The organism is Pseudomonas sp. TE3786 (assembly GCF_054057335.1).
Genome location: NZ_JBSRZF010000021.1, coordinates 1 through 57671, shown reverse-complemented (window position 1 = coordinate 57671; position 57671 = coordinate 1). Strand labels below are relative to the sequence as shown.

Annotated in this window: 44 protein-coding genes and 1 pseudogene (1 of these 45 running past the window's edge); 27 read left to right on the top strand and 18 right to left on the bottom strand. The window is 63.2% G+C overall.

The genetic code is table 11. The annotated features are described in order from the left end of the window. Positions 1 to 1389 carry the 5' portion of an extracellular solute-binding protein gene (locus ACVW0Y_RS20075; RefSeq protein WP_457440821.1) on the bottom strand. The gene continues 477 nt to the left of window position 1, outside the view, so only the first 1389 of its 1866 coding nucleotides appear in the window; it begins with the start codon at positions 1387 to 1389; its stop codon lies off the left edge, out of view. Further along, positions 1386 to 3215 (bottom strand): extracellular solute-binding protein, encoded by a 1830-nt coding sequence (locus ACVW0Y_RS20070; RefSeq protein ID WP_457440819.1) that lies wholly within the window; start codon positions 3213 to 3215, stop codon positions 1386 to 1388. Before ACVW0Y_RS20070 ends, ACVW0Y_RS20075 begins: the two co-directional genes overlap by 4 nt. A 165-nt stretch (positions 3216 to 3380) precedes the next feature. Between ACVW0Y_RS20070 and ACVW0Y_RS20065 the strand changes: the two genes are divergently transcribed. After that, complete coding sequence (locus tag ACVW0Y_RS20065) at positions 3381 to 4802, top strand: HDOD domain-containing protein (protein WP_457440880.1); 1422 nt, start codon at positions 3381 to 3383, stop codon at positions 4800 to 4802. A 125-nt stretch (positions 4803 to 4927) separates the two neighbouring features. On the opposite strand, the gene ACVW0Y_RS20060 is transcribed toward ACVW0Y_RS20065, so the two are convergent. Together ACVW0Y_RS20060 and gloB are read right to left on the bottom strand one after the other, a co-directional pair. Then, a complete protein-coding gene (locus tag ACVW0Y_RS20060) occupies positions 4928 to 6529 on the bottom strand; it encodes a LysM peptidoglycan-binding domain-containing protein (protein WP_457440817.1) in 1602 nt (533 codons plus the stop codon). Positions 6530 to 6629: 100 nt separating this feature from the next. After that, positions 6630 to 7421, bottom strand: coding sequence for a hydroxyacylglutathione hydrolase (gene gloB, locus ACVW0Y_RS20055; RefSeq protein ID WP_457440815.1), 792 nt, complete (start codon positions 7419 to 7421; stop codon positions 6630 to 6632). Positions 7422 to 7490: 69 nt separating this feature from the next. Here gloB and ACVW0Y_RS20050 point away from each other — a divergent pair, with 69 nt between their 5' ends. Next, positions 7491 to 8255: a methyltransferase domain-containing protein gene (locus ACVW0Y_RS20050; RefSeq protein WP_457440813.1), complete on the top strand. Its 765-nt coding sequence runs from the start codon at positions 7491 to 7493 to the stop codon at positions 8253 to 8255. A 12-nt stretch (positions 8256 to 8267) separates the two neighbouring features. Beyond that, entirely contained in the window at positions 8268 to 8720 is a 453-nt protein-coding gene (rnhA, locus tag ACVW0Y_RS20045; RefSeq protein WP_457440812.1) for a ribonuclease HI, read from the top strand. Positions 8721 to 9024: 304 nt separating this feature from the next. On the opposite strand, the gene tagQ is transcribed toward rnhA, so the two are convergent. The 12 genes from tagQ to tagH form a co-directional block, all read right to left on the bottom strand. After that, positions 9025 to 9930: a type VI secretion system-associated lipoprotein TagQ gene (gene tagQ, locus ACVW0Y_RS20040; RefSeq protein ID WP_457440810.1), complete on the bottom strand. Its 906-nt coding sequence runs from the start codon at positions 9928 to 9930 to the stop codon at positions 9025 to 9027. Positions 9931 to 9994: 64 nt separating this feature from the next. After that, on the bottom strand, positions 9995 to 11707 hold the full coding sequence (locus tag ACVW0Y_RS20035; protein WP_457440808.1) for a formylglycine-generating enzyme family protein: 1713 nt from the start codon (positions 11705 to 11707) through the stop codon (positions 9995 to 9997). Continuing rightward, the gene (locus tag ACVW0Y_RS20030; RefSeq protein WP_457440806.1) at positions 11700 to 12896 is read right to left on the bottom strand and encodes an ABC transporter permease; all 1197 of its coding nucleotides are present in this window, start codon (positions 12894 to 12896) and stop codon (positions 11700 to 11702) included. The genes ACVW0Y_RS20035 and ACVW0Y_RS20030 overlap by 8 nt, the downstream gene beginning before the upstream one ends. Then, positions 12896 to 13612 (bottom strand): ABC transporter ATP-binding protein, encoded by a 717-nt coding sequence (locus tag ACVW0Y_RS20025; protein ID WP_457440804.1) that lies wholly within the window; start codon positions 13610 to 13612, stop codon positions 12896 to 12898. Before ACVW0Y_RS20025 ends, ACVW0Y_RS20030 begins: the two co-directional genes overlap by 1 nt. Then, positions 13612 to 16677 (bottom strand): serine/threonine-protein kinase, encoded by a 3066-nt coding sequence (locus ACVW0Y_RS20020; RefSeq protein WP_457440802.1) that lies wholly within the window; start codon positions 16675 to 16677, stop codon positions 13612 to 13614. The genes ACVW0Y_RS20025 and ACVW0Y_RS20020 overlap by 1 nt, the downstream gene beginning before the upstream one ends. A 130-nt stretch (positions 16678 to 16807) precedes the next feature. Next, complete coding sequence (locus ACVW0Y_RS20015) at positions 16808 to 17536, bottom strand: PP2C family protein-serine/threonine phosphatase (protein WP_457440800.1); 729 nt, start codon at positions 17534 to 17536, stop codon at positions 16808 to 16810. Between the two features lie 2 nt (positions 17537 to 17538). After that, positions 17539 to 18198, bottom strand: a complete 660-nt coding sequence (gene tagF, locus ACVW0Y_RS20010) for a type VI secretion system-associated protein TagF (RefSeq protein WP_457440798.1) — start codon at positions 18196 to 18198, stop codon at positions 17539 to 17541. Next, a complete protein-coding gene (gene tssM / locus ACVW0Y_RS20005) occupies positions 18199 to 21714 on the bottom strand; it encodes a type VI secretion system membrane subunit TssM (RefSeq protein WP_457440796.1) in 3516 nt (1171 codons plus the stop codon). Next, positions 21711 to 23087: a DotU family type VI secretion system protein gene (locus ACVW0Y_RS20000; protein ID WP_457440794.1), complete on the bottom strand. Its 1377-nt coding sequence runs from the start codon at positions 23085 to 23087 to the stop codon at positions 21711 to 21713. Before ACVW0Y_RS20000 ends, tssM begins: the two co-directional genes overlap by 4 nt. Positions 23088 to 23093: 6 nt before the next feature. Next, positions 23094 to 24428 (bottom strand): type VI secretion system baseplate subunit TssK, encoded by a 1335-nt coding sequence (tssK, locus tag ACVW0Y_RS19995; protein ID WP_457440792.1) that lies wholly within the window; start codon positions 24426 to 24428, stop codon positions 23094 to 23096. Positions 24429 to 24439: 11 nt separating this feature from the next. Beyond that, positions 24440 to 24919, bottom strand: a complete 480-nt coding sequence (gene tssJ, locus ACVW0Y_RS19990) for a type VI secretion system lipoprotein TssJ (protein ID WP_457440790.1) — start codon at positions 24917 to 24919, stop codon at positions 24440 to 24442. Positions 24920 to 25005: 86 nt separating this feature from the next. Continuing rightward, positions 25006 to 26565: a type VI secretion system-associated FHA domain protein TagH gene (gene tagH, locus ACVW0Y_RS19985; protein WP_457440788.1), complete on the bottom strand. Its 1560-nt coding sequence runs from the start codon at positions 26563 to 26565 to the stop codon at positions 25006 to 25008. A gap of 380 nt (positions 26566 to 26945) precedes the next feature. On the opposite strand from tagH, the gene tssA reads away from it, so the two are divergent. The 20 genes and pseudogenes from tssA to ACVW0Y_RS19885 all read left to right on the top strand — a co-directional run bounded on the left by tssA (position 26946) and on the right by ACVW0Y_RS19885 (position 50798). Further along, complete coding sequence (gene tssA, locus ACVW0Y_RS19980) at positions 26946 to 27968, top strand: type VI secretion system protein TssA (protein WP_457440786.1); 1023 nt, start codon at positions 26946 to 26948, stop codon at positions 27966 to 27968. A 99-nt stretch (positions 27969 to 28067) separates the two neighbouring features. Continuing rightward, positions 28068 to 28577, top strand: a complete 510-nt coding sequence (gene tssB / locus ACVW0Y_RS19975; RefSeq protein ID WP_108094141.1) for a type VI secretion system contractile sheath small subunit — start codon at positions 28068 to 28070, stop codon at positions 28575 to 28577. A gap of 13 nt (positions 28578 to 28590) precedes the next feature. Continuing rightward, positions 28591 to 30087, top strand: a complete 1497-nt coding sequence (tssC, locus tag ACVW0Y_RS19970) for a type VI secretion system contractile sheath large subunit (RefSeq protein WP_457440784.1) — start codon at positions 28591 to 28593, stop codon at positions 30085 to 30087. A gap of 97 nt (positions 30088 to 30184) precedes the next feature. Beyond that, positions 30185 to 30673: an Hcp family type VI secretion system effector gene (locus ACVW0Y_RS19965; RefSeq protein WP_108094145.1), complete on the top strand. Its 489-nt coding sequence runs from the start codon at positions 30185 to 30187 to the stop codon at positions 30671 to 30673. Between the two features lie 157 nt (positions 30674 to 30830). After that, positions 30831 to 31622: a type VI secretion system accessory protein TagJ gene (locus ACVW0Y_RS19960; protein ID WP_457440781.1), complete on the top strand. Its 792-nt coding sequence runs from the start codon at positions 30831 to 30833 to the stop codon at positions 31620 to 31622. 2 nt (positions 31623 to 31624) lie between these two features. Further along, entirely contained in the window at positions 31625 to 32137 is a 513-nt protein-coding gene (tssE, locus tag ACVW0Y_RS19955; protein WP_457440779.1) for a type VI secretion system baseplate subunit TssE, read from the top strand. After that, the gene (tssF, locus tag ACVW0Y_RS19950) at positions 32134 to 33993 is read left to right on the top strand and encodes a type VI secretion system baseplate subunit TssF (protein WP_457440777.1); all 1860 of its coding nucleotides are present in this window, start codon (positions 32134 to 32136) and stop codon (positions 33991 to 33993) included. The genes tssE and tssF overlap by 4 nt, the downstream gene beginning before the upstream one ends. Beyond that, positions 33957 to 35009 carry a type VI secretion system baseplate subunit TssG gene (gene tssG / locus ACVW0Y_RS19945; RefSeq protein WP_457440775.1) on the top strand — a complete coding sequence of 351 codons (1053 nt, stop codon included), beginning with the start codon at positions 33957 to 33959 and terminating at the stop codon, positions 35007 to 35009. Before tssF ends, tssG begins: the two co-directional genes overlap by 37 nt. Then, positions 35002 to 37692, top strand: coding sequence for a type VI secretion system ATPase TssH (gene tssH / locus ACVW0Y_RS19940; protein WP_457440773.1), 2691 nt, complete (start codon positions 35002 to 35004; stop codon positions 37690 to 37692). The genes tssG and tssH overlap by 8 nt, the downstream gene beginning before the upstream one ends. A 24-nt stretch (positions 37693 to 37716) precedes the next feature. Next, on the top strand, positions 37717 to 39942 hold the full coding sequence (locus tag ACVW0Y_RS19935) for a type VI secretion system Vgr family protein (protein ID WP_457440771.1): 2226 nt from the start codon (positions 37717 to 37719) through the stop codon (positions 39940 to 39942). A gap of 25 nt (positions 39943 to 39967) precedes the next feature. Further along, positions 39968 to 40420, top strand: coding sequence for a DUF6484 domain-containing protein (locus tag ACVW0Y_RS19930; protein ID WP_457440770.1), 453 nt, complete (start codon positions 39968 to 39970; stop codon positions 40418 to 40420). A gap of 11 nt (positions 40421 to 40431) precedes the next feature. Next, the gene (locus ACVW0Y_RS19925; protein WP_457440768.1) at positions 40432 to 41544 is read left to right on the top strand and encodes a DUF2169 family type VI secretion system accessory protein; all 1113 of its coding nucleotides are present in this window, start codon (positions 40432 to 40434) and stop codon (positions 41542 to 41544) included. Then, positions 41544 to 42581 (top strand): hypothetical protein, encoded by a 1038-nt coding sequence (locus tag ACVW0Y_RS19920; protein ID WP_457440878.1) that lies wholly within the window; start codon positions 41544 to 41546, stop codon positions 42579 to 42581. Before ACVW0Y_RS19925 ends, ACVW0Y_RS19920 begins: the two co-directional genes overlap by 1 nt. Beyond that, positions 42581 to 43013 (top strand): annotated as a pseudogene (locus tag ACVW0Y_RS19915) (DUF4150 domain-containing protein); the annotation flags it as partial. The gene ACVW0Y_RS19920 and the pseudogene ACVW0Y_RS19915, both read left to right, overlap by 1 nt. After that, the gene (locus ACVW0Y_RS19910; protein WP_457440876.1) at positions 43013 to 43864 is read left to right on the top strand and encodes an HNH/endonuclease VII fold toxin-2 domain-containing protein; all 852 of its coding nucleotides are present in this window, start codon (positions 43013 to 43015) and stop codon (positions 43862 to 43864) included. The pseudogene ACVW0Y_RS19915 and the gene ACVW0Y_RS19910, both read left to right, overlap by 1 nt. A gap of 18 nt (positions 43865 to 43882) precedes the next feature. After that, positions 43883 to 44794, top strand: coding sequence for a hypothetical protein (locus ACVW0Y_RS19905; protein WP_457440766.1), 912 nt, complete (start codon positions 43883 to 43885; stop codon positions 44792 to 44794). Between the two features lie 21 nt (positions 44795 to 44815). Then, positions 44816 to 46069: a TIGR02270 family protein gene (locus ACVW0Y_RS19900; protein WP_457440765.1), complete on the top strand. Its 1254-nt coding sequence runs from the start codon at positions 44816 to 44818 to the stop codon at positions 46067 to 46069. An 86-nt stretch (positions 46070 to 46155) separates the two neighbouring features. Then, positions 46156 to 46947 carry a DNA polymerase III subunit epsilon gene (gene dnaQ / locus ACVW0Y_RS19895; RefSeq protein WP_457440763.1) on the top strand — a complete coding sequence of 264 codons (792 nt, stop codon included), beginning with the start codon at positions 46156 to 46158 and terminating at the stop codon, positions 46945 to 46947. Positions 46948 to 47180: 233 nt separating this feature from the next. Continuing rightward, positions 47181 to 49433 carry an Orn/Lys/Arg family decarboxylase gene (locus ACVW0Y_RS19890; protein ID WP_457440761.1) on the top strand — a complete coding sequence of 751 codons (2253 nt, stop codon included), beginning with the start codon at positions 47181 to 47183 and terminating at the stop codon, positions 49431 to 49433. An 18-nt stretch (positions 49434 to 49451) separates the two neighbouring features. Then, on the top strand, positions 49452 to 50798 hold the full coding sequence (locus ACVW0Y_RS19885; protein ID WP_457440759.1) for an amino acid permease: 1347 nt from the start codon (positions 49452 to 49454) through the stop codon (positions 50796 to 50798). A 191-nt stretch (positions 50799 to 50989) separates the two neighbouring features. On the opposite strand, the gene nhaB is transcribed toward ACVW0Y_RS19885, so the two are convergent. Continuing rightward, positions 50990 to 52480, bottom strand: a complete 1491-nt coding sequence (gene nhaB, locus ACVW0Y_RS19880) for a sodium/proton antiporter NhaB (protein ID WP_457440757.1) — start codon at positions 52478 to 52480, stop codon at positions 50990 to 50992. Positions 52481 to 52700: 220 nt separating this feature from the next. Between nhaB and ACVW0Y_RS19875 the strand changes: the two genes are divergently transcribed. Genes ACVW0Y_RS19875 through nudC form a run of 3 tightly spaced genes read left to right on the top strand, consistent with a single transcriptional unit; the run spans position 52701 to position 56061 of the window. Continuing rightward, positions 52701 to 53513: a crotonase/enoyl-CoA hydratase family protein gene (locus ACVW0Y_RS19875; RefSeq protein WP_457440755.1), complete on the top strand. Its 813-nt coding sequence runs from the start codon at positions 52701 to 52703 to the stop codon at positions 53511 to 53513. A gap of 41 nt (positions 53514 to 53554) precedes the next feature. After that, positions 53555 to 55231, top strand: a complete 1677-nt coding sequence (locus ACVW0Y_RS19870; RefSeq protein WP_457440753.1) for a ferrous iron transporter B — start codon at positions 53555 to 53557, stop codon at positions 55229 to 55231. Further along, a complete protein-coding gene (gene nudC / locus ACVW0Y_RS19865; protein ID WP_457440751.1) occupies positions 55231 to 56061 on the top strand; it encodes an NAD(+) diphosphatase in 831 nt (276 codons plus the stop codon). Before ACVW0Y_RS19870 ends, nudC begins: the two co-directional genes overlap by 1 nt. On the opposite strand, the gene ACVW0Y_RS19860 is transcribed toward nudC, so the two are convergent. Then, complete coding sequence (locus ACVW0Y_RS19860) at positions 56029 to 56808, bottom strand: TSUP family transporter (protein WP_457440749.1); 780 nt, start codon at positions 56806 to 56808, stop codon at positions 56029 to 56031. The genes nudC and ACVW0Y_RS19860 overlap by 33 nt on opposite strands. A gap of 101 nt (positions 56809 to 56909) precedes the next feature. Between ACVW0Y_RS19860 and ACVW0Y_RS19855 the strand changes: the two genes are divergently transcribed. Further along, on the top strand, positions 56910 to 57560 hold the full coding sequence (locus ACVW0Y_RS19855) for a hypothetical protein (protein ID WP_457440747.1): 651 nt from the start codon (positions 56910 to 56912) through the stop codon (positions 57558 to 57560). The last annotated feature ends 111 nt before the right edge of the window (positions 57561 to 57671 follow it).

Genomic DNA, 57671 nt, shown 5'->3' with positions numbered 1-57671 from the left:
ACCCAGCTCCGCCAGGTTGCGCATGAATGGCAGCAGCACACGTTCCAGGTTGAGCTGGTAGAGCATGAATTCGAACGTCAGCGGCTGGCCGTCGGGGCCGACCATCTTGTCGTTTTCGATCTTGTAGCCGGCTTCCAGCAGAAGCTTGTAGGCCTTGCGCTTCTGCTCGCGGATCATGCCGTCGCCAGCGGTGACCGGCGATTTGAATACCTCGGTGAACACCTGCTCGGGAATCTTCCCGCGCAGCGGTTCCAGCAGCTTCAGCTCGGCCGCATCTGGCAGCTCGTGGGCGGCCATGTCGGAGTTTTCGAAGTAGCTGCTGTTGCGCTTGTAGGAGCCGAAGAACAGCTGCTTGTTCGACCACTCGAAGTCGAACAACAGGCTGATCGCCTCACGCACCCGCGGGTCTTGGAATTTCGTTCGGCGAATGTTGAAGGCGAACGACTGCATGCCCACCGAGTTCTGGTTTTGCAGCGCTTCCTTGATGATGCGGCCGTCACGCAAGGCGGGGCAGTCGTAACCGGTGGCCCAGTCCTTGGCCGAGTATTCGAGGTTGAAGTCGAACTGGCCGGCTTTGAACGCTTCCAGGGCCACCGACATGTCGCGGTAGTAGTCGACCTGAATGGTGTCGAAGTTGTAGTAGCCGCGGCTCACCGGCAGGTCCTTGCCCCACCAATCCTTGACCCGCTCGAAGCGGATGCTGCTGCCGGCTGATACCTGGGTGATGCGGTACGGGCCGCTGCCCAGTGGCACTTCCAGGTTTGCCTTGTTGAAATCGCGGGTGGCCCACCAGTGCTTGGGCAAAATCTGCAGCTGGCCAATGATCAGCGGTAGCTCGCGGTTGCCTGGGTGTTTGAAATCGAAGCGCACGGTCAGCGGCGCTTCGGCCACCACCTTGTCGACGTCCGCGTAGTAGTTGCGGTACATCGGGTCGCCGCTTTTCAGCAGAGTGTTGAAGGTGAAGATCACGTCGTCGGCGGTTACCGGTGTGCCGTCGTTGAAGCGCGCTTTGGGGTTGAGGAAGAAGCGCACATAACTGTCGTCGGCGGCTTTCTCGATCTTTTCCGCCAGCAGGCCGTATTCGGTAAAGGGCTCGTCGGGGGAGTGGTAGGTCAGGCTGTCATACAGCAGGCCCAGTTGCGCCGCCTGGTTGCCCTTGGGAATGAACATATTGAGGCTGTCGAAGCCGCCAGTGGACGACATTCGGAACGTCCCGCCCTTGGGCGCATCCGGGTTCACGTAATCAAAGTGTTTGAAGTTGGCCGGGTACTTAGGCGCTTCGTCGTACAGGGTGATGGCATGTTGCGGCGCTGCAGCGGCTGCCAGGCAGAAACCGGCGAGCAGGGCGCCGCTGCCGACGCGCAGCACGGTGCGCAAAAACAAAGTCATAGAGCCTTCTCCGTAGGCTTCAGCCACCAGGCGCGTAACCCGAGGGTGTAGGGCGGTGTGGTGACGAAGGCGAACCGATTGCGGTACGCCAGGCGGTGGTAGTTGAGGTACCAGTTGGGAATCATGTAGTGCTCAGCCAGCAGCACGCGGTCCAGGGCGCGGGTGGCGGCCACCTGTTCATCGCGGGTCTGGGCGGCCAGCAGGCTTTCCAGCAGGCTGTCGACCACCGGGCTGCGCACGCCGGCGTAGTTCTTGCTGCCTTTGACGCTGGCCTGACTGGAGTGGAAGTACTGCCATTGTTCGAGGCCGGGGCTGAGGTTTTGCTGCAGCGTCATCAGAATCATGTCGAAGTCGAATTGGTCCAGCCGCTGTTTATATTGTGCCCGGTCGACGGTGCGCAAGTTTGCCTGCACACCAATGCTGGCGAGGTTTTCCATATAGGGCTGGAGGATGCGTTCGAGGTTGGGGTTGACCAGCAACAGCTCGAAGCGCAGCGGTTCACCCTTGGCGTTTTGCAGGCGCTGGCCGTTGAGTTTCCAGCCAGCGTCGGCCAATAGACCCAAGGCGCGCCTGAGGGTTTCGCGGGGCACGCCATTGCCTTGGGTTTTTGGCACCGTAAACGGCGTGCTGAACAGACTGGCCGGCAGCTGTTCGCGGAACACCGAAAGCAGCAACCACTCCTGACCCTCGGGTTTGCCACTGGCGCTGAACTCGCTATTGGGGAAATAGCTGGTGGCCCGGCTGTAGGCATCATTGAACAGGGTGCGATTAGTCCACTCGAAATCCAGCATCAGGCCCATGGCTTCGCGCACCTTGGCATCGGCGAAAGTCGGCCGCCGGGTGTTCATAAACAGGCCCTGGGTCTGGGTGGGGATCTGGTGCGGAATCTGCGCGCGGATCACATCGCCGCGCTTTACCGCCGGAAAGCGGTAGCCGTTGGCCCAGTTCTTCGCCTGGTGCTCGATATAGAAGTCGAACTCGCCGGCCTTGAAGGCTTCGAACGCTACGTCGCTGTCGCGGTAGAACTCCACTTCCATGCGATCGAAATTGTACTTGCCGCGGTTTACCGGCAGGTCTTTGCCCCACCAGTCTTTCACCCGCTCGAATACCAGGCTGCGCCCCGGCGATACGGCGGTAATCCGGTAGGGACCGCTGGTCACCGGCGGATCGAAAGTGGTGGCCTTGAAGTCGCGGTCTTTCCAGTAATGCTGGGGCAGGATCGGCAGCTCACCCAGGCGCAGGATCAGCAGCGGATTGCCGGCGCGCTTGAGCACGAAGCGGATGCGCTGGCGACTGAGAATATCCACCCGCGCCACTTCCTGCAGGTTGGTGCGGTACTGTGGATGCCCCTGTTTAAGCAGGGTGCGGTACGAAAACGCCACGTCGTAGGCGGTAATTGGCTTGCCATCGTTGAACCGCGCTTCCGGGCGCAGGTTGAACACCACCCAACTGCGGTCTTCGCTGTATTCAACGGACTTGGCGATCAGCCCATAACTGGAGGCGGGTTCGTCGCCAGAAGGGTCATACTGGCCGGTGCCCGCCATCAGTGGTTCATTCAGCTCGCCAATGCCGTACTGAGCGAAGTTGGGAGTAGACGAAGGGCTGCTACCCTTGAAGGTATAAGGGTTTAGAGTGTCGAAGGTGCCAAATGCCATCACGCGGATCGTGCCGCCTTTGGGCGCGTCGGGGTTAACCCAAGCGAAGTGGGTAAAGCTGGCGGGGTACTTGAGTGTGCCGAACTGGGCATAACCATGGCTTTCGCTGATGGTCGCGAAAGCAGGAACGCACATAGCCAGACTCAGGATTAGCGAAAGGAGGCAACGCATCAGGCTAGGTGGTCCGTTCCATAGCGGCATTGAGCTTCGTGTTGGTACAGTAACAGCTTGTATCCGCTGGAAAAAGAGAAAGCCCAGAGGCCTGTTCCAAGGGCCGATGGCGACAATGAAAGAATGCTTTGCGAGGTTTTTATCTTGGCAACACGCACCCATGGATTGCAGTCATGGATTGATCGTTTGAATCAGGCTGAGTTACCGGCATTGGCCGCCGTAGTACAGGACTTGCACCATCTGGCCCAAGCAGAAAAATCGTCGGTGCAGCAACTGGCCAATCTGTTGTTACGTGACGCCTCGCTGACCTCCAAGGTGCTGCGCGTGGGCAACAGCGTGTACTACAACCCCGCCCAGGAACAGATACGCACCATCTCCCGCGCCATCGTGCTGATCGGCTTCGACAATGTGCGCCTGATCGGCCTGTCGGTCAGTCTGATCGACGGCCTGTTGGGTCGCGCGCCCAGCGAACAGCTGCATGAGCTGCTCGCCCGCTCATTTCACGCCGCGGTGCAGGCGCGCAACATGGCCGGCTACGTGCTGACAAAAAACCAGGAAGAAGTGTTTATCGCCGCCTTGCTCTACCACCTCGGTGCCCTGGCGTTCTGGGGTTGCGCCGGTGAGCAGGCCGACGAGCTGGCCACGGCGCTGGCCCGACCCGGTGTCGTTGAAGATGAAGTGGTGCGTGAGGTGTTGGGTACCAGCTTTCGCCACCTGACCCAGGGCCTGGTGAAAAGCTGGAACCTCGGCGAAATCGCCAGCTTGGCGCACAACAGCAACAACCATAACGACCCCGCCGCCTTTGCCGTACACCTGGGCGCGAGGATCAGCGAAGCGGCTCTGGACGGCTGGGCTTCGCCAGAGATGGAAGGCCTGGTGCAGCAAATGGCGACCTTTACCGGCATCACCCCCGAAGAAGCCCTGCAACAGATCCTCGACAGCGCCGACGAAGCCGTGAAAGTGGCGGCCACCTTTGGTGCCAGCTCCTTGTGCCGGTTGATTCCCTCCACCGACCCGGAGCTGATCCGCACTCAGCAGGAACAACGCAAGGCGCGCCTGCTGCAACCGGACCTGCTGGTGCTGCAACAGTCGCTGCAAGACCTCGGCATGATGGTGTCCAAGCGTGCCGACATCGGCTTGATTCTCGACAGCCTATTCAAAGGCCTGCACCAGGGTGCCGGGCTGGAACGGGTGATGCTGGCGGTATTGGCCGAAGAGCAGACGCGCTTCAAGGTCAAACGTGCCGTAGGCGAGAAGACCGAGCGTTGGGTGAGCGAGTTCGTGCTGCCGGCCGAACAACCTGAACAGCCGCATATCTTCAGTTACGTGCTGCGCCACCGCGAGGCGCTCTGGATGGGCGTGCCGGCCAGCTACAACCTCAACGAACTGGTCACCCAACCGATTCGCCAATGGCTGGGGCAAGGCATGTTCTTTATTGCGCCGCTGATGGCGGGAACCCGGCAGATTGGCGTGCTCTACGCCGACAGCCGGATTTCCGGGCGGGCGCTCAAGCATGAGCAGTTTGTGGCGTTTCAGCGCTTTACCCAGCTGACGGGGCGGTGTCTGGAGGCGTTGACCAAGAAGTAGCTGGGCGGGAGGCTCGACACTGGGGAGATTCTGGGTCCCAGCCTACGCTGGGACGACGGAGGATTCGGCACAGACATCCGTCATCCCGAATCGTCGGACCTCAGCGCAGGCTGGGATCCAGTGAACTAGCGGTCAGTGAGGTACAGGGTAATCGTCTGCCCAGGCGTCAGATCATGCGTCGTCTTCGGATTCCACGTCTTGAGGTTCTGCATCTCAACGTTGAAGCGCTTGGCGATCATGTACATCGAGTCGCCTTTCTGCACCTTGTAGTAGGTGACGGTTTCACGGCCTTGCGCCGGGCTGTTCTTGGCGATGCTGCGAATGACTTGCTGGGTGCCTTGCAGCGCCAGGGTCTGGCCAGGCTTCACGGCGTTGTTGGGCATGTTGTTCCAGCGGCGCAGGTCGGCGACATCCAGCTTGTTGGCTTTGGCGATCTGCCAGAGGTTGTCACCGTTTTTCACCGTATAGCTCTTCAGCTTGACGCTGGTGGTGGTGCTACTGGCCACGGCGCTGGGCTTGGTATTGCTGACCGGGAACGGCGACGGTGCAGCGCCAGCGGCCACCGGAATGGTCAGGGTCTGGCCGACGCTGAGGTTGTTCCCCGATAGCGCGTTGGCTTCTTTCAGATCATCGGTGGACAGCTGATAGCGACTGGCGATGCCATGCAGGCTGTCGCCCTTGCGCACGCGGTATTCCTGGAAGTCGGTGATATCCGACGGTTGAATCTGCGCCAGCGTCTCGGTCAGGCGCTGCGCCTTTTCCGTGGGTACCAACAGGTGCGACGGGCCGCCGCGGGTGATCTGCCGCTTGAAGGCGGGGTTGAGCTGAATCAGCTCGTCACGATCCATATCCGCCATCGCCGCCACGCGGGTGAGGTCCATCGGCTTATCGAACTCCACCACTTCAAAGTAGGGCTCGTTGGCGATGGGGTTGAGGTTGATGCCATAAGCCGCCGGGGCATTTACCAGCTGCGAGAGGGCCAGCAGCTTGGGCACGTAATCCTGGGTTTCCTTGGGCAGCGGCAGGTTCCAATAGTCGGTCGGCAGGCCCAGGCGCTGGTTGCGTTCGATGGCGCGGCTCACCGTGCCTTCGCCGGCGTTATAGGCGGCCAGGGCCAGCAGCCAGTCGCCGTTGAACATTTCATGCAGGCGCGACAGGTATTCGATGGCGGCGTTGGTCGAGGCAGTAATGTCGCGGCGGCCGTCGTACCAGGTGGTCTGCTGCAGGTTGAAGTTGCGCCCGGTGGACGGGATGAACTGCCACAGACCCACCGCATCGCTGCGCGACAGGGCAAAGGGGTTGTAGGAGCTTTCAATCACCGGCAGCAGGGCCAGTTCCAGCGGCATATTGTTGGCTTCCAGGCGCTCTACCACGTAATGGATATAGAGGCTGCCACGGCCGCTGGCGCTTTCCAGGTAAGAGGGCTTGCTGGCGAACCACAGGCGCTGTTGCTCGATGCGCGGGTTGATGCCGATTTCATCCTGCAGCTTGAAGCCGGCGCGCATGCGATCCCACATGTCCTGGGGTTTGTCGCTGCCGGGGGTGTCGGTCATCCACTCGGGCGGCTGGGTGCGGCTGCTCAGGGCGACATTGCCGGAGGCGCTGCCATCAGGGTTGCCGCCGGTGCTCTGACAACCCGCCAGAATGGCCGCGAAGACAACCGGAAGCGCACGAGCCAGACGGGCCAATGTGTCGAATTTCCGGGACTTCTGGGCGATTGACAGCATTGGCGGCGGGTGTGATCCGGGCAAAAAGATCGGGCGATTCTAGGAACGCCGCCTAATATGGTCAAGTTTTAACCGGCTGCCTGGTTAGGCACCAATGGACTTAAAACTGGTCTTTCCACGCCCGCAGGCGAGCAAACACCTCGCTTGGCTGGCGCTGAGCGGTGCCGTCCCGTTCGTCGATTTTTGCGACCACGTTGGCAACCTCGCTGCGCAGAAACGGATTGGTTGCCCGCTCCAGGGCCAGGTTCGACGGCAGGCTGATGGTGCCTTCCTCACGCCAGGCGGTTACCTGGGCCAGGCGCGCGCTGACGTCCGGATTGTTCGGCTCCACAGCCTGGGCGAAGCGCAGGTTGCTCAGGGTGTATTCGTGGGTGCAATAAATAGCGGTAGTGTCTGGCAGCGCGGCCAGGCGGCTGAGGGAGGTGAACATCTGCTCCGGCGTGCCCTCGAACAAGCGGCCGCAGCCGGCGGCGAACAGGGTGTCGCCACAGAACAGCAGCGGCACGCTGGCGGCGGTTGGTGCCTCGGCCACGTAGTAGGCGATATGGCCCAGGGTGTGGCCGGGCACGGTGAAGATGCGCAGGGTCAGGCCCAGCACTTCGATCTGGTCGCCGTCATCCAGCGCCACATCGCGGCCCGGAATCTTTTCCTGCGCCGGGCCATAGACCTTGGCCCCGGTGGCGGTTTTCAATTGCTCGACGCCGCCGACATGGTCGAAGTGGTGGTGGGTGACCAGAATATCGCTCAGCTGCCAGCCTGGGTGCGCTTGCAGCCAGGCGAGAACCGGGGCGGCATCGCCGGGGTCTACCACGGCGCAGCGCTGGTTGGCAGTGTCTTGTAACAACCACAGGTAGTTGTCATTGAAAGCGGGTAGGGCATCGATCTGTATCATCGTCGGGTCGCCAAGCTATCGGTATTGGCGCATCTTACTGCAATGCCGGTGGAGCACAGAGAGGCGGTTATGACGGACAAGGCTTTCGCTCAAGCGGACCCCGATTGGCTCGAGCTGATCAGCGCCGCCCGTGGCTGGCTCAACGGCCCGCTGGGGCAGATGATGCTCGGCGAAGAGCGGCGGCTGCTCGAAGACGAGCTGGGGCGTTTCTTCGGCGGCTACCTGGTGCACTACGGCCCCCACGCGGAAAAACCGCCGGGGGCCAAACAGATTCAACGCTGCGTGCATATCGGCGCGCCACTGCCCGGTGCCGAGATCGTCTGTGAAGAGCAGGCCTGGCCGCTGACCGAATCGGCCGCCGACGTGCTGGTGCTGCAACATGGCCTGGACTTCTGCCTGTCGCCCCACGGCCTGCTCCGCGAAGCCGCCCGCAGCGTGCGGCCCGGCGGCCATCTGATCATCATCGGCATCAACCCCTGGAGCGCCTGGGGCCTGCGCCATGTGTTCGCCCGCGATGCCCTCGGCGATGCCCGCTGCATCGCCCCCAACCGGGTGACCGACTGGCTGCGCCTGCTGGGCTTTGCGCTGGAGAAACGCCGCTTCGGGTGCTATCGTCCGCCGCTTGCCGGAGCAGCCTGGCAATCGCGCCTGAGTCGCCTGGAACAATGGGGCGGCGCCTGGCAGATGCCGGGGGCAGGCTTCTATCTATTGGTGGCGCGCAAACTGGTGATCGGTTTGCGCCCATTGCGTCAGGCACAGCGAGCGCCCATGGGCAAGCTGATGCCCATGCCGGTGGCCAAGGTCAGCCGGCGTGATTCAAACCGTGATACTTGAGCTGCGGAATCAATGAGCGAACAGATCGAAATTTTCACCGACGGCGCCTGCAAAGGTAATCCTGGCGTTGGCGGCTGGGGCGCATTGCTGGTGTTCAAAGGGGTGGAAAAGGAGTTGTGGGGTGGCGAACTCAATACCACCAACAACCGCATGGAGCTGACCGCAGCCATCAAAGGCTTGGAAGAACTCAAACGCCCCTGCGAAGTGCTGCTGGTCACCGACTCCGAATACGTGATGAAAGGCATGCAAGAGTGGCTGGTGAACTGGAAAAAGCGCGGTTGGAAAACCGCCGCCAAGCAGCCTGTGAAAAACGCCGACCTCTGGCAAGCGCTGGACGAGCAAGTGAACCGCCACACCGTGACCTGGAAGTGGGTACGCGGCCACACCGGCCACCACGGCAACGAGCGGGCTGACCAGTTGGCTAACCGGGGCGTTGATGAGGTGCGGGGCATCAAGCACGTCTGAGGGGCTGGCTCTGACCGGGTGGCGCTGACCAAGAAGTAGCTGGGGCGAGGAGGCTCGTTACTTGCGAGATTCTGGGTCCCAGCCTGCGCTGGGATGACGGTGGAGTTGACACAAACCCTCGTCATCCTGGAACGACGGTGGAATCAGCACAAACATCCGTCATCCCAGCGCAGGCTGGGATCCAGATTCGAGCAGGAAATCAGAGATCTGGCGATCAGTGAAACCCTCAGTGCCAGCCATAAAAAAACGGCTTCATCGCAATCGATGACGCCGTTTTTTTTCATGCGGCCGAGCTCAGAAAACCTTACGCCTTGGCGCAGCTCTCTGGCGCCCAGTCACCCATGTCCGGGTTGTTGCACACGTCGGTGACGATGGCTTTACCCTGAGTGGCAACCTTCTGGCTTTCGGTGCGCGAGGTTTGCGCTTTCTGTGCAGCCTTCTCGGTGGACACCGCCTGAGTAGTCACTTTGGCGCGCTGGGCCGAGGTCACAGTGGTTTTCTTCTTGGTGTCCGGCGTCGCTACCTGCGCCACGGTTTCACGCGGCACGCCGGTGGCTTGCAGGTCTTTTTCGTAGGCTTGGGTGTAGGCGTCGAGGTCTTCGCCGGTGCGGCCATCGGCAGCGGCCAGCAGGGCGTTGGTTTCTTTCAGACCGCTGACGATTTCAGCCAGGTGGGCGCGGCCGTCGGCTTCGCTGATTTTCTTGGCTTTGCGGGCATCACGCAGGTTGCTGAATTCGCGCTGGTAGCAGGCCTGGGCGGCTTTCGCGTAACCGACGCTGCGGTCCATTTCGCCGGTGCTGCGCTCGATGTCGGTGGCGTAGGAACCGATACGCTCGTTGTCGTCGGTGATCTGTTTTTGCTTCTCGACGTAGTAACCGGCCGCGCCGCCTACCAGTGCACCACCAGCGGCGCCGATCAGGGCATTGCGGGCGGCGTGGTCGTCACCCGACAGACCGCCGGCCAGGCCGCCGATCAGGCCGCCAGCGATGGCACCGGTCATCGCCGAGTTCTTCACCGAGTCTTCAGTGCCACGCAGGTGCGACACCGGCTCATAGCAGGAAGGGTAGTACTGAGCAGTGGTAGTGGCAGCGACTTTCGAGGTCGGGCTGGTGCTGGCGCAACCGCTGATGAAGATGCAGCTGGCAGCCAGAAAAGACACCGCGATTCGTGCCGAGGTGTGGAGTACGTGAGTGTGGTTGTGGTGCGTCATGGTTCATTTCCCGTTCTTGGTTGTTGTGCGCTGCGGCCTGTCCAGATTGGCCGCAGTAGCTTCCTTAACGCTCGCCGTTAGCGAGCAACTGCTCCAGAATTGCCGCCGGATCGGCACGCTTTTCCTGGCGATACTTCCCTACGTGCGTAACGAATAGCGTGGCACGTTTGACTAGGCTCTTGCCGAGCACTGGTTTGCGGTTGAGCTCTTCTTTTATGCGTTGCAACTGCGCCTGGATCACTGCATCGGTGTAGCGGGTGCCGGTGGCCAGGTTGTCGATGTAAATCTGCACCGCGCCGTCCAGGGCGCTGCGCCCGTTGGCCATCGCAGTGGCAAACAGCTTAGCCGAGGCTTCGTCCTTGTTCGCGGTGGCCTGGTCCTGGCTTTTCTTCAGGTTGGTCAGGCGAATGTTGTAGTTGTTGATGGTTTCCGCCACCAGGGCGGCGGACTGAATCAGGTTGCCGGCGGCTTCCTCGCGCTGTTGGGCAATCAGCGAGACGTTCCGTTTCAATTCTTCGTTGATTATTCCCAGCTGCGCCTGCAATGCCGGGTCGGTGCTGGCGGCGATCAGGCTGTCGAGGCTCTTGGTCGGGTCCTGGGAGTCGTCGATGGCATCGGTCAGGCCGGCCAGGCGGCCTTCTTTCTGCCACTGGGTTTGCAGTTCCTTGTAGCGCGAGCGCGGCGCGGAGAGGGCGCCAAGGGCGACGCGAAAACCGGTGGTTTCATTCAATTGCTCGGTGCCGTCGGCGGCAAACAGCGGGTACTCGCGGCGCATGCCGGTGAACAGCGTGGTTTCGCCTTCCAGGTAGTTGCCGCCCTTGACCACAAAGCCGCCGTAGGTACCTTGGCGACGTCCGGCATGCACCAGTTGGAACGACTCCTGAACCATCTCGGCGGCGTTGCCGATCACATCGAACATGCCGATCGGGTTGGGCAGTTTGGTGCCGATCGGCAATAGCCGCGCAGCCTGACCGGTACCGCCGGCCACCTGGTTGTACACCGCCCAGTCGCCGAGTGGGCCTTCCTGATCACTGCCCTCGACTTTGCGCGGGAACAGCCGGCCTTCCAGTTCCTGGCGGCTGACGGCCTGGGCACCGCGGGCGGCGAATTCCCATTCGGCCTCCGACGGCAGGCGGACAAAACTCACGCCACCGTCTTCGGCTTTGCTGGTGCGGCCGCTGACCGGCAGCAGGTCGCGGTGGTTTTTCATCAGCCAGGCGCTGTACACCGCGGCAAAACGCTCGGCATCAAAGTGCGAGACCTTGACCTTGGGCAGGCGCGCCGCCGCCCCGGTAGCCGGTTCCGGGCAGGCCGGTGGCTCGCCTTGGCCAGCCAGCGAGGCGGCCTGGTCCATCACCGCGCTGTACTGGCGCGCGGTCACTTCGTATTTGCCGATGAAATACAGCATGGGCGACAGCGGGGTGCCGCTTTCCTTTTTCGGCAGCACCGGCTTGATTGTCTCGCGCCAGGTGTCGGGCAGGTCGGCGAGGGTGAACTGGCCGTTGATATAGTCGCGGCGGTAACCGGAAATAAACGACTGCTGATAACCGCTTTCGCCTTCGGCAAAGGGGTAGCCCAGGCTGATTTCGCGGTCATCCAGGGTGCCGGTGGCCAGCACGTAGACGTAGCGCATCACCAGGCTGCCGCCGCAGGGCAGGGGCAGGCTGACGTCGTCGGGCAGCGGCTTGGGGTTGTCCAGCGAAGCTTCTTCGGCGCCCGCCGTCATGCTCAACGACGCCACACACAGCGCCAGTACCGCCGAATACTGCTTAAACATCACGTAGTCCTTCCGAAGCTTCTATCTGGGCCGCGCGCCAGCCCCCGAGCGCCGCAGCGAGCACGCTGCAGGCCAGGGTGGCGAGCACGGCCACCAGAAAATGGTACGGCAGCAATTGGCAGACAAACTCGCCGCTGCCGGTGTCGAACAATCGATTCAAGCTGGCCTCGGCGGCGGCGTAAAGTAGCCACGCCAGCAGCAGACTGAAGGCACCGCTGTACAGCGCCAACAACAGCACAAAACCCACCAGCGCGGCCGTCGGGAAACCGAGCAGGCGCAGTACGGCCAAGGCTTTGCGTTTACGCTCAACGGCCGCCAGGGTGCTGGCCACCACCGCGGCAAAGGCACCGGCCACGGCCAGGCCGCTGATCAGCCAGAACACCAGATTGAGGTTGTGGCTCAGCGAGCGTACCTGGGCGATGGTAGCCGCCTGTGTCGCCACTTCCTGGCCACTGGCCGCGAAGTATTGGCGCAGGTTTTCGACGCCATCGAGGTCGGCGGCGTACAGACGCAAGCCAGGGTAAATACGCTCGCCCACTGGCGCAGGTTCTGCCCCTGACCAATCAAAACGCGGCACCGCACGGCCATCGCGGTAATCCTCGGCGGCTTCGAGCAGGCTCAAGGGCGCAAACAGTCCATCGCGGTTAAAGGTTTCCAGCGGCAGCACCGCCAGTACGCTAACGCTGAGCTGACGCGATTCCACCTGGCCGTTCTGCCGGCGGCCGAAGCGTGCACCGAGGCGGTCACCGGGACGGACGCCGAGTTTTTCTGCGGCGCTCTGGCTGAGCAGAATCTGCGCCTCGTCGGGTTGCGGGGCGAGCGCCAGCAGCGGGTCGCCGGCGGCGGTCGGAATCATTTCCACGGTCACGGCCGGGCCGCCGTCGCGGCTCAAGTCGGTGGTGGCAGCAATCTGCCGGGTGCGGGGCAAGGCGAACGCCACATCGGCGCGTTGGCTGAGCAGGGCGACATCGGCGGCGCGATAACGGCCACCGCCGAGGGTGATCACCTCGCGCACCGCCGGGTCGTTTTCCAGGCGGTCAGTGAGGGTGCTGACCAGGCCGAACTTCAACCCGAACAACACCAGCAGCGGGGTGATCACCGCCGTCAGCGCCAGCACCGCGCAAATCGACAGGCGCGCCTCCGTGCGGTAGTCGGCCCAGGCCAGGGAAAGCAGCAAGCCGATACGCATCAGCGCCGCTCCCCCAAGGTCGCGGTGACGCCGCCATCGGCATCGCGCTGCCAGTGAATCGGCAGCACGGCCAGCCCGGCATTGCGCACCAGCGGTTCATCGTGGGTGGCGATCACTGTACAGGTGCCGCTGACCTGTGCCTGTTGCACCAGCAACTGCATCACCCGCTGCGCGTTGGCAGGGTCGAGGGAGGCGGTTGGCTCGTCAGCCAGCACCAGGCGCGGCGCATGGGCCAGCGCGCGGGCAATGCTTACCCGTTGGCGCTGGCCAACGGAGAGTTTATTCGGCCGTTTGTGCAGGTATTCGGCGATTTCCAGATGCGCGGCCAGCTGCTCCACGCGGCTGTCCATGGGCAGTTGCAGGAGCCGACGGGGCAGCTCGATATTGCCGCGCACGTCGAGAAACTCCAGCAGCCCGCCGGTTTGCAGCACATAGCCGCAGGCCTTGCGGCGCAGGCGCGCCAGGGCGTCATGCTGATGGCCGCGCCATAACGCAGCGATATCAAAACGGCCGCCATCCAGCTCGACGCTGAACTCGCCGCTGGCATCCGGCGAGAGCACCAGGGCGAGTAGATCCAGCAGGGTGCTTTTGCCGCAACCGCTGGGGCCGACCACGGCGATCTGCTGGCCGGGCGCCAGGTCCAGCTGCGGGATGCTCAGGCTGTAACGCTGGCTGCCCGCGCCGCGGGTTTTATGGATATCGCGCAGGCGCAGCATCAGGGCAAAGTCGACAACGGAACGCGGTACAAAGCATCGCCTGGCTCGGCGTCGCCGAAGCGCACCCAGTTGGCGACATCGTTGTGGAAGGTTTCGTACAGACGGATTTTCGAGTCCAGTTCGTCGATAAAATCTTCCTGCTCGGCCACGCTCAGCGACAGCCACAGCTCCTGGGTCATGTTCAGCGATTTGCTGCGGTACGGCAGGCCTTCCAGGTACTCGCCGAGAATGCCGCTCTCGGCCAGGTTGCTGCCTTTCACCAGCTTGGACGGGTCGCGGCTCATATAGGCGCTGGCCGAGGCGATTTCATCGAAGAAGTCCTTCGACGAACTCTGCGTGCGCCGCGCTGCATCGACGATCAGCTTGAGCGATTGCTGCAGGTCGTTGAGCTGCAATTTGCTCAGCAGCACGCACACCTGAAATGCCGGCAGGGTGGGGTTGGTCAGGTCGCGGTCGGTGGTCCAGGCGGTGACCAGTTGCGGCGCATGGGCGGCGTTGCGCTGGCCGAGAAAGTCCATGTGCATGGCGTAACCGATGGCCGCGGTTTTTGCCGCCAGGCTCAACCCGCTTTGCACCAGCGGCGCGGGCTGACTTTTTTGCTGGCCGGCGTTATGCACCAGTTCAGCGAACAGCGAGCCGATCTCGTTGACCGTGCTGCCGAACTTGCCGACGTCGCCACCGGCCACGGAAATGTACAGGTCGCCGATCTTCGGGTTGGCATCGGCGGTGAGGCTGCGGTACTGCTGCTCGGCGTAGCCGTGGTTGTTCTTGCCAGCCGGGGTGCGCAGGTGCAGGGCGTAAATCTTGATCTGCTTGCGCAGCGCCGCTTCGCGCACCTGGGCTTCGTTCATCTGGGTGCGCCCCAGCGGGTCGTTCTTGCGCAGGGCACCGGCATCGGTGACCAACAGAATCACGCGCCCGGCATAGGGCGACCAGTCCATGTTATCGACCGCGTCCATTACCCCGGCGAAGGCGTCTTCGTTGAACGAGTGACTGGACACGGTGGTGGCCTTGACCCCGCGCGCCAGTTCGAGAAAACGCTGCGGGTCGTTGCCCGGCTGCAACGGCACCAGGTTTTTACTGACGTATTCCAGGCCGGGGGTTTTGTCGATGTTGTTGCGGAAACCGACCATGCCGAAGCTGACCTTGTCCAGCTCGCCACGGGCGCTGATCTGTTCCTGCAGGCCTTTGACCACGTCGTTGACCTGATCGATATAGGGCTGCATCGACACCGAGGTGTCCACCACCAGCACGATCCCGGTACGGAACGCATCCGGCTTGCCGCCCAGCTTGGCACCCGCGCCGTTGACCTGCGGCGTATCGCCCGGATCAATCGAGGCGACATTCAGCAGCTGCGCCGGTTGGCCTTCTGCATCGAAGCTTTCGCGCGATTCGAAAATCGGCAGCAGGTAGAACTGGTCCTGGGGAATGGCGTTGTCCTGCGGCTCGATGGCCAGCACTTGCTGGCTGGAACCGTCGTCGCGCTGGGCCTTGGTCATTTCATTGCGCGCCGCGCTGGTGTCGGCCAACAGGCGTTCAACGTCCTCGGGTTTGCGCAGGAACATCACCGGGCCACGCCCCGAGCGTTCGGTGAATTTCAACACCAGACTCTGCTTCCAGTCGCTGACCTGTTCGGCCGGCAACCAGCCTTCGCTATGGCCATCGCTGGAGGCACCGACTTTTACCCACGGCGCGCCGTTGACTTGCTGGCGCGCATACACGTAGAGCACCGAGAACGCCGGTAGGGCGGTGCTGCCAGGCGTGCCGCCGGCGTCCGCGGCCAACTGCGCGCCGGGCTTGCTCAACACCCGTTGGAACAGGGTTTTTTTGCCGGCCATCAGCAGCGGTTTGTCGCCGCCATCCTGGTTGGCGGCTGGGGTCAGCGCGCCGCTGTTGGCGGTGGTCGTGGTGGCAGGTGGCTGCGTGGGTTTTTCCGGTACCACGACGGCCGTGGTCGGCTTGTCGGCTTGCGGTGAACCGGCAAACAGAAAGTAGCCTGCGCCGCCCAGAATCAGCAGCAACAGCACGCCGGCACCGGCCATCAGCGGCACTTTGCTGCCCGAGGTTTTTTCCGCAGCAGGCGGCGTGTAGGTGGGCGCGGGCGGTGGCAAGGTGGCCGCCGAACCCGGCTGTTGCAGCGGCGGCATCTCGATGGACACAGGGGTCAGGCCGCCGGTATCCGGCGTTCCCACCGGGGTAGCGGTAGTCGGTGCTTCGGTTTGCGCGGTCGGCGGCAAATTCAGCGGGCGGATCTGCGTGCTGTCGATGGCGCTGGGCGCCAGGTGATCGAGGGCGGCAATAAAGGCACCGGCGGTGGGGAAACGCTCGTCCGGTTTTTTCGCCAACAGCTTGCGCAGAATGTCCTGGTAACGGCCGTGGTTGATCGGCAGTTCCGGCAGCGGTTCGGTGAGGTGGGCGAGGGCGGTGGAGAGCGAGTCGGTGCCGATATAAGGCAGGCGTCCGGTGAGGATTTCATACAGCACCACGCCCAGCGCATAGAGGTCGGCACGGCCGTCGATCTGCAAACCACGCGCCTGTTCCGGGCTCATATAGCTCGGCGTGCCGATGGCAAAACCGACCTGGGTGAACTGCGTGCTTTCTTCGATGGACTTGGCGATGCCGAAGTCCGACAGCACTGCCGTGCCGTCGGCCCGAAAGAGGATGTTGGCCGGTTTTACATCGCGGTGCACCAGGCCTTGCGAGTGGGCATAACCCAGGGCCGAGGCCACCTGGCGCAGAATCGCCAAGCCTTGTTCGGCACTCAGGCCTTGTTCGATGCGTTCTTTCAGGGTGCCGTTGGCCAGGTATTCCATGGCCATGTAGTACCAGGGCCCGGCGTTGCCGATGTCGTGGATGGTCACGGTATTGGGCTGCGACAGGCGCGCGAGCATGCGCCCCTCGCGCAGAAAGCGTTCGCAAAAGCTCGGGTCGGCCGCCAATGCGCTGGCCATCACCTTGAGCGCCACCTTGCGTTGCAACGAACGCTGGGTGGCCAGATAGACCGTGGCCATGGCGCCTTCGCCAAGCCCGCGTTCTATGTCGTAACCGGGAATCTCTATGTCCATGCCTGTACTGCTCTTCTAAAGGCGTTATCGGGCGGCAGTTGTTTTGTTCTTGTAGGAGCGGCTTCAGCCGCGATGCTGTTGATCAAGAGCATCGCGGCTGAAGCCGCCCCTACGGGGGCCGAGGCCCTTTTTATAACGTGTGAATCGCCACCGCCGTAATGTTGTCCGGCGCTCCGCGGGTCAGGCCCAGGTGCACCAGGCTGCGCACAATCGCGTAGGGGTCACAGTGGCTGAGTACATCGCCCAGTTCACTGTCATCGGCGGTCTTGTTGAGGCCGTCGCTGCACAGCAGAAAGTTGTCGCCGGGCTGCACCTGCAGTGTCACTTCGGCCAGGTCCAGGTGTTCGAACACGCCGACGGCGCGGGTTACCACATTGGCCCGGGGATGCACGCGGGCTTCTTCTTCACTGAGCATGGCGTTATCGATCAGGTCCTGCACATAGCTGTGGTCGCGGGAAATCATCTCCAGGCGGCCGCCGCGCAATCGGTATAAACGGCTGTCGCCGGCCCACAGGCACACGGCCTGATCACCGCGTGCGGCCAACAGCACCACGGTGCTGCCCATCATGCTCACACCACGGCGGGCGGTTTCCTGCAGCACTTCCTCGTTGACGTGAGCGAGGCCGGTGCGCAGCGCACCGACGTAGGCCTGCAACGAATTGGCTGCTGGAATCCGCCGCAGCGAATCGACGATCAGGCTGCTGACGTAGTCACCCGCGGCATGCCCACCCATGCCATCGGCCACCACCCACAGACCGCGGTCGGCGAGCTCCAGGCAGGCGTCCTCATTCACTTGGCGGACCATGCCGACATGGCTGTAACTGGCCGATTGGTACTGCTTTACGTGGCCTTGGCTCATGGCTAATCCCTCACCCCGGCCAGGCTGTCACCAATCAGCAAGCGGGCAAAATCCTGCAGTGCCGGCAGCCCCTGGCAACGCAGCATGCCGGCGGCAACCTGATTGGAGCCATGGCCCCACCAGCAACTGGCACCTTCACAGGCCAATTGCGCCAACAACGCAGTGCGCGCCTGCGGGCTGGTGGCGCTGCTGCGCAGCAAGGTGCCGAGGCTGCCGACGGCGGCGCGGGGATTGGCTGGCGGTGCGCCCAAGGCTTGCACGCCTTGCTCGAAACGGTCGACGTCAGCTTCCGGTTCCAGGGTCGAGAGCAGCAAGGCTTCAGCCTGTTCGAACCAACGCTCGTCGCCACCGACCACACTGGCGATATCGGCATCGGCAGGCAGCAAGCTGGCAATGGTCAGCGGGAAGTAGCGGCCGACCCGGTCGATGCTCGGCATCATCACCCCCACCACCGGTTGGCCGCCGAGCAGGTTGGCTGGCACGGCAAAACGCCACAGCGGGCTGACCAGATACGCATCCAGCCAGGCATCGCCCAGCTCGGTCTGGCTGGCGGCCATACCGGCGGCGAGCCAGGCGTCCCAGGCTTCGATAAAACTCGGTGGCAGGTCGCGGCTCAAGAAGTCACCACGCCCGGCCAGCTTGCCGTAAAAACCGGCACTCATTTACAGCCGCTCCGGCAGGCTGAAGCCTGACAGCACACGGCTCTTGAATGGGTTGAAGGCGCTGCTGGCGCGCAGTTCACAGGAAATGCTGGCACCGTCCACATGCAGGCGCAGGGTGAAACGGTCCGGCGCATTGCCGCGTTCCAGGTCCGCTTGCTCCAGCAGGCGGAACCAGGCCCACGGCCCGTCCAGGGTCAGGCCGGAGCGGCCATTCACCGGTGCCGGCGAGATAGTCACGCGTACCACACCGACGCTGTTGGGGCTCGGCCACTGCATGGCCACCGGGCGGCTGGGGCCGTGGTCGTAGGTCAACTGCTGGCCGTCGAGGTCGAGCATGAATTGCTCGATGCTGGCATCCATGGCCACCGGTTTCAGCTCGAAGCGCACCGCCGGCTGGGTGCCGCCAGCCCGGAAGTAGGCATCACGAATCGCCGCCGCGCGCTGGAAGGTGGCCAGCACATTGGGGTTGATGCCCAGCTTCTGCGCCGCGCCCGGCTGCCAGCGCCAGGTGGCTGCCGAGGTGTCGACGTAGGGCTGCAGGTATTTGCGGAAGTAATTGTCCATCACCCCGCCGGTGCCAAAGAACAGACCGAAGTCTTCCAGCGTCACATCGCGGGGGCTGTTGGGGTTGACCGGGTAGCGGTCGGCAATCGATTGGCGGTACACGCTGACCACTTCGCTGACCCAGGCACCGTTCAATTGGTTACGCACGCCGCCCATCATGCTGTTGGTGGTGGAGTTGACCACCGACTTGACCAGCCCCTGGACCATCGGCGGCTGGCGTTCGGCGGTTAGGGATACCCGTGAGGCAGCTGCCGCTACCTGGTTTTTGCTTTCGCCGAGCAAGGCTTCGCCGGTGGCGCCAACCATGCCGCTGACCTGCACATACAGCGCGTTCATATCGCCCAGCAGGGTGTCGATGGGCGGTGGTTCGCTGCCGTTGCTGGCGACCAGGCCGTTAAGTTCGGCAAAACGAGCGGTGATTGGGTCGACGTCAGCCGGCGCGGCACTTTGCGTGGCTTGTTCGTCACCAACCAGGGAACCCAGCTGCTGTTTGAGCTTGTCCACCGTACCGTCGACTTTCTTGCCTTGTTCGGCCAGCAGGCGGTCGGCCTGTTGCAGGTCGGTTTCCTTGGCCACCGCCACCAGCAGTTTCTTGAACGGCGAGTTCGGCCCGGACAGCACCCGTAACACATCGGCGGCTTGCGCCACATTGCTGATCGGCACCACGTCGAGGTCGCTCAGCAGGCCTTCCCATTGGCGCAGGTAGTCTTCGAAGTACAGCTTGCGCACCTCGGAGGCCAGGCCGGTGACGCCCTGGATATCGTCCAGGGTGCGGCCCAGTACCCACTGTTCCTCGGCAATGGTGCCGGCCTGGCTAAGGCTGGCGGTGAGGAACACTTCGCGGTAGCCACGGTAGGTGAAGAAGCCACTCAACGGTTCGCTCAGCGGCTTGCCACTTTTGCGGATAAACACCAGCGGCGCATCGCGGCCGGCGGCTTCACTGACGCGAAAGTCCGGCAAGCCTTGCGGCAGCTTCTGGCGTTTGACCCGGTCGTACACCCGCTGCGCCACCGGCAGGCGTTGCAGTTGCCGGCGCAGGTCTTCCACCAGGTTGTCGTCCAGGCGCGCACTCGGCGGGCGTGGCGCCAACAGCGCATCGAGGTGTTCGAGCAGGGCCTGGCGCTGTTCCGGGGCGAGGTCGCGGGGCAGGGCGCGGTCCCAGTCGAGGGTGATCCAGGCTTTGACGAAGTCGCCATCGTAGTGGTCGGGGTTGCCGAGCATCAGGTAGGCCTTGAGGCCTTCATAGAGGAAGTCCGAACTGCCGCCGCTGCGCAGCTGTTCTTCCATGCGCGTGACCAGGCGCGGGGCGAATACCGCGATCAGCAGCTTGCGGTACACGCTGGAGGATTCCTCGCCGAGCATGTCGCCCTGATACAGGCCATAACCCTCGGCCCAACCCGGTGGATCGCCGGCGAGGTTTTTCACCGCGCTAAGCAGCGGCAACACCGCCAGCACGTCGCGTTGCGCCGGGCTGAGGTTTTCCAGGGCCGCCGGCAATGGCTGCACCCGTTGTTCCACGGCGGCGATATAGGCCTGGTTGGCGCGGTAGCTGGCCAGCCACACGCCGGCCACGGCCAACACCACCAATACGGTGGCGGCCAGTGCGCCACGGGCCAGCCATTTGCGCCGCCGTTCCACTTTCGCATCAGCACCGACCAGGCCGCGTTCCCCAAAGGCCACGGTGCGGAACAACCGCTCGATAAAGTAGCTGCGGCCCGTGCCGTTCTGCCGCGCCAGGTGCTGACGGTCGAGGTTCATCGACTGCGCCATGGAGCCGATCAGGCGATCGATCGGCGTGCCTTCCTGGGTGCCGCTGGTCAGGTACAGGCCGCGCAACAACACGCGTTGCTCGAAGGCGGTGGGTTTGAACACGCCGTCGAGGAAGCTGCCAAGGTTGTCCTTGAGCGCCGACACCTGCTGCGGGAAACCGTAGATCAGGTCGCGCCGCGCCGGGTCGCGTTCCTGTTGCAGGCGCTCCACCAGGCTCTGGTTGAGGCGCTGTTCGAGGCCGGCGAACTCGCTGGCAAACACCGCCAACGGACCTTCGGCGCTCTTGCCGTCGTCCAGGGCAAAGGTCATGCCCCACACCTGGGCGCGGTCTTCCTTGCTCAGGTTGTCGAAGAACTCCATAAAGCCCGGCACCAGGTCGAGCTTGGTGAGCATCACGTAAATCGGGAAACGCACGCCCAGCTGGGTGTACAACTCCTGAATCCGCGCGCGAATGGCGCGGGCATGGGCCAGCCGTTCGGCCTCGGTGCCCAGCAGCAGGTCGGAGAGGCTGATGGCGATAAACGCGCCATCGATAGGCCGGCGTTTGCGCTGGGTTTTCAGCAGGTCGAGAAAGCCCAGCCAGGCCGCTTTGTCGACGGCGGCATGGCTGTCCTGGGTGGTGTAGCGGCCGGCGGTGTCGAGCAGCACGGCTTCGTCGGTAAACCACCAATCGCAGTTACGCGTACCGCCAACGCCACGGATGGCACCGGCACCCAATTCGCCGGCCAGGGGGAAGTTGAGGCCGGAGTTCATCAGCGCGGTGGTCTTGCCGGAACCCGGCGGGCCGATGATCACGTACCACGGCAGCTCGTACAAACTGCGGCGTTCATCACCGCCGAGCTTGGCGCGCTTGAGCAGCGTCAAGGCTTCGTCCATGCGCTGCTTGAGGGTCGCCAGTTCTTCGGCAGAGGCCACGCTGGCGGCGTCCGGCGCGGTCACGGCGGCCAGGCCGCTCATGACCTTGGCGGCGTTACGCCGGGCCTGCAACACCCGCGCTACCCGGTAGGCGATCCAGATCAGAAACAGCAAGCCGATCAGCAGCCAGCGGCTGGTCGCCGAGGCCAGCGGTTCATGCTCGCCGATGCTCAGCAGCGGGCCGACAAACCAGATGATCAGGCTAAGGGCGAGCAGGCCGAGGATCGGCATCACCCAGCGGGCGAAAAAGTTGAAAAACGACTTCACTCGACGCCCTCCGCAAACACAGTGATTTCGACCCGGCGGTTACGCGCGCGGCCTTCGTTGGTGGCATTGGAGGCCACTGGCTCGGTGTCGCTGCGACCTTCGGCTTTAAAGCGCGTCGGTTCACCGGTTTTCGCCGCCAGCAACTCGGCCACTTCCTGGGCACGGGCTTGCGACAGTTTCCAGTTGGAGGGGAAGCGCAGGGTGGCAATCGGCCGGTTGTCGCTGTGGCCAGTCACCAGCACATTGCCTTTGACCTTTTTCACCGCGTCGGCGATGCGCATCAGCAGCGGCTGCAAGTCGGTGTCGACGCTGGCGCTGCCCGAGCCAAACAACTCGTCGCCACGGATGGTCACCACCGAGCGGTCCACCGCATCTTCCACGGCGACCCGCTGGGCTTTGATGTCTTCGGCGAGGAAGCCGGCCAGACGTGGACGCTCGATGATTTTCGGCTGCATCACCGGGCGGTCGATGGCCTGCACCGGGATTTCACCCAGGGCATGGATTTTCTTGAACACCGGTTCGGCGTCGGCGGCCAGTTTCATCCGCAAACCGAATACCAGCAGCAACAACAGCGCCAGGCCGATGGCAATGCCGACCCAGGGCGGCAGGTACTGCGACAGGCGATCACGCACCACGGTCAGGCCGCGCCAGTGGGGTGACAGCTCGCGCTCACGTTCGCCGCGTACCGAACGAATGGTCGCTGCGGTGCGTTCACGCAGGGCGTCAAGCTGGCTGCGGCCGTCGTTCATTACCCGGTAGCGGCCTTCGAAACCGAGGCTGATGCACAGGTACAGCAGTTCCAAAAGATGCAGACGATCACGCGGGTTCTGCAGGCAGTGGTCGAGCAACTGGAAGACCTTTTCGCCACCCCAGGCTTCGTTGTGCAGGGTGATCAGCAAACTCTGTTTGCCCCACTCACTGCTGCTGCCCCATGGCGTACTCAGCACGGCTTCGTCGAGGGCGGTGCACAGCACGTAGCGCGCCAGCATCATCTCGTCCTGAGCGACGCCTGCCTGGCGCACCTGGTCTTCGAATTGACGCAGGTAACCGAGCATCTGCGCGCGCAGGCTGGCCGGTGCCGGGTGGGCAATGGTGTTGCGCAGGCGGGTGAGCAAGGCCAGCAACGGCCCGGCGGCTTGTTCCAAGGGGTTCAAACCTTGGTCGCGATTGGTCGGCAGCGGTGCGGCGGCCATGGGCGCCGGCTGCGGGCTCGGGCCACGGGCGGGCACCGGGTCCGGTGCGCGGCCACCGGGGCGCGGCATGATCATGGTGCGGTCGTCGGCCGGACGCTGGCCGTTGCCGCCGCCACCGTTGTTATTGGTTGAGCCGGTACCGGGAGGAGGGCTGCCAAACGGATCATCGATCGGGTGCATGGCGCTTTATCCTCGAATGGCCCAGAAGGCCAGATTCAGCCCCGGGAACTGCCCGGCGATATGGAAGGCAAAGCCGCCGGAATTGGGTAGCTGCTTCCAGTGCGCGCTGCCGCGGTCCAGCTCGAAATAGGTCGAGCCGGCGTGGTACGGCAGCTGCCGTGGCGCCACCGGCATCGGCAGCAAGCCGATACCCGGCAACTGCAGATTGACCAGGTCGCGGATGTGCTCCACCGAACCGACCTTGGCCTGCTGCGGGAAATGCCCGCGCAGGGTTTCCCCTGGCACATCGGCGCGCACCACCAGAATGAAGGCGGCGTTGTCGATCAGGGTTTTGTCCGCCAGCATCGCCACGTGCACGCCGTAGGATTTCTCCACAATCGGGATCGCCACCGCTTTGCTGTCGATCACTGTCGCCAGCGCCTGGCGCAGGGCGAGGAACACCGGGGCAAAACTGCCGGCCAGGTCATCGTGGCTGTACTGCGGGTACTCGGCCGGGCGCCGTTCGCTGGTGGTGAAGGTCGACAGTTCGCCGGCCAGCGCCACCAGTTCGGTGTACAGGCGCTCGGGGTGCAACGGGTTGAGGCGCGCCAGGTGACTGGCCAGCGCTTCGGCGCGGTTGATCAGTTGCAGCAGCAGGAAGTCGGCGATCTCCGACGCACCGCCAGCGCTGGAGGCGACCACGCGGCCGGCGAGGGCTTCACCGCGTTGATGGAGCAAGCCCACCAGTTCATTACAGAAGCCTGCCAGTGGTGTGCTGGCGGCAATGTTGAGCAGCGGCGGCAGGTATTCGGGGTCGAGTACCAGGCAGCGGTCGGCGCGTTTCTCGCGCACCCGCACCACGCCGATGCTGGCGTACTCGCCGAGGCCATCCTTGTCGGTGAGCAGGCGCAGCGCCTGGCCGCCGATGGCCACGGGGGCGCGGCTTTCGAACGCGGCGTTGTCGTCGCGCACCTCGCGTACCTGGCTCTGGTAGCGCGCACCACCCAGGGCTTCGCCTTCGTCGACGGTGTCGCGGGTGCCGGCACGGCGCAGCGGCAGGGCCAGGTGAATGATCGCGTCGCGGGCATTGTCGTCGACGCTCAGTGGCACCGGCACGTTGTCGTCGGCGGGAATGTTGAACGGCGTGCCGTCGGGCAACAGGCCCTTGGCCGAGACAATCGCGAGCTTGCCCTGGGCCAGCAACGCTTCATCAATGTGCAATTCGGAGAAGCCCCAGCCGCCGGCCAGCAGGGGGCGGCAGCGGCCCTCTAGCAGGGTTTCCAGATAGCGGTCGTGTTGCTGGAAATGTTGTGGGCGCAGGAACATTCCTTCCGACCACACCACGCGGTTATTCCAAGACATGACGGCTCCTGCTACTGGGCTGAACGAGGGGTGACGGCAATGGCATGCTGGCCAACCATCACGTCGTAACTACGGGTTTGCTGCGGCTGTACGGCGATCACCTGGCGCCACTGGGCGGTATCCAGGTCGCGGTAGGCCACGACAATGGCGAACTGTTTGGTCTGCTCATCCAGGGTGCGCTCAACCAGCAATTGCTCGCTGGGGCGCAGCAGCAATTGGTCCTGAATGACCAGGTCGGCACCCAGGGCGCTTTCGGGTTTATCGATCAGGGTAAAAAAGTCAGCGCGGGAGAAGTTCGCCGCGTTCTTCAGCTCGTACACGCGAATGCGCACCGGTGCCGGATCGCCAGCCGGGGAGGGGTTCAGTTCGCTGGAGCCGAGGAAGTGTAGTTGCAATACGGTGGGCGGCGGCGGGGGTGGCGGGTCCGACGCGCAAGCGCTGAGCAGTGACGCGAGCATCACGCCCTGCAGCAGTGAAAAAATCCTTGGCATTCTCTGGGTCCTTGAAAAAATTGCCTGACTTGCGCCGCCCGCTGAAGGGCCACGCTTCCGTGTTTTAAAAGAGATTAGCTGGCTGGTCAGCGGCGGCGCAGACGGGCGCTGTGCTCCTCATAGGCACGACTGAATTCACGGCCAAACAGGTCCTGAAAATCGTCTTCGGCTTCGCGTTGAATACTGGCGTAGAGGGCGCTGAAGCTCTCCCACAATTGCGCGTGGCGAGCGCCCGGCAGCAAGGCGGAAAAGCCGCTGGGTTTGTCGAAACGGTTTTCCAGCGCGCTCGGCTCGAAGCGTTGCAGCAGGTGGTGAATCGCCGCCTGTACGCCGGCCATCACGGCCATCTGGTGCGCCTTGATGTCATCGAAGCCGTCTTCGATGGCCTGGTCGGGTGCCAGGAACGCCTGGTTGCCATGACGCAGCAACAACAGCAGCGCTTCATCGACATTGGGGGCAAATTTCAGCGGGTTGTTCTGCACCGGCTGAATGGTGGTCTGCTGCATGCGGAACTCGCCCTTGAGGCTGCTGCGCGCACGCAATACCTCGATCATGCCTTCGACCATCTGCCGGTAGCTGCGGCCGATGGCTTCCATCTGCGCTTCGGCCTGGGCCGGGTCGACACGCAACTGCGCCACCCCGGCACCACGCAGAAACGCCTGGAGCAGATCGCCGCTGGCAGACTGTGCGGGTAGGAGCTGAATCGGAGCCTGTGGCGGTCGCGGGGGTGGTTGCGGCGGTGCAACAGGCGCGCTGACTTCGACGGTGACTACCACGGCAGGTGGCTCGCTACTTGGCGTGACAATGCCGGCCCACGGATCATCGACCGCGGGTGCTGGTTGTTGCACGGGCGGCAGCGCTGTCGGCTGTGCATTGACGGGCACGGCTGGCGGCTCGGCAAACGGATCGGGCACTGCCGACTGGGCGGGTGCGCTGAGGTCGGCGAAGGGGTCCCAGTCGGCAGGAATCATCGAGCCGCCACTGCCCGGGGTTGCCGGTGGCAATGGAATGATCGGTGTTTGTTGCTGAGGTTGTGGCGTAGGCGGGCGGAAGTCGTGACGCTCAGCCGGCACATGGTCGGGAATCGGTGCTGAGCCTGGCGCCGGAGCGGCGAGAAAATCGAACAGATCGGGCTTGGTATCCAGCGGCGAGTTGCCTTGGAAATGTGCCGCTGCCGCGTGGCTGGTCGGCGGCGCGTAGGCCTGTGGCATGGGGGTGGCGGCCGGGGCCACGGTGCCGACCTGGCGGCTCAATAACGCATCGAAACTGGTGGACGGGTCGCTGGCGATTCCCGAGGCAGCCGTGCTGCTGGTAAAGCCGGCGAGGGCATCGAGTTGTACCAGGATGTCGTACTCGCCGAGGCGGATCAGTTCACCGTCCTGCAGGCGTTCGCTGGAACCGCGGCGCAGGCGCAAACCGGCGTTTACCAGCAGCACGCCATTGGTGCTGTTGTCGGTCAGGTAGTAGGCCCCGTCCTTGAACTGGATGGTGCAGTGCAGGCTGGAAACCAGGCGTTCGGGATCGGGCAGCACCCAATCGTTTTCGGGGCCACGGCCGATGGTCAGCACACCCTGGTCCAGCTGGCGCTCGGTGGCTTGGCCAGGGGTCAGTTTGTGGTAGCTGGTGATGGTCAAACGCAGTGGCATTGCTACTCCTTGCAGACGCCTTGCGGCGTTACCCTTCGGCGGTGCAGCAGCTGCAACCGCCATCGCCGAGTCCTACTCGACGTAATTTTTCTTGCGCGAATACTACAGCGTGGACGCTGGAGAGTTCCGTCTTTCATCGGAAAATCGAGGATAAAAAGGACGCGCTTCACAGATTATTCTTCTAGGCTAGCTTCTGCTCAGCGTCAGCCGAACGGTGCCTTGACAACGCTCGGACCTGCTCTAAGAATGCCCGTCGCCCCGCCATGCGCTGTTGTTTCTGCGCCATGGTTTGGCCACCACGCAAGCCGAAGGAATCGGTTTGCGTAGGCACCCAATCAGATCGAAGGCTGCCCCGTCAGTCAGATATGGAGATCGCTCGAGTGTTGGATGTACCTGCTCTGCTGGCCCCGATTAGCGCCGACTCTACCTGCGGCGATGACCTTGAATACGATGCAGCTTTTCTTGAGCTGGAGCGCATTGCGCAAGGTCAGCCGGAACGTCAGATGGGTGACGCCGTTTTACCGGCGGAACCACCCGAGTGGCCCCGCGTTCAACAGCACGCCATCGAACTTTTTTCCCGTAGCAAAGACCTGCGCATTGCCAGCATTCTGCTGCGCAGTTCGTTGGCCATTTCCGGGCTTGCCGGCTTCGCTCAAAGCCTGTTGCTGATCAGCGAATTGCTCAACCAGTACTGGGCTGATCTGCACCCGCGCCTGGACCCCGACGACAACGACCCCACCTCGCGCATCAACGCACTGACCGGCCTGAATGCCGACGAAAATATTCGTCTATTGTGGGAGAGCCTGCTGGTGCGTTCGCGCACTGTTGGCCCCGTCACCTTGCGTGCTGCAGTGAGTGCTTACGGCTTGCAGCGTTTCGCCAGCGAGACACTCAGCCAGGAACAGGTAGCCGGTGCCCTGCGCGACGGCGATGCCGACGCCGTGCTCGCCACCCGCGATGCCGTGGCCCAGGCGCTGACCGCCATGGGCGCGATTGAAAGCCAGGTCAGCGAGCAGGTCGGCTCCGATCAGGGCGTTGATCTGGGCCCGCTGAAACAGCTGTTGCGCCAAGCCTCGCAAACCCTCGGCAGCAGCGCTCAGGCAGGCGAGGGCGGAGCCAGCGAAGAGACCAGCCAGAGCAGCGCTGACGGCGAGCCGGGCAGCACGCTAAGCGCAGCGGCGGTACCGCGCGTCAGCGCTGAGATCGCTAACCGTGACGACGTCTTGCGTCTGCTTGATCGCCTGCTTGACTACTACGCTCGGCACGAACCCTCGAGCCCGGTGCCGGTGCTGCTCAGCCGCGCCAAAACCCTGGTCACCGCCGACTTCGCCGCCATTGTGCGCAACCTGATTCCCGATGGCATGTCGCAGTTCGAAGCACTGCGCGGTCCCGATTCCGAATGACTCTGCGGGCCTCGCCCGCAAGCCGCAATCCAATCATCGGTTGCACGCCTTAGCCGCTGATTTCACTGTTCAATCGCCCCACGGCGACGGAGGAGCAACATGGTCACCAGTAGCCAGAAATTCATCGCCCGCAACCGCGCGCCCCGTGTGCAGATCGAGTACGACGTGGAGCTCTACGGTGCGGAGAAAAAAATCCAGCTGCCCTTCGTCATGGGCGTCATGGCTGACCTCGCCGGCAAACCTGCCGAGCCGTTGGCAGCGGTTGCCGACCGCAAGTTTCTGGAAATCGACGTCGACAACTTCGACTCGCGCCTGAAAGCCATGAAGCCACGGGTGGCCTTCAACGTGCCCAACGCGCTGACCGGCGAAGGCAACCTGAGCCTGGACGTGACCTTCGAAAGCATGGAGGACTTCAGCCCGGCCAACATCGCGCGCAAGGTTGACTCGTTGAGCAAGCTGCTTGATGCCCGCACCCAACTGGCCAACCTGCTGACCTACATGGACGGCAAGACCGGCGCCGAAGACATGATCATGAAAGCAATCCAGGACCCGGCTCTGTTGCAAGCGCTGGCCAGCGCACCGAAGCCCAACGACGAGCCGAAAGCTTAAGAGGACGATCAGCATGGCTGAATTGAGCACCGACACCCAGGCGTTGCCCCAGGCAACGACCGAGCAGACCAGTGAGTTCGCCAACCTCCTGCTGCAAGAATTCAAACCCAAGACCGAGCGTGCTCGCGAGGCGGTGGAAACCGCTGTGCGCACCCTGGCCGAACATGCGCTGGCACAGACCAACTTGATCTCCAACGACGCCATCAAGTCGATTGAATCGATCATTGCCGCCATCGACGCCAAGCTCACCGAGCAGGTCAACCTGATCATGCACCACCAGGATTTCCAACAACTGGAAAGCGCCTGGCGTGGCCTGCATTACCTGGTCAACAACACCGAGACCGATGAGCAGCTGAAGATTCGCGTGCTCAACATCTCCAAGCCGGAACTGCACAAGACCCTGAAGAAATTCAAGGGTACGACCTGGGACCAGAGCCCGATCTTCAAGAAGATGTACGAAGAGGAATACGGTCAGTTCGGCGGCGAGCCGTACGGCTGCCTGGTGGGCGACTACTACTTCGACCAGTCGCCACCGGATGTCGAACTGCTCGGCGAAATGGCCAAGATTTCTGCGGCCATGCACGCCCCGTTCATTGCCGCGGCATCGCCGACCGTAATGGGCATGGGCTCGTGGCAGGAACTGTCGAACCCGCGCGACCTGACCAAGATCTTCACCACCCCGGAATACGCCGGCTGGCGCTCGCTGCGTGAATCCGACGACTCGCGTTACATCGGCCTGACCATGCCGCGCTTCCTGGCGCGCCTGCCGTACGGTGCCAAGACCGACCCGGTTGAAGCCTTCGCCTTCGAAGAAGAAACCACCGGTGCCGACAGCAGCAAATACACCTGGGCCAACTCGGCCTACGCCATGGCGGTGAACATCAACCGCTCGTTCAAACTGTACGGCTGGTGCTCGCGGATTCGCGGCATCGAATCGGGCGGTGAAGTGGAGGGCCTGCCGGCCCACACCTTCCCCACCGACGACGGTGGCGTGGACATGAAGTGCCCAACCGAAATCGCCATTTCCGACCGCCGTGAGGCCGAGTTGGCGAAGAACGGTTTTATGCCGCTGCTGCACAAGAAGAACACCGACTTCGCTGCCTTTATCGGCGCCCAGTCGCTGCAGAAGCCAGCCGAATACGACGACCCGGACGCCACCGCCAACGCCAACCTGGCCGCGCGCCTGCCGTACCTGTTCGCCACCTGCCGCTTTGCTCACTACCTGAAGTGCATCGTGCGCGACAAGATCGGCTCGTTCAAAGAGAAGGACGACATGCAGCGCTGGCTGCAGGACTGGATTCTCAACTACGTCGACGGTGACCCGGCGCACTCCACCGAAACCACCAAGGCTCAGCACCCGCTGGCCGCCGCCGAAGTGGTGGTGGAAGAAGTCGAGGGCAACCCGGGCTACTACAACTCGAAGTTTTTCCTGCGCCCGCACTATCAGCTTGAAGGGCTGACCGTGTCGCTGCGTCTGGTTTCGAAGTTGCCGTCGGCCAAGAGCGCCTAAAACGCGCTCACCGCCGTACGGGCAAACACTCAAATAGCGGCCTGCCATGGTGGCGGGCCCGACCCAATGAAGTGGCCACGGCCACACAGGAGGAATCATGGCTGTTGATATGTTCATCAAGATCGGTGACATCAAGGGCGAATCCAAGGACAAGGCGCACGCCGACGAAGTTGACGTGCTGGCCTGGAGCTGGGGTATGTCGCAGAACGGCAACATGCACCTGGGCACTGGCGGCGGCGCCGGCAAGGTCAACGTGCAGGACCTGACGTTGACCAAGTACCTGGATAAGGCGACGCCGAACCTGATGATGGCCTGCTCCTCGGGCAAGCATTACCCCGAAGCCAAGCTCACCGTGCGCAAGGCCGGTGGTGACAGCCAGGTGGAATACCTGGTGATCACCATGAAAGAAGTGCTGATCTCCTCGGTGACCACCGGTGGCAGCGGCGGCGAAGACCGTCTGACCGAAACCATCGGTCTGAACTTCGCCCAGGTGCAAGTGGATTACCAAGGCCAGAAAGAAGACGGCTCGAAAGAGGGCGGTCCGATCAAGTACGGCTGGAACATCCGTCAGAACGTCAAGATCTGATAAGTCGCCCTCCCACAGGGGAACACCACCCCTGTGGGAGGGGCTTTAGCCGCGACGCTTTTGATCTTCAAGCCAGATCAAAGGCTTCGCGGCTAAAGCCCCTCCCACAAAAGCAAAAAGCACGAACGCTTCCATTCAATTCCAGGGAATTTTGGTTATGACTGCCGATGAACTGCTGCGTGCCGGTCGCCTCGATGATGCACTCAAGGCCCTGCAAGACCAGGTTCGCGGCGCTCCCGCCAACGCCACCCTGCGGATTTTTCTTTTTCAATTGCTGGCCGTGCTTGGCCAGTGGAGCCGGGCGCAAAACCAGCTGAAAGTGGTCGGCGAACTGGATGCTGCAGCCTTGCCAATGGTGCAGACCTACCGCACCGCGCTGGAGTGTGAAGCCCTGCGTGCCGAGGTGTTTGCCGGGCGGCTGACGCCGGTGATTCTCGGTGAGCCTGCCGAGTGGATTGCGCCGCTGATCCAGGCCCTGAAGCTCGACGCCGACGGCCATACACAAGCCGCCCAGCAGTTGCGCGAACAAGCCTTCGAAGCCGCCCCGGCCACTGCCGGCCAGGTGAATGGCAGCCCGTTCGCCTGGTTCGCCGATGCCGACCCACGTTTGGGCCCGGTGCTGGAAGTGATCGTCAACGGTCGTTATGCCTGGCTGCCAATGAGCAACCTCAGCAGCCTGACGGTGGAAGCGCCGAGCGATCTGCGTGACCTTGTGTGGCTGCCGGCCGAGCTGACCCTGATCAACGGCGGCACCCTGGTGGCCTTGCTGCCCAGCCGGTACCCCGACACCCTGGCAGCCGGCGATGACGCCGCACGTCTGGCGCGCAAAACCGAATTCCTCGACAGCGGCGTGCCGCTGGGCCAACGCCTGTTTGCCAGCGACGAAGGCGACACCGCGCTGTTCGACCTGCGCACGCTGCACTTCGACGCGGCCGCCGAGCGCGCCTGACCATGGCCAGCCCGCCGCTGCAGGAGCGCCTGCAACCCTCGCTGCTGGATCGCCTGGAAGACAACGACCGTGGCAACCCCAACGAGAGCGCCGATAAGCGCGTGCTGTCGATGAGCCAACTGAAAGCCTCGGTGCTGCGCGACCTGACCTGGTTGTTCAACACCACCTCGCTGCTCGACGTGGAAACCGCTGCGGCGATACCCGCCGGCAGCTCGGTGATCAACTACGGCTTGCCGGCCCTGGCCGGACGCAGCCTGTCGAATATCGACGTGCATGCCATCGAAAGCCTGATTGCACAAACCATTGCCACCTTCGAACCGCGCATTCTGCGTTCCACCTTGCAGGTGAAAGCGCGGCTGCTGGAGGAGGGCATGGACCACAACGCCCTGGCCTTCGAAATCGAAGGCGACCTGTGGGCACTGCCGGTGCCATTGCGCCTGCTGCTGACCACCAACCTCGACCTGGAAACCGGCCACGTGCGCATCGTGCCCAATGAGCAGCGGAGACGGCCATGAACCCGCGCATGCTCGAGTACTACAACCTGGAACTGGCGCATATCCGCGAAAGCGCTGCCGAGTTCGCCAGCGAATTTCCCAAGATCGCCAGCCGCCTGACGTTGTCCGGTGTCGACTGCGCCGACCCCTATGTCGAGCGTTTGCTCGAAGGCTTTGCCTACCTGACGGCGCGGGTGCACCTGAAGCTGGACGCCGAATACCCGACCTTCACCCACAACCTGCTGGAAATCGCCTACCCGCATTACCTGGCACCGACGCCGTCGATGACGGTGGTGCAGCTGCGCGCCGACCCCAATGAAGGTTCGCTGAGCAGCGGCTTCACCATCGAGCGTAATGCGCCGTTGCGTGGCGTGCTCGGCCGCGAAGAACAGACCGCCTGCGAATACCGCACCGCCCATGCCGTCACCCTGTGGCCGCTGGAAGTGGCCAGCGCCGAGTACTTCGGCAACCCGGCAGCGGTGCTTGGGCGCCTGGCCGCCAGCGAGCCGAAGGCCAAGGCCGGCCTGCGCATTCGCCTGCGCAGCGGCGCTGGTCTGCCGCTCAACAGCCTGAGCCTGGAAAGCCTGCCGCTGTACCTGCACGGTGCCGACGAGCAGCCGTTCCGCCTGTATGAACAACTGCTCGGCAACGCCTGTGCGGTGTTTGCCCAGGCTCCGGGTGGCGACTGGGTCGAACGCCTGCCGCCCGGTGCCCTGCGTTCGCGCGGTTTCGATGACGAAGACGCGCTGCTGCCAGTGGTGCCACGGGCCTTCCAGGGCTACCGCCTGCTGCAGGAATACTTCGCCCTGCCAAACCGCTTCCTGTTCGTCGAATTCGCCGAACTGAAGCGCTCTGTCCAGCGCTGCGCCGGCAATGAGCTGGACCTGATCATTCTGTTCAACAAGCACGACGCCACGCTGGAGGGCACCGTCAGCGCCGAGCAGTTCGTGCCGTTCTGCACCCCGGCGATCAACTTGTTCCCCCGGCGTGCCGACCGCATCCACTTGAGCGAGCGGGTGAACGAGCACCAGGTGATCGCCGACCGCACCCGGCCGATGGATTTCGAAATCCATTCGCTGACCGGCGTCACTGGCCATGGCACCGGTCCCGAGCAGCCGTTCCAGCCGTTTTATGCGGTGCGTGATCCGTCGCGTTATGGCCGCGAGCAGGCCTATTACATCGTTCGCCGCGAACCGCGTCGGCTGTCCAGCACCCAGCGGCGCAGCGGTCCGCGCTCCACCTATGTGGGCAGTGAAACCTTTGTCTCGCTGGTGGATGCCAACCAGGCACCGTACCGCCACGACCTGCGCCAACTGGGTATCAGTGCGCTGTGCACCAACCGCGACCTGGCGTTGTTTATTCCGGTGGGCACCAGCAAAAGCGATTTCAGCCTCGAAGACAGCGCGCCAGTGCTCGACGTGCGCTGCCTGGCCGGCCCCAGCCGCCCACGCGCCAGTCGCGCCCATGACGCCAGCGCCTGGCGCCTGATCAGCCAACTGTCGCTGAACTACCTGTCGTTGTCCGAACAGGGGCAGGGTGCCGCCGCCTTGCGCGAGCTGCTGCGCCTGTATGGCGACCCGACTGATTCGGCGTTGCAGTTGCAGATCGAAGGCTTGCGCGAGGTCAGCGCCAAACCCTGCACCCGGCGCTTGCCGATGCCGGGGCCGATTGTGTTTGGCCGTGGCCTGGAGATCAGCCTGGAGTTCGACGAAAACGCCTTCCGTGGTACCGGCGTGTTCCTGCTGGGCGCGGTGTTCGAGCGTTTCCTCACCCGCTATGTGTCGGTGAACAGCTTTACCGAAACCGTGCTGCGCACCACCGAGCGCGGCGAGATCATGCGTTGGCAGGCGAAGCCCGGATGCCGACCGAACCTCTGAACACGCTCGCCGCGATGGCGGCCGCACCCTGGGAGCATGATTTCTTCCAGGCGTTGCGCCGTATCGAGGCCGAGGCGCAAGACAAGCCACGGCTCGGCCATTCGCTGCGCCTGGCCGACGACCCGCTGCGCCTGGGGCAAACCCCGGACTGCGGTTTTGCGCCCTCGACCCTGTCGGTGGTGGAGCCGGCCAGCGATGGCGTGCCGCCACGGGTCGAGCAGTTCTTTTTCGGCCTCACCGGGCCCAACGGGCCGCTGCCACTGCACCTCACCGAATACGCCCGGGAGCGCCAGCGCAACGAGAACGACCCCGGCTTCAAACGCTTTATGGATATTTTCCACCACCGCCTGCTGACCCTGTTCTACCGGGCGTGGGCGGAGGCGCGGCCATCGGTCAGCCATGACCGGCCGGACGATGATTACTGGTCGGCACGCCTGGCGGCGTTGTCCGGACGCGGCATGGACAGCCTGCTGGGCCAGGGGCCGATTCCCGATCAGGCGCGCTACTACTACACCGGGCATCTGTCGGCACTGAGTCGCTATCCGGACGGCCTCAAGGTGATTCTCGGCGAGTACTTCGAGCTGCCGGTGGCCATTGAAGAGTACGTCGGCCAGTGGCTGGAACTGCCTGAGCGCAGTCGCCTCGGCGCGCAGGCCAGCACCCTCGGCCAGGACCTGTGCCTGGGCACCCATGTGTGGGATCGCCAGCATAAATTCCGCCTGCGCTTAGGGCCGATGCCGCTGGCCAAATACCAACGGCTGTTGCCCGGTGGCGAACTGTTTCGCCAACTGGCGGCCTGGGTTGGCGAGTACCTGGGCCAGGAGCTGGACTGGGACGTCAACCTGGTGCTCAGCCACGACGAAATACCCCCTCTGAACCTGGCCGGCGGTGCGCGGCTGGGTTTCAACGCCTGGCTGGGTCACCCCGGCGGGGATGCCAAGGATTTACTGCTGGCTAGCCAGTACGCCGGAGACCGGCTGCTGCAACGCCCGAACAAGGAGATGGAACATGAGTGAGATCAGCCGGGTTGCACTGTTCGGCAAGCTGAACAGCCTTGCCTACAAAGCCATTGAGGCGGCCACCGTTTTCTGCAAGTTACGCGGTAACCCCTACGTGGAAATGGCCCACTGGCTGCACCAGATTCTGCAGCTGCAGGACTCTGACCTGCATCAGCTGGTGCGCCAGTTCAACCTCGATCCGGCGCGCCTGGCCCGTGACCTGACCGAGGCCCTCGACCGCCTGCCGCGTGGCTCGACCTCGATCACCGACCTGTCGTCCAATGTCGAAGAAGCGGTGGAGCGCGCCTGGGTGTACGGCAGCCTGATGTTCGGCGAAAGCCAGGTGCGCACCGGCTACATCATCGTCGGCGTGCTGAAGACGCCGAGCCTGCGCCATGGCTTGCTGGCGCTGTCGGCCGAGTTCGACAAGATCAAGATCGAAGCACTCACCGAACGGTTTGCCGAGTACGTCGGCAACTCGCCGGAAAACGCCCTCGGCGCCAGTGACGGCTTCAATGCCGGCGCGGCACCCGGCGAAGCCAGCGGTGCCATCGCCCCCGGTGCCATGGGCAAGCAGGAAGCGCTGAAAAAATTCACCGTCGACCTCACCGAACAGGCTCGCAGCGGCAAACTCGACCCCATCGTCGGCCGTGACGACGAGATTCGCCAACTGATCGACGTGCTGATGCGTCGCCGGCAGAACAACCCGATTCTTACCGGTGAAGCCGGCGTGGGTAAAACCGCGGTGGTCGAAGGCTTCGCCTTGCGTATCGTCGCCGGCGACGTGCCGCCGGCCTTGAAGGATGTCGAGCTGCGCGCCCTTGACGTTGGCCTGCTGCAGGCCGGTGCGAGCATGAAAGGCGAGTTCGAGCAGCGCCTGCGCTCGGTGATCGAAGACGTACAAAGCTCGGCCAAGCCGATTATTCTGTTTATCGACGAAGCCCACACCCTGGTCGGTGCCGGTGGCGCCGCCGGTACGGGTGACGCCGCCAACCTGCTGAAACCGGCCCTGGCCCGTGGCACCTTGCGCACCGTGGCCGCTACCACCTGGGCCGAGTACAAAAAACACATCGAAAAAGACCCGGCCCTGACCCGCCGTTTCCAAGTGGTGCAGGTGGAAGAGCCGTCCGAGCACAAAGCCATTCTGATGATGCGCGGCGTGGCCTCGACCATGGAAAAACACCACCAGGTGCAGATTCTCGACGAAGCCCTGGAAGCCTCGGTGAAGCTCTCGCACCGCTATATCCCGGCGCGTCAGCTGCCGGACAAATCGGTCAGCCTGCTGGACACCGCCTGCGCCCGTACCGCCATCAGCCTGCACGCCGTGCCGGCGGAAGTGGACGACAGCCGCCGGCGCATCGAAGCGTTGGAAACCGAGCTGGCGATCATTGGCCGCGAGCAGGCGATTGGCGTGGTGATCGGCGAGCGCCTGAACAACGTACAGGCGCTGCTCGGCGAAGAACGCGAGCGCCTGAGCGGTCTGGAAAGCCGCTGGGCCGATGAAAAAGCCCTGGTGGATGAACTGCTCGAAATCCGTGCCCAACTGCGCGCCGCTGCCGAAGCGGTGGACGCCACCAGCAGCGAGCCGGCACCGGCCGAACCGAATGCCGAGTTGCACAGCCGCCTGCAGGATGTGCAAAGCCGTCTGGCAACGCTGCAAGGTGAATCGCCACTGATTCTGCCGATTGTCGACTACCAGGCCGTGGCCTCGGTGGTGGCCGATTGGACCGGTATTCCGGTGGGGCGCATGGCGCGCAACGAACTGGAAACCGTGCTCAACCTGGCCCAGTACCTGAAAAAACGCATCATCGGCCAGGACCATGCCCTGGAGATGATCGCCAAACGTATTCAGACCTCGCGCGCCGGCCTCGACAACCCGAGCAAGCCGATTGGCGTATTCATGCTCGCCGGCACCTCCGGCGTGGGTAAAACCGAAACCGCCCTGGCGCTGGCCGAAGCTATGTATGGCGGTGAGCAGAACGTCATCACCATCAACATGAGCGAGTTCCAGGAAGCCCACACGGTGTCCACCCTCAAGGGCGCGCCACCGGGCTATATCGGTTACGGCGAAGGCGGTGTGCTGACCGAAGCGGTGCGGCGCAAACCCTACAGCGTGGTGTTGCTCGACGAGGTGGAAAAAGCCCACCCCGACGTGCACGAGATTTTCTTCCAGGTGTTCGACAAGGGTGTGATGGAAGACGGCGAGGGCCGGGTGATCGACTTCAAGAACACCCTGATTCTGCTCACCACCAACGCCGGCACCGAGCTGATTTCCAGCCTGTGCAACGACCCGGAACTGATGCCCGAGCCCGACGCCATCGCCAAGGCGCTGCGCGAGCCGCTGCTGAAGATTTTCCCGCCGGCCTTGCTCGGCCGCCTGGTGACCATTCCCTACTACCCGCTCAGCGACGACATGATCAAGGCTATCGCCCGCCTGCAGCTGGAGCGGGTGAAGAAGCGCGTGGAAGCCACCCACAAGGTGCCGTTCGACTACGACGACGGCGTGATCGCGCTGATTGCCGAGCGCTGCACCGAAACCGAAAGCGGCGGGCGGATGATCGACACCATTCTGACCAACACCTTGCTGCCGGACATGAGCCGTGAGTTCCTCACCCGCCTGCTCGAAGGCAAACCGTTGCAAGCGGTGCGCATCAGCCGTGAGGGCAGCGACTTTAAATACGACTTCGGCGCGGCGGTTTAACCCGTTGGCCGGCGAGAAACGCATATGGCATTAACCACAAACACGCGCCTGGTGCAGGTCGACAGCCCACTGGGCAACGACGTGCTGGTGCTGCGCCAGCTGGATGGCATCGAGGAGCTGGGGCGGGTGTTCGACTACGAGTTGAACCTGGTCTCGGAGAACACCTCGCTGGCCCTCAATAGCCTGTTGGGCAAACCCATGGGCGTCACCATGGAGTTGCAGGACGGCAGCAAACGCCACTTCCATGGCATTGTCGCGCGCGCCAGCCAGGGCGCCGGCATCGGCCAGTTCGCCGTCTACCGGGTCACGCTGAAACCGTGGCTGTGGCTGATGTCACGCACCTCCGACTGCAAGATTTTCCAGAACCGCACGGTGCCGGACATCATCAAGCAGGTGTTCCGCGACCTGGGGTTTTCCGACTTCGAAGACAGCCTCAGCCGCTCGTACCGCGAGTGGGACTACTGCGTGCAATACCGCGAAACCAGCTTCGACTTTGTCAGCCGCTTGATGGAGCAGGAGGGCATCTACTACTTTTTCCGCCACGAGAAAGGTCGCCATGTGCTGGTGCTCGCCGACGCTTACGGTGCCCACAGCAAAGCCGCCGGTTACGAGAGCGTGCCGTTCTACCCGCCCACTGCCGAGCAGCGCGAGCTCGACCATATCGATGACTGGCACCTCAGCCACGAAGTGCAGCCAGGTTCCCTGGCCCTCAACGACTACGACTTCCAGCGCCCCAGCGCGCGCCTGGAAGTGCGCTCGGTGATCAGCCGGCCGCACACCGCCAGCGACTTTCCGCTGTACGACTACCCCGGCGAATACGTGCAGAGCGGCGACGGCGAGCACTACGCGCGCACCCGCATCGAAGCGATCCAGACCCAGTACGAGCGTGTGCAATTGCGCGGCACGGCGCGCGGCATCGGCTCCGGCCATCTGTTCAGCCTGACCCGCTACCCGCGAGGCGATCAGAACCGCGAATACCTGGTGGTCGGCGCCCGTTACAAGGTGGTGCAGGAACACTACGAAACCGGTTTCGAGGATGCCGAACAACAGTTCGTCAGCCACCTCGATTGCATGGACGCCAGCCAGGCGTTTCGCCCGCAACCGATCACCGTGCGGCCCATTGTCCAGGGCCCGCAAACGGCGATGGTGGTCGGGCCCAAGGGCGAGGAAATCTGGACCGACCAATACGGCCGGGTGAAGGTGCATTTCTATTGGGACCGCCACGACCAGTCCAACGAAAACAGCTCGTGCTGGATGCGCGTGTCGCAGTCCTGGGCCGGCAAGAACTGGGGCTCGATCCAGATTCCACGGATTGGCCAGGAAGTAATAGTCGGCTTCCTCGAAGGTGACCCCGACCGGCCGATCATTACCGGCCGGGTGTACAACGCCGAGCAGACGGTGCCCTACGAGTTGCCCGCCAACGCCACCCAGAGCGGCACCAAAAGTCGTTCCAGCAAAGGCGGCTCACCGGCCAACTTCAACGAAATCCGCATGGAAGATTTGAAGGGCAGCGAGCAGCTGTTTATCCACGCGGAAAAAAACCAGGACATCGAAGTCGAGAACGACGAGACCCACTGGGTAGGCCACGACCGCACCAAGACCATCGACCATGACGAGACCGTGCACGTCAAACACGACCGCACCGAAACCGTCGACAACAACGAGACCATCACCATCGGGGTGAACCGCACGGAGAAGGTCGGTAACAACGAAACCATCACCATCGGCGTCAACCGCACCGAAGAGGTTGGCAGCAACGAAAAGATCACCATCGGTGCCAACCGTACCGAGAGCGTCGGCGCCAACGAAGACATCAGCATCGGCAGCAACCGCACGGAGAAGGTCGGCAGTAACGAGACCATCAGCATCGGCGCCAACCGCACCGAAGATGTCGGCAGCAACGAGAAGATCACCATTGGTGCCAACCGCACCGAAAACGTCGGCTCCAACGAAGAGATCAGTATCGGCAGCAACCAGACCACCAGCATCGGCAAAGACGAAAGCCGCAGCGTGGGCCAGAGCCGCAGCACCGATGTCGGCAAGGACGACAGCGTGCAGGTCGGCAAGCACTTCAGCCTGGATGCCGGCGACTCCATCACCCTGACCACCGGCGCCGCCAGCATCAGCATGAAAAAGGACGGCACCATCGTCATCAGCGGCAAGAACATCACCATCGACGGCTCTGGCGCGATCAACATCAAGGCCAGCAAGAACGTGGTGGTCAAAGGTCAGAAAATTTTGCAGAACTGAGCCCGGGCTCAGACGGAGTACAGCCATGATGGTCCAGCATTTCACCCCGCCCACCGCCGCCACCCGTTTGGATGGCGTGGTGATTGGCATTCTGCTCGACGTGCCGCAAACCGCCGCGCCGGTGGTGGCGTTTGCCGGCTGCCCGAGTGAAACCGGCATCGCTGCGACCACCACCACGCAGCTCAGCCGCGACGATATCGGCACCCAGGTGGCGCTGATGTTTGTCGGCGGTGATCCGACCCAGCCGCTGGTGATCGGCCGCATTCAGCGCCTGCCGCAAGCTGCGCCACCGGTGGCTGTTGCCCATCTCGATGGCGAGCGCCTGGAGTTCACGGCCGAGAAGGAAATTGTCCTGCGCTGTGGCAAAGCCAGCATCACCCTGACCCGTGAAGGCAAAGTGATTATGCGCGGCACCTACCTGTCCAGCCGCTCCTCGGGCGTGAACCGCATCAAAGGCGGTTCGGTGCAGATCAACTAGAAGAGCCCGTCATGGAACTGCTTAACGCGACCCCATTGGTCGCTGCCTATACCCAAGGCCTGGCCCCGGATGGCCGCGAGTCGCTGGTGGTCATCGCCAAGGGCACCTTCGAGTTGCCGCTGGATGGCCGCGAGGCCACCTTGGCCTCGGTGCAACGGCCGTTGCTGATGGCCGACGAATACGTCGGTGAGCCCGGCCTGTCGGCACCGCTGCGGGAAATGGACTTCGCCCCGATCAAACCGTTTTGCGATGTGCTGGTGATTGGCAAGGCCTATGCCCCTGAAGGGCGGCCGGTGACGCAGCTCACGGCTGGCATTCGAGTGGGGCGGGTGAGCAAGGTATTCACCGTGTACGGCCCGCGCCAATGGCAGCCTGGGCTGATCGGCGCGGGGGCCGGTGTGGCCCAGCCGTTCACCGAGCAAGATATCGGCTACAGCCATGCCTTTGGCGGCAGCGTGCCGGTGGCCAACAACCCCGAACTGAATGACGGCTACCCGGCCAACACCTGCGGGCGTGGCTGGTTTCCGAAAAGCAGCGGCACCGCCGACATCGTCGGTATGCCCATGCCCAATACGGAAATGCTCGGCCAACCGGTGGACTCGCCCCACGGCGACTTCACCCCGATGGCCCTCGGTCCCATAGGCCGCAGCTGGCCGCCGCGCATCGGCTTTGCCGGCACCTACGACGACGCCTGGCTGGCCGACTGCTTTCCGTTTTTACCGAGCGATTTTGACAACCGTTACTACCAGGCCGCGTCGCCAGACCAACAGACCGAGCACCTGAAAGGCGGTGAGGATGTGTTGCTGCTGTGCCTGACTCGCCAGGAGCGAGCGGGCTTCAAGGTGCCGACCCGGCAGGTGCCGGTGACGTTTTTTCTGAAAAAGGGCGGGCATGAAACGGTGCAGGCGGTGATCGACACGCTGGTAATTGATACCGACGCCGGCACTGTGGAAGTGACGTGGCGGGCGAGCAGGGCGCTGCGCCGCAATATGTTTGAAATCCACCAGGTGCTGGTGGGGCGCAAGTCGGTCGGCTGGTGGCGCGCGCGCGAATCCGGCAAGACCTACTACCCGTCGCTGGAGGCCGTGGCGGCCTCACGCCGCGCGCCGCTGGAGGACGCATGATGGCGGCCGTCAGTATTCTCGGCGCGGGTATGGTCAGCGCCGTGGGCCTGGATGCTCACTCCAGTTGCGCAGCCATTCGCAGCGCCCTGGATAATTTCCAGGACACCCGTTTTATCGACGCGGGTGGCGAATGGCAGGTGGGTGCCTGCGTACCGTTGGAACAACCCTGGCGCGGCCGCCGCAAACTGGTGGAAATGGCCGTACGGGCCATCGACCAGGCGCTGCGCAGCGTCCCCGGAATCGATCCCGGGCAAACCCCTTTGCTCCTCGGGGTGGCCGAAACCGAGCGGCCCGGGCGCCTGGAACAGCTGGACATCAGCCTGTTGCACGACATCGAGCAGCAGCTGGGCCAGCGCTTTCATCCCAGTTCGAGCATCATCGCCCGTGGCCGGGTAAGCGCCGCTGTGGGCCTGTTGAATGCCGGCACGCTGATTCACCAAGGCGGCCATCGGCATGTGCTGATCGCCGGCGTCGATTCGCTGTTGGACGCCCGCACCCTCGCAGCTTTTGAAGCGCGTGAACGCCTGCTCACCAGCCGCCATTCCAACGGGTTTATCCCCGGCGAAGGAGCCTCGGCGGTCGTCGTCGGTGCGCCATTGGCCAGCGACACGCCGCAGCTCACCTGCGTGGGTCTGGGGTTCGGGTTGGAAAAAGCCACGGTCGATGCGTTGGACACGCCGTTGCGCGCCGACGGCCTGGCCCAGGCCGTCAACGCCGCGCTGGCGCAGGCCGGCTGTGGGCTGGAGAGCATGGACTATCGCCTGGCGGATATCTCCGGCGAGCAGTACTACTTCAAGGAAGCAGCGCTGGCTCTGAGCCGTACGCTGCGGGTGCGCAAGGAACACTTTCATCTGTGGACCCCTGCCGATTGCCTGGGTGAATGCGGCGCCGCCATCGGCCCGGCATTACTGGCGGTGGCCCTGGCTGCCAGCCAGAAAGGCTACGGCGAGGGCCCGAATATTTTCTGCCACTTGGGCAACGACACCGGCGAACGGGCCGTGGCGCTGCTCAGCTACCAGACGGTGAGGCTGCACTGATGGCCAATCAGGTTTATGCCAACGGCATGGAGATTTCCTGCAAGTCCGGCAGCGGTAAATCCATCGCGGCGTTTCCGGATGTCTGCTTTACCCCGCCGCAGGCACCGCCAACGCCCATGGGCGTGCCGATTCCATACCCCAATACCGGTATCTCCAGCGACACCAGCAATGGCACGCGTACGGTAAAAATCACCGGCAAGGAGATCATGCTCAAGGACAAGAGCTACTTCAAAACCAGCGCCGGTGACGAAGCCGGCTGCGCGCCGAAGAAAGGCATCATCACCGGCAAGATCAAGGGCAAGGTGTACTTCACCGCCTGGTCGATGGACGTCAAATTCGAAGGCGAAAACGTGGTGCGCCACCTCGACCTGATGACCCACAACCATGCCTCGCAAGGGCCCAATACACCGCCTTGGGTGTATCTGGATGAAATGGCTCTGGCTGGTGCGTCGGAGCAATGCAAGGCCGACTCGAAGAAGACCCAGGACTGCATGGAGAAACACACCAAGCAGAACACCCATCAGCAAAAGCGCAAGGACAACAAACTCGATCCGGCCAACACCACCCACGAGCATGCGCTGAAGCATGACTCGAAAGTGGATTGGGCCAAAATCGTCAAAGACGATGACGGCAAAGGGGAGTTCTACAACAAGGCTGGCACCTTGAAAACGATGTGTGCCGACGACAAGTGCGGACCTTTGCTTGAATGCAATCTGGTGCCGTTCGACTTCGGTTGTTGCGATGGCAAAACCCCGCACCACATCGTGCCGGCGCACTGTTTTCTACCGTCTGGTGAACGTAAAAGCGGCGCCGGTGATCGCTACCCCGGCACCGATAAATACGATGACACCAAAGCCCCCTGTGTATGCCTCACCGGCGCTACCAAGATCGCCAGCAATGCCGACGGCAGCCTGAAGGAACACGGCCTGGTGCATGCCATTGTCGACGATGCCGAAGACGCCTTTATGCACACCGAAAAGCTCTCCACGCCCGGTGGCAAACCGAAGATGAAAGCGGGCGTGCAGGCCGAGCGTAAAACGGCCGGCACCTGGAGCTTCGAGCAAGCCAATGACGCCGGTGCCGACGCCGTGGCCAAGGTGAAACAGAAATGCGACAAGGAATGCCTCAAAGCCCAGAGCGAAGCCGCTCACAAGCACATGGGCCTCGACGTGGGCAAAGGCAAGTCGGACAAACTCATGTTGCGCGCCGACTCCCTCGGCAGCCGCACGCCCCCCGGATTCGTGCCTAAGGGTGCGGTCTCCGCCCCAGCCGGCGCGTTCTGATTTGGATAAGGAGTACTGATGTCCAGCGCAAAAGTCCCGGTGACTTTTCTCAATGGTTTTTCCCCGCGCAAAGGCGCTCTGGGCGTGTTGGCGTTTCCCCGCGCCCTCGAAGCAAAAAGCGAGTTCTGCCGTTTCTTCACCTATATCGACGGTAACTGGGGTGCCACCGACCTGGAGTACCAGGGCAAGTCGCTTACCAGCCTGGTCGATTCAGCGCGCAACTACCGCGCCTGGTGGGTGCTGGGTAAAAACGGCGAGGCCACGGAAATCACCGGCAGCGGTCGCCACGACGAGCAGATCCCCAACGCTGGCTTGGGCATCGTTGGCGGCCGTGGCTATGTGGAGGCGTTGAAAAACATCGCCGGTCAGCTTTACGTCTGTGGCTACCACCGCCAGGTGTACACCCGCAGAAATGAGCAGTGGCTGTCGCTGGCCGATGACATTCTCAGCACCGAGCGCGGCATTGGTTTTCTCGACATCGACGGCTTCGCCGAAGACCAGATCTACGCCGTCGGTTGGGAGGGCGAAATCTACTTCTACGACGGCCAGCGCTGGCACCGCGACGACAGCCCGACCACGGCGCACCTGTCCAGCGTGCGCTGCCTGCCCGACGGCGAGGTGTGGATTTGCAGCTATAAAGGCCTGGTCATGCACGGCGCGTTCAACCGCTGGACCGTACTCGATGACTCCGGGCTGAGCTCCAACTGGTACTGCCTGGAGGTGCACGAGGGCGAGGTTTACCTGGCCGGCGATGGTGTGCTGGCCAAGGTGGTGGGTGACAAGCTGGTGGCGCTCGACCCTGTTGGCCGGCCCATCACCACTCACCGCCTGCACAGCCGCGATGGCGTGCTGTGGTCGATCGGCGAGGACGATATTCTCGCCTTCGAAGACGGTGCCTGGCGCGAAGTGCTGCACCCGGACAATGTTTAATGCCGAGCGGGAAGTGACGACGTGGTAGCTCCGGTTGTACCCATCCTTGACCAACACGCCGAAGAAGCCAGCTTCCTCGCGATTCTGCGCGACTACGCCGTGGGCGCGCCGAACTACGACCTCACTCACCTGGCCACCCTCGACAACCGCATCGAAGCGCACCTCGACGGTTTGCAGGTGGCCGGCCTCAAGGGCCTCAATCTGTTGCTCGAACAACTGCGCCCGGCTGCCAGTGGCGAAGTGTTCGCCGCCACCGTGCTGGCTTTTCGCATGGGCAACAGCCCGGCGCTGTCGAGCCTCGGCGAACACCTGCGCAGCAGCGAGGAGGGCGAGCGGTATTTTGCCGCCGCCCTCGGTTGGCTCGATTGGGCTTTGGTGCAGCCGTGGGTGGAGCGCTTGCTGGCATCACCCGAACCGCTGTTCCGCCGCCTGGGCCTGGCCGCCTGCGGTATGCACCGCCACGACCCGGGCCCGGCCTTGCTCTCGGCACTGGGCAACAGCGACCCCAGCGTGCTTGCCCGTGCCGCCAGAACCGCTGGCGAATTGCGCCGTCGCGATCTGATGCAGCCGATTCGTGTGCACCGTCTGCACAGCGATGACGCGCTGCGTTTCTGGAGCAACTGGGCGACCGCGCAGATGGGCGATGAACAAGCGTTGCCGGTGCTGCAGCAGTTTGCCGAACAGCCCGGCCGCTATCAGGAGCGCGCACTGCACGTGGCGCTCGCCTGGCTGCCACGGGAAACCAGCATGGCCTGGATTCGGCGCATGACCCAGACGCCACAGCAACGGCGTATCGCCATCAAGGCCACGGGTCTGTTCGGTGATCCGCTGGCCTTGCCCTGGCTATTGCAGCAGATGCACGACCTGCCGATGGCGCGGGCGGCGGGGGAGGCGTTCAGCCAGATCACCGGTGTCGACCTGGCGCTGCATGATCTGGAACGGCGCGACAGCCCCGACTACGACGCCGGCCCGACCGATGACCCGAACGACACCAATGTGGCGATGGACCCGGACGAAAGCCTGCCCTGGCCCGACCCGCACCTGGTGCAGGCGTGGCTGCAACAACACAGCGCCAGCTTGCCGACCGGCACGGCGTATCTGCTCGGCGCCCCCTTCAGCGAAGGCACCTGTTGGCGCGTGCTGGGCAGTGGCAATCAGCGCCAGCGCGAGGTGGCCGCAGGGCTGCTGGCGCGGTATATCCCCACCGAGGCAGTGTTTCCGGTGAGTGCCCCGGCGCAACGCCAGAAGGGCTTGTTGCGCGGGCGCAGCGTCTAGGCGCAGGCGACAGCTGATCGCCGGCCGCTACGACGGTCGGGGTGAGGCATGGTACGATTCGGCGCGTTTTTCACGGCGGATGTGCGATGACAACTTTCAAAAACAATGCTGAACGGTCGGTAGTCCTCGATACCGAAACCACCGGTATGCCGGTCACCGATGGCCACCGGGTGATCGAGATCGGTTGCGTTGAACTGATTGGCCGCCGCCTCACTGGCCGGCATTTCCACGTGTACCTGCAGCCGGATCGCCAGAGTGACGAAGGCGCCATCGCCGTTCACGGCATTACCGACGAGTTCCTCGCCGACAAACCGCGCTTCAAGGAAGTGGCCGACGAGTTCTTCGAGTTCATCAAAGACGCGCAGCTGATCATCCATAACGCCGCGTTCGACATCGGCTTTATCAACAACGAATTTGCCCTGCTGGGTCAGGACGACCGCGCCGACATCACCGAGCACTGCAGCGTGCTCGACACCCTGATGATGGCCCGCGAACGCCACCCTGGGCAGCGCAACAACCTCGACGCGCTGTGCAAACGCTATGGCGTCGACAACTCCGGCCGTGAACTGCACGGCGCCTTGCTCGACGCCGAGATTCTCGCCGACGTCTACCTGAGCATGACCGGCGGCCAGACTAGCCTGTCCCTGGCCGGCAACGCCTCGGATGGCAACGGCGGCAATGGTGGTGCCAACCAGGCCAGCGAAATCCGCCGCCTGCCGGCCGACCGCCCACGCACCCGCGTGGTCCGCGCCAGCGAAGACGACCTGGCTGCCCACGCCGTGCGCATGGGCCTGCTGGAAAAAGCCTCCGGTGCGTTGCCATTGTGGGTGCAAATGGATGCGCCGCCGGTGGAAGCGGAAGCTGCCGAAACCGCGTAAACAGGCCCGGCCAATCGCGGCTGAAGCCCCTCCCACAAGGATCGCTGATCCCCTGTAGGAGCGGCTTCAGCCGCGATGTTTTTGATCTTCTGCGCAGCACCGGGGTGTAGCCGAGTTATCCGCGTGCGACGTTTTCGTACAGCCCCCGCCTCAGGGGGTTACGCCCATTCGGGCGAGCCTCTACCCTGAGGTCTGCACGGGCCAGGCCCGGTTACTCTTCAGGCGCTAACAGCATGTATAAAGACCTCAAGTTTCCCGTTCTCATCGTGCACCGCGACATCAAGGCCGATACGGTGGCCGGTGACCGGGTGCGGGAGATTGCCCGTGAGCTGGAGCTGGAAGGCTTCACCATTATTTCTACGGCGAGCTCAACCGAGGGCCGTATCGTCGCTTCCACCCACCATGGCCTGGCCTGCATTCTGGTGGCCGCTGAGGGGGCGGGGGAGAATCAGCGGCTGCTGCACGATGTAATCGAGTTGATCCGCGTGGCCCGTGTGCGGGCACCCCATCTGCCGATCTTTGCCCTCGGTGAGCAAGTGACTATCGAGAACGCGCCGGCTGAAGCCATGGCCGATCTCAATCAGCTGCGTGGCCTGCTTTATCTGTTCGAAGATACAGTGCCGTTTCTCGCCCGCCAGGTGGCCCGTGCCGCGCGCAGTTACCTCGATGGGTTGCTGCCGCCGTTCTTCAAGGCGCTGGTGCAGCACACCGCCGAGTCCAACTATTCCTGGCACACGCCGGGGCATGGCGGTGGCGTGGCCTATCGCAAAAGCCCAGTGGGGCAGGCGTTCCATCAGTTCTTTGGCGAGAACACGCTGCGTTCCGACCTTTCGGTGTCGGTGCCGGAGCTGGGCTCGTTGCTCGACCATACCGGCCCGCTGGCTGAAGCCGAGGCCCGTGCGGCGCGCAATTTTGGCGCTGACCACACCTATTTCGTGATCAATGGCACCTCGACGGCCAACAAGATCGTCTGGCACTCGATGGTCGGCCGTGACGATCTGGTGCTGGTGGACCGCAACTGCCACAAGTCGATTCTGCATTCGATCATCATGACCGGTGCCATCCCGCTGTACCTGAGCCCGGAGCGCAATGAGCTGGGCATCATCGGGCCGATTCCGCTCAGCGAGTTCACCCGCGAGTCGATCCAGGCCAAGATCGATGCCAGCCCGCTGGCCCGCGGCCGCGAGCCGAAGGTCAAGCTGGTGGTGGTGACCAATTCCACCTACGACGGGCTGTGCTACAACGCCGAGCTGATCAAGCAGACCATCGGCGACAGCGTGGAAGTGCTGCATTTCGATGAAGCCTGGTATGCCTATGCTGCCTTCCACGAGTTCTATGCCGGCCGTTATGGCATGGGTACCTCGCGCAGTGACGATGGGCCGCTGGTGTTCACCACCCATTCCACCCACAAGCTGCTGGCGGCGTTCAGTCAGGCGTCGATGATCCATGTGCAGGATGGCGGTGCGCGCCAGCTGGATCGGGATCGTTTCAACGAAGCCTTTATGATGCATATCTCCACCTCGCCGCAGTACGGCATCATCGCCTCCCTTGATGTGGCCTCGGCGATGATGGAAGGCCCGGCCGGGCGTTCGCTGATTCAGGAAACCTTCGACGAAGCGCTGAGCTTCCGCCGCGCCCTGGCCAATCTGGGGCAGAGCTTCAAGGCCGAAGACTGGTGGTTCAGCATCTGGCAGCCGACCCTGGCCGAAGGGGCCGACCATGTCAGCACTGCCGACTGGGTGCTGCAGCCGCAGGCCGATTGGCATGGCTTTGGTGATATCGCTGACGACTATGTGCTGCTCGATCCGATCAAGGTCACCCTGGTCACTCCGGGCCTGACCGCAGGCGGTGCGCTGAGCGAGCGGGGCATCCCGGCGGCGGTGGTCAGCAAGTTCCTTTGGGAGCGTGGCCTGGTGGTGGAGAAGACCGGTCTGTACTCCTTCCTGGTGCTGTTCTCCATGGGGATCACCAAGGGCAAATGGAGCACCTTGCTCACCGAGCTGCTGGAGTTCAAACGCAGCTACGACGCCAACGTGCTGCTGAGCAATTGTCTGCCTTCGATTGCCCGTAGCGATGCCCGCTACCAGAGCATGGGCCTGCGCGATCTGTGCGATGCGCTGCATGGCTGCTACCGCGAAAATGCCACGGCGAAAGCGCTTAAACGCATGTACACAGTGCTGCCGGAGGTGGCGATCAAGCCGGCCGATGCCTACAACCACCTGGTGCGGGGCGAGGTGGAAGCGGTGCCGATCGACCAGTTGCAGGGGCGCATTGCCGCGGTGATGCTGGTGCCTTATCCGCCGGGCATTCCGTTGATCATGCCGGGCGAACGCTTTACCGAAGCAACCCGCTCGATCATCGATTACCTGGCCTTTGCGCGGACCTTCGACCGCAGCTTCCCCGGTTTCGATACCGATGTGCACGGCCTGCAGCACCAAGACAGCCCGCAAGGTCGCTGCTATACCGTTGACTGCATCAAGGAGTAATTCAGTCCGGGGGGACGCATGAGCGAAGAGCAGCAGAACGCAAAAGGGAGTATGGGGTTCTGGACCTGCTCGGCATTGGTGGTCGGCAATATGGTGGGCTCGGGGGTATTTTTGCTGCCCTCCAGCCTGGCCGCGTTTGGTGGCCTGAGCCTATATGGCTGGCTGATCTCCAGCATTGGTGCGGTGATTCTGGCACTCACCTTTGCACGCCTGTCGCGCCTCAATCCGTCCGCTGGTGGCCCCTACGCCTATACCCGCGATGGCTTCGGGCCGTTTGCCGGTTACCTGTGCGCCTGGACTTACTGGAAAGCCGCCTGGATCGGCAATGCGGCGATCTCGGTGACCCTGGTGGGCTACCTGCAGGTATTTATTCCTGCCTTGCGCGATCCGGCACTGGCCATCGGTACCGCTATCGCGGCGATCTGGCTATGCACCCTGGTCAACTTGCGCGGTATTGGCGCTTTTGGTGTGGTGCAGAACATCCTCACGGCCTTGAAGCTGATTCCGTTGTTGTTGATCGGCGTACTCGGCTGGTTTTCCTTCCATCCTGAATACCTGCGCATTCCGCCGGTGGAGTCGCTGCCCGGTGGCGTCGGTTATGCCACGGCGATTGCCACCACGGCAGCGTTGACCCTGTGGTCGTTTATCGGCCTGGAGTCGGCGACGGTGCCGGCCGAGCATGTCAAAGACCCGAAACGCACCATTCCCCGCGCCACTATCTTCGGCACCTTGGTGGCAGCGGCGGTGTATATCCTCTCCATTACCGCCGTACAGGGCGTGCTGCCGCCGGAGGTGCTGGTGCGCTCTACTGCGCCCTTTGCCGATGCGGCGCAGGTGCTGCTCGGTCCTTGGGGTTATTACTTTGTTGCCGGGGGGGCGGTGATCGCCTGCCTCGGTGCGCTGAACGGCTGGGTGTTGCTGCAAGGGCAGATTCCCATGGCCACGGCGCGCGACGGTTTGCTGCCGGAGTCGCTGGCCAAGGTCAACAAACACAACGTGCCGGCCAACGGCCTGCTGGTGTCCGGGGTGTTGGTGACCTTGCTGGTGCTGGTCGATGGTCAGGGCGATCTGGTGGAAGTGTTCAACGTCATCATTCTGCTCGGCACCATGACCGGGGTGGTGCCTTACGCCTTCTGCACCGCGGCGTTGCTGCAGTTCCTCGCGGTAAAACCCGAGGCCTTCAAGCCTCGTGAGCGGGCGTTGATGGTGGTGATTGGCAGCCTGGGCTTTGTTTACTCGATGTGGGCGCTGTATGGCACCGGGCAGCAGGCGATCTTCTGGGGCTTCCTGGTGCTGATGGCCGGGATTCCGCTGTACACCTGGCGGCAGTGGCGCAACCGCGTGCACGGCGTCGCCACGCTCTAAGTGCATCGCGGCTGAAGCCGCTCCTACAGAGCTGCACAATTCGTAGGAGCGGCTTCAGCCGCGATTGGCCAGGCCTGGAACCGGAAATCGAAAGATCAAAAGCATCGAGGCTGAAGCCTCACACAATGGATCGCACAACCCGTTGGGAGAGGGAGGTGGCCATCCGATTCAGCCTCGATTGATCTAAAGCCTTACAACCAATGCGCCACCGCCCACCAGCCGAGCAAGCTCATCACGATGGTGTACGGCAGCGCCATATACGCCATGCGCCCATACGACAGCCGCACCAGCGGTGCCAACGACGAAGTCAGCAAAAACAGAAACGCTGCCTGGCCATTTGGGGTGGCCACGCTCGGCAGGTTGGTGCCGGTGTTGATTGCCACCGCCAGGGTTTCGAAGTGTTCGCGGCTCATGGTGCCGGCGGCGAATTCGCGTTTGACCTCGGTGATATAGATGGTGGCGACAAACACGTTGTCGCTGATCGCCGAGAGCAGGCCATTGGCAATAAACAGCATGGTCGGCTGCTGGTCGGTGGGCAGCGCCAGCACCGCCTGGATGATCGGGGTAAACAGCTGCTGTTCATGAATCACCGCTACCACGGCAAAGAACACCACCAGCAGGGCGGTAAAGGGCAGGGCGTCCTTGAAGGCGTTGCCGATCCGGTGTTCGTCGGTGATGCCGCTGAAGGCGGTGATCAGCACAATCACCAGCAGGCCGATCAGGCCGACTTCGGCGACGTGGAAGGCCAGGCAGCCAATCAGGATTACCGCGGCCAGACCCTGCACGATCAAGCTGGCGGTGTCCGCCACCGTGCGGTTCTGTGCTTCACGGGCGGCCTGTTCGGCCAGCACGCTGCGCACCGAAGCCGGCAGCTCGGTGCCGTAGCCAAACCAGCGCAATTTCTCCAGCAGCACGCAGGTCACCAGACCGGCGACCAGCACAGGCATCGACACCGGGGCGACGTGTTTGAAGAAGGTGACAAAGTCCCAGCCCACTTCATGGCCGATCAGCAGGTTCTGCGGTTCGCCCACCAGCGTACACACGCCACCCAGGGCGGTGCCGACCGCGCCATGCATCAACAGGCTGCGCAGAAAGGCGCGAAATTGATCGAGTTCCTGGCGTTGCTGCTCGGCGATATCGCCGTCATCACTGGCATCGTTCTGGTTGCTGGAGGCGAAGCGGTGAAATACCTGGTAGAAGCCCAGGCACACGGTGATCACCACGGCGATTACCGTGAGGGCGTCGAGAAAGGCCGAGAGAAAGGCCGCCAGCGAGCAGAAGGTCAGCCCCAGCAGCGCCTTGGATTTCACCCCCAGCAGCAACTTGGAAAACACCAGAAGCAGCAGGTCTTTCATAAAGTAAATGCCCGCCACCATAAACATCAGCAGCAGAATCACTGGAAAGTTGTGCGCCAGTTCGTCATAAAGCGCCTGCGGGCCGGCCATGTTCAACAGCAAGGCCTCCAGCACCAACAGGCCGCCGGGCTGCAGCGGGTAGCACTTGAGGGCCATGCCCAGGGTGAAAATGAACTCGGCCACCAGCATCCAGCCGGCTACCACCGGGCCCAATGCCCACAGGGCCAGCGGGTTGAGAAGAAGAAAGGCGAGAATGCACAGCTTGTACCAGCGCGGTGAGTGACCCAGAAAGTTTCTGCCAAAGGCGTGGGCAAGCGAGGTTGTCATAGCGCGGTAGACCTTATTCGAATGGAGTTTGGGGCGTTGGCAAGATACCAGACAGATCAAGTGCTTAACGGCTTTACTCAAGCAGAGGTGTGAAGACCGGCAGCGTGGTCTGCGTCACACCGCCGGCATCGACTTTTGTCGCGTGCTTGTTATAGTTGGCCGGTTTTATTCATAACAACATTCTATGCACGCGCGTGCAGCAGAAGTGAGGAAGGCCAAGATGTCCGCCTACAAAGCGTTCCGTGTAGAACTGGCCGACAAGATCGCCCATGTGGTGATCAACCGTCCAGAAAAAGTCAACGCCATGAGCGCGGACTTCTGGACCGAAATCGTGGAAATCTTCAACTGGATCGATAACAACGACGAAGTGCGGGTGGTGGTCATCTCCGGCGCCGGCAAGCATTTTTCCTCGGGCATCGATCTGATGATGCTGGCCCAGGTCGGCAACCAGCTGGGCAAAGACCCCGGCCGCAACGCCGACGTGCTGCGCCGCAAGATTCTCGAACTGCAAGCCTCGTTCAATGCCGTGGACGCCTGCCGCAAACCGGTGCTGGCGGCCATTCAGGGCTATTGCCTGGGCGGCGCCATCGACCTGATCAGCGCCTGCGACATGCGCTACTCCACCCTCGATGCGCAGTTTTCGATCAAGGAAATCGACATGGGCATGGCCGCCGATGTTGGCACCCTGCAGCGTCTGCCACGCATCATCGGCGACGGCATGATGCGCGAGTTGGCCTATACCGGCCGCACCATCGGTGGTGAAGAGGCGCGCAGCATCGGCCTGGTCAATCGCACCTTCGTCGATGAAGCGGCCCTGCTGGATGGCGTGTTCGGCATTGCCCGCGAGATCGCCAGCAAGTCGCCGATTGCCATTCGTGGCACGAAGAAAATGATCGGCTATATGCGTGACCATCGCGTGGACGACGGCCTGGAATACGTGGCCGTTTGGAACTCCAACATGCTGCAGTCGCCCGATTTGCGCATCGCCATGGCGGCTCATATGGGCAAGCAAAAGCCGGAATTCGCAGACTGATGCGCGGGTATTACTCACTGGCGCGGGAGGCGCAGTAGGCCATGGTTTCTGGAGCCACATCCCTGAGTCTGGTGCGCGACGAGCTGTTCGCCACCATGGAAGAGGCGGAGCTGAGCCTTGAGCAGTTTATTGCCGAGCGCAACAACGGCAGCCTGCTGCAACAAGCGGTGGAGTACCTGCAGCAAGTTCGCGGCACCCTCAACCTGATTGAGCTGGCCGGTGCCGAGTTGCTGGCCCAGGAAGTGCTCGAACAGGCTACCGACATTCCCGAGGGTGCCGGTGAAGAGCGCGATGTGCAGCTGTCGGCGTTGAACAACGCCCTGCACGTGCTGCGTCGCTACCTGGAAAACGTCGAGATGCACCGCCAGGAATTGCCTGAGCTGCTGCTGCCGGCGATCAACGACCTGCGCGCCGCAGGCGGCCAACCGCCGCTGCCGGAGAGCTTCTTCTTCAGCGCACGTCTGGACCAGAACCGCCCGGAAACCGGTGCAGCGGTCGACGTGGCGGCGCATGCGGCGGATCTGCGCCGTCTGCGCCAGATGTACCAAGTGGGTTTGCTCGGTTTTATCCGTGAAGATGGCCCGCAAGCTGGCCTGAAGCTGATGGGCCGAGCCCTTACCCGTCTCGACAGCCTGTTCGCCAGCCAGCCCCGTGGTCGGCTGTGCTGGATCGGTGCGGCGGCGCTGGAAGCCCAGGTCGATGGCCAGCTGCTGCCACGCAAATCGCGCAAGCAGCTGTTCGCCCGTATCGACCGCGAGCTCAAGCAGCTGCTCGGCAATCCTGCTTACGAAGCGCCGCGCAATCTGCTCAAGGAATTGCTCTACCTGGTGGCGCTGGCCGACAGTCACGGCCCGCAAGCCACTCAGGTGCGCGAGATCTTTGCCCTGACGGCGCTGCCGTTCACCGACCAGCTGCTGGAAGAAGAATCGCAACTGCTGGCCGGTCCGGGCCGCTCGGTGATGCGTTCGTTGTCCTCGGCCATCCGCGAGGAACTGGCCAGCGTCAAAGACCTGCTCGACCTGATCGAACGCGGCACCGTCGACAGCGAACGCCTGACCACGCTGCACGGTCTGCTCGGCAAGCTGGCGAAAACCCTCGGCATGGTCGGCCTCAGTTCGGCCGGCGCGACCCTGGCCAGCCAGCTGCAAGTGGTGGCGGGCTGGAACGATGCAGAGCCGATCGAAGCGCCGGCCCTGCACAAAATGGCCGACGCTGTGCTGTATGTGGAAAGCATGGTTGCCAGCCTGGAAAGCGGTGAGCGCCGCGAAGCCCGGCCGCAGGAAGTGAAGCCTGGCGACGAGGCCACCTCATTCGCTCAGCACCAGTTGAACGAAGCGCGGATTGTCGTGGTGGACGAATCGCAGGCAGGCCTGGCATTGGCCAAGCGGGCGATCACTTCGTACCTGGAATCCAACGGCGACAAGCTGCATCTGGCCAACGTGCCGTTCAGCCTGCAAGCGGTGCGCGGCGGTCTGTGGTTTCTCAACCAGGAACGTGCAGCGCTGTTGGTGGGTGCCTGCGCAGACTATATCCAGACGCAGATGCTGGAGGCGGCGCAGATGCCGTCCGAGCAGATGCTGGAAACCCTTGCCGATGCCCTGACCAGCCTTGAGTACTACCTTGAAGGTGGCGCGGTATTGCGTCCGGAAACCGTACCAAGCGTGCTCGATCTGGCGGCTGAAAGCGTGCGCGCCCTGGGGCTGCAGGTGGCTGCCTGATGAGCAAGAGCTGGCAGCCGGCTGTGCTGGACATCAGCCAGGGTGGCGGTTGGGCCCTGGCGCATTTTCGCCAGGGCTTTCTCGCCGACAGCAATGGTGTGCTGTTCCCCCGTGATTGGCTGAAACGCCAGGAGCTGCCGGCCTTTGAGGAACACGGCCTGGGCCATTTCGATGGCGACGCCATCTACCTGTTGGACTTTGCCCAGGCGCCGCAATTGGAAGGCTGCACCTTGCTGACCTTGCGTCAGCACATGATGCAGAGCGATGCCGACACCTTCCGCCTGCTCGGTTTTGCCGCGCAGATCGCCACCTGGGCTGACAACTACCGCTTCTGCGGCAGCTGCGGCACACGCACCCAGCGCTCGCTGAGCGACCGTTCGGCGACCTGCCCGAACTGCGAGGTGGCGCATTACCCACGGCTGTCGCCGAGCATGATCGTGCTGGTGACCCGTGGTGATGAGATTCTGCTGGCCCGTTCGCCGCGCTATGTGCCGGGCATGTACAGCACCCTGGCCGGCTTTGTCGAAGCCGGTGAGTCGGTGGAGAACTGCGTGGCGCGTGAAGTGCGCGAAGAAGTTGGGGTGGAGATCAAGAATATCCAGTACCTGGGTAGCCAGGGCTGGCCATTCCCGCACTCGCTGATGCTCGGTTTCCATGCCGAGTACGCCAGTGGCGAGATCGTGATGCAGGAAGAGGAAATTGAAGACGCACAGTGGTTCAAGCTCGACAGCCTGCCGCCGTTGCCTGCCTCCCGTTCGATTGCTCGCTACCTGATCGACCTGTATGTGGCGCGCCGTTCAGGCCTGCCCGAACCAGTGCTGCCAGGCTAACCGCGCGGTCAAGGCCAACACCACCAGAATGAACACCGGGCGGATAAATTTCGAACCGCCGGAAATGGCCGTGCGCGCGCCGAGAAAAGCCCCGGCCATCAACGCCACGCCCATGCTCAGGCCGAGCACCCAGGCCACTTGCCCGCCGATGATAAACACCACCAGTGCCGTGATGTTGCTGACGAAGTTCATTGTCCGCGCCACGCCGCTGGCGCGCAGCAGGTCGAGGGGGTAGAGCAGCAGCGAGCTGACCGTCCAGAACGCGCCGGTGCCAGGGCCGGCAACGCCATCGTAGAAACCCAGGGTAAAACCCTGCGGCCATTGCCGGCGGCGGCCAATCGGCGCATCGCTGAGGACCGGCGCGGTGGGGGTTCGGCTGAATAACAGGTAAAGGCCGCAGGCGAACACCACCACCGGCAGCATCTGCATCAGCCATTCGGCGGGTAGCCAGTGGGCAATGGCGGCGCCAATGGCCGAGCCGATGGCGGTGGCCACCAGGGCGTTGCGCCAGGCCGTGGGGTCGAACAGCTTGCGTCGGTAGAAAGTCAGGCTGGCAGTGGCCGAACCAAAGGTCGCGCAGAGTTTGCTGGTACCCAGGGCCAGATGGGGCGGCACCCCGGCGGTGAGCAGGGCGGGCATGGTCAAAAGACCGCCACCGCCGGCGATGGCATCGATAAAGCCGGCGATAAAGGCAACCCCGGCGAGGATGGCGAGGGTGGTGGGATCTACAAGCAGTTCGAAAGGCATAAAAAAAGTCGACTGGTGTCAGATTGCGCCGAATGCCGGCTGGCCGTGGACGGGGCGGCTGCGCATAATGCCGGCTATTTGCCGCAGAAGGAATTGGCTTTATGCAGTATGACGGTCTGGCGTGGGGCATCGCCCTGCTGGCACTACTGGCCGTATTGGTCGCCGCACGGATTCTGCTGAATCGCAGCTGGTTTCTCGGCTGGCTGCGCGGCACCCTCGGCTTGGCGTTCGTCGCCCTGGCCGGGCTGATCGGCGTGGTCGCCTATGACCTGGTGAGCTACGACGCGCTGCCCCAGGACAAGCCCATGGTCACCCTGAGCTTCCAGGCCGACGGCCCGCAGCGCTACCGGGTAACCCTGCTGGAAGGGGCTGACGAGCGCACCGTCAATCTAGAAGGCGACCTCTGGCAACTGGATGCGCGCCTGTTCGAATGGAAGGGGCTGGCGGCGCTGATCGGCTTGCAACCGGGCTACCGCCTGGAAAAACTCTCCGGGCGTTTCCTTGCCATCGAACAGCAAGAGCTGGCCCAGCATGCCACGGCCCCTTTGGCTCGCAGCCCCTACGGTATCGACCTGTGGCGCTGGCTGCGGCTGGGACCGCACGACCTGTTCCTGTTCAAGCCGCAGGCGTTGCGGGTGACCTACTTGCCGATGGCCGATGGCGCGGTGTATGCGGTGAGTTTGTCGCCTACGGGGTTGATGGCTAAGCCGTTGAACCAGGCGGCGGATCAGGCGCTCAAGGACTGGAAGTAAACGCTGAGCTGCTTTTTGTGGGAGGGGCTTCAGCCGCGAGCTTTTAAGATCAAGAGCTCGCGGCGCGACGCCCCCCCAAAAAAACAGAACCCCAGCGGCGCCCGCCGCGCA

What these genes read in the sequence shown, in the direction of transcription:
- tagF (WP_457440798.1), bottom strand. Translation starts at nt 18,198, where the DNA reads ATGAGTGCCGGTTTTTACGGCAAGCTGGCCGGGCGTGGTGACTTCTTG.
- ACVW0Y_RS19875 (WP_457440755.1), top strand. Translation starts at nt 52,701, where the DNA reads ATGTCCGCCTACAAAGCGTTCCGTGTAGAACTGGCCGACAAGATCGCC.
- ACVW0Y_RS19925 (WP_457440768.1), top strand. Translation starts at nt 40,432, where the DNA reads ATGGAACTGCTTAACGCGACCCCATTGGTCGCTGCCTATACCCAAGGC.
- ACVW0Y_RS20035 (WP_457440808.1), bottom strand. Translation starts at nt 11,707, where the DNA reads ATGTTTAAGCAGTATTCGGCGGTACTGGCGCTGTGTGTGGCGTCGTTG.
- ACVW0Y_RS20050 (WP_457440813.1), top strand. Translation starts at nt 7,491, where the DNA reads ATGACGGACAAGGCTTTCGCTCAAGCGGACCCCGATTGGCTCGAGCTG.
- ACVW0Y_RS19860 (WP_457440749.1), bottom strand. Translation starts at nt 56,808, where the DNA reads ATGCCTTTCGAACTGCTTGTAGATCCCACCACCCTCGCCATCCTCGCC.
- ACVW0Y_RS19870 (WP_457440753.1), top strand. Translation starts at nt 53,555, where the DNA reads ATGGTTTCTGGAGCCACATCCCTGAGTCTGGTGCGCGACGAGCTGTTC.
- ACVW0Y_RS20025 (WP_457440804.1), bottom strand. Translation starts at nt 13,612, where the DNA reads ATGCTGCGCCTGCGCGATATCCATAAAACCCGCGGCGCGGGCAGCCAG.
- tagH (WP_457440788.1), bottom strand. Translation starts at nt 26,565, where the DNA reads ATGCCACTGCGTTTGACCATCACCAGCTACCACAAACTGACCCCTGGC.
- tssC (WP_457440784.1), top strand. Translation starts at nt 28,591, where the DNA reads ATGGCTGAATTGAGCACCGACACCCAGGCGTTGCCCCAGGCAACGACC.
- ACVW0Y_RS19935 (WP_457440771.1), top strand. Translation starts at nt 37,717, where the DNA reads ATGGCATTAACCACAAACACGCGCCTGGTGCAGGTCGACAGCCCACTG.
- ACVW0Y_RS19965 (WP_108094145.1), top strand. Translation starts at nt 30,185, where the DNA reads ATGGCTGTTGATATGTTCATCAAGATCGGTGACATCAAGGGCGAATCC.
- ACVW0Y_RS19855 (WP_457440747.1), top strand. Translation starts at nt 56,910, where the DNA reads ATGCAGTATGACGGTCTGGCGTGGGGCATCGCCCTGCTGGCACTACTG.
- tssK (WP_457440792.1), bottom strand. Translation starts at nt 24,428, where the DNA reads ATGTCTTGGAATAACCGCGTGGTGTGGTCGGAAGGAATGTTCCTGCGC.
- ACVW0Y_RS20020 (WP_457440802.1), bottom strand. Translation starts at nt 16,677, where the DNA reads ATGGACATAGAGATTCCCGGTTACGACATAGAACGCGGGCTTGGCGAA.
- tagQ (WP_457440810.1), bottom strand. Translation starts at nt 9,930, where the DNA reads ATGACGCACCACAACCACACTCACGTACTCCACACCTCGGCACGAATC.
- ACVW0Y_RS20000 (WP_457440794.1), bottom strand. Translation starts at nt 23,087, where the DNA reads ATGCACCCGATCGATGATCCGTTTGGCAGCCCTCCTCCCGGTACCGGC.
- tssB (WP_108094141.1), top strand. Translation starts at nt 28,068, where the DNA reads ATGGTCACCAGTAGCCAGAAATTCATCGCCCGCAACCGCGCGCCCCGT.
- ACVW0Y_RS20060 (WP_457440817.1), bottom strand. Translation starts at nt 6,529, where the DNA reads ATGCTGTCAATCGCCCAGAAGTCCCGGAAATTCGACACATTGGCCCGT.
- nudC (WP_457440751.1), top strand. Translation starts at nt 55,231, where the DNA reads ATGAGCAAGAGCTGGCAGCCGGCTGTGCTGGACATCAGCCAGGGTGGC.
- tssF (WP_457440777.1), top strand. Translation starts at nt 32,134, where the DNA reads ATGAACCCGCGCATGCTCGAGTACTACAACCTGGAACTGGCGCATATC.
- ACVW0Y_RS20015 (WP_457440800.1), bottom strand. Translation starts at nt 17,536, where the DNA reads ATGAGCCAAGGCCACGTAAAGCAGTACCAATCGGCCAGTTACAGCCAT.
- rnhA (WP_457440812.1), top strand. Translation starts at nt 8,268, where the DNA reads ATGAGCGAACAGATCGAAATTTTCACCGACGGCGCCTGCAAAGGTAAT.
- ACVW0Y_RS20070 (WP_457440819.1), bottom strand. Translation starts at nt 3,215, where the DNA reads ATGCGTTGCCTCCTTTCGCTAATCCTGAGTCTGGCTATGTGCGTTCCT.
- dnaQ (WP_457440763.1), top strand. Translation starts at nt 46,156, where the DNA reads ATGACAACTTTCAAAAACAATGCTGAACGGTCGGTAGTCCTCGATACC.
- ACVW0Y_RS19920 (WP_457440878.1), top strand. Translation starts at nt 41,544, where the DNA reads ATGGCGGCCGTCAGTATTCTCGGCGCGGGTATGGTCAGCGCCGTGGGC.
- tssE (WP_457440779.1), top strand. Translation starts at nt 31,625, where the DNA reads ATGGCCAGCCCGCCGCTGCAGGAGCGCCTGCAACCCTCGCTGCTGGAT.
- nhaB (WP_457440757.1), bottom strand. Translation starts at nt 52,480, where the DNA reads ATGACAACCTCGCTTGCCCACGCCTTTGGCAGAAACTTTCTGGGTCAC.
- ACVW0Y_RS20030 (WP_457440806.1), bottom strand. Translation starts at nt 12,896, where the DNA reads ATGCGTATCGGCTTGCTGCTTTCCCTGGCCTGGGCCGACTACCGCACG.
- ACVW0Y_RS19885 (WP_457440759.1), top strand. Translation starts at nt 49,452, where the DNA reads ATGAGCGAAGAGCAGCAGAACGCAAAAGGGAGTATGGGGTTCTGGACC.
- ACVW0Y_RS19930 (WP_457440770.1), top strand. Translation starts at nt 39,968, where the DNA reads ATGATGGTCCAGCATTTCACCCCGCCCACCGCCGCCACCCGTTTGGAT.
- tssH (WP_457440773.1), top strand. Translation starts at nt 35,002, where the DNA reads ATGAGTGAGATCAGCCGGGTTGCACTGTTCGGCAAGCTGAACAGCCTT.
- ACVW0Y_RS19890 (WP_457440761.1), top strand. Translation starts at nt 47,181, where the DNA reads ATGTATAAAGACCTCAAGTTTCCCGTTCTCATCGTGCACCGCGACATC.
- tssJ (WP_457440790.1), bottom strand. Translation starts at nt 24,919, where the DNA reads ATGCCAAGGATTTTTTCACTGCTGCAGGGCGTGATGCTCGCGTCACTG.
- gloB (WP_457440815.1), bottom strand. Translation starts at nt 7,421, where the DNA reads ATGATACAGATCGATGCCCTACCCGCTTTCAATGACAACTACCTGTGG.
- ACVW0Y_RS19910 (WP_457440876.1), top strand. Translation starts at nt 43,013, where the DNA reads ATGGCTCTGGCTGGTGCGTCGGAGCAATGCAAGGCCGACTCGAAGAAG.
- ACVW0Y_RS19905 (WP_457440766.1), top strand. Translation starts at nt 43,883, where the DNA reads ATGTCCAGCGCAAAAGTCCCGGTGACTTTTCTCAATGGTTTTTCCCCG.
- ACVW0Y_RS19960 (WP_457440781.1), top strand. Translation starts at nt 30,831, where the DNA reads ATGACTGCCGATGAACTGCTGCGTGCCGGTCGCCTCGATGATGCACTC.